A 57,671-nucleotide genomic window follows, 5' to 3' on the forward strand; every position below is an offset into this window, starting at 1 on the left:
GCTTGAGGCGTGTTGTCGCTCACCGATGACATTGCAGCGCGATTTGAAGCGGGCGCGGATAGTCCTGTTAGCGGCGGACGGGCGCAGCACCCGGTCGATCGCCAAGGAAGTTGGGGTCCAGCCGCGGATTGTCAGCGTTTGGCGGCATCGCTATGCCGACCAAGGCCTTGAAGGGCTGCAAGACAAGCCGCGGCCCGGCAAGCAGCCGATCTATACGAAGACGACCGACAAGCGGATTCTGAAGCTGCTGGATAAGCCGCCCCCGCAAGGGTTTGCGCGCTGGACCGGCCCTCTGCTGGCCGAGGCGCTAGGCGATGTTGACGTCCAATATGTCTGGCGGTTCCTGCGCAGCCACAAGATTGACCTCGCGGCTCGCAAGTCCTGGTGTGAGAGCAACGACCCGAACTTTACGGCCAAAGCCGCCGATGTCGTTGGCCTTTACGTCGCCCCGCCGGCGAAGGCTATTGTGCTCTGCGTGGACGAGAAGCCCTCGATCCAGGCTTTGGAGCGAGCGCAGGGCTATCTGAAGTTGCCCAATGGCCGCGCCTTGACCGGCCAGAGCCACGATTACAAGCGGCATGGCACCACGACATTGTTTGCAGCGCTCGAAGTCGCCACCGGAAAGATCATCGCTACGCATTCAAAACGCCGTCGCCGTGTCGAGTTTCTCGATTTCATGAACAGCCTCACCGCGGCCTTTCCGGGCCGAAAGCTTCACGTCATCCTCGACAACCTCAACACCCACAAGAAGAATGAGAGCTGGCTCAAGGCCCATCCCAATGTGCAATTCCATTTCACACCGACGAGTGCGTCCTGGCTCAACCAGATCGAGGTATGGTTCTCAATCCTGCAGGGGCAGTCGCTCAGCGGCACCTCCTTCACAAGCCTCAAGCAGCTTCAGGAACACATCGATGCCTACGTCAACGCCTACAACGACAAAGCCGAGCCCTTCGTCTGGACCAAGAAAAAGATCCGTCAACGCCGTTTCAAGGGCCGCCGTATCAATCAACTCTGATTCCGGGTACTAGATCACGCCCGACTGCAGACCTCGATCAAGAGCTAGCCTGCGAGCCGTGATCGACTTCTCGTTGCCCTACTTGCGATGCCGCTTCATTTGCGGCGGTGGCCTGCTGTACTTTGGCGGCCTGATCCTGCCGGCTGCGCATCCATGTCCTCGTCGTGTAAGCGATGACGAGTTGAACTGACGTGAAGGAAAATGAGCTAAATCAAAGGGAGAGCGACAATGGAGGCCACTTAACGAGCGCACTTATGGCTTGGAGCATGTGGCAGTAGGAGCGGACGTGCGCGTATCGGCATTGAGCCAATGTGATCGCGTCACTTCCGTCGCTGGCGTCATGGTCCTTGCCGAGGTCGTAAGCGCCTCATGTATTCGGCGCTGACGAAGGTCGTCACCGTTGCAGCGATAGCTTGCCAACAGGGTGGACTAAGAAGCCAGGACGTCCGGCGCAGCCATCCCGCCATATCGGACGGAGCAGTTGTCTTCGGCAGTAGCCAGTATTCCTCATACCAGTCAGGCTGGACCCGAAATGCGCCAAGTGTCTGTTCGATCGTCTCGAGAGGAGTCTTTCTTGTGGACATGACACAGCCTCTTCGCAATGCGACGCTCGTCGCGGGGATTCCTGAAGCCGAGCACCTCTGCTCATGGAGGATAGACGGCGCTCCGCGGATCGACCGCGCGATGCGAGGCGACATAGTCGATCTCACCGCGCGCAATACCGATATCCTGTAGCTCGTGGTCACTCAGATTGTTCAGGCGGACCCGTATCTGGACGCGCAACTTCCAATCCAGGAGGGCGGCCCAGCACCTGCCGATGACTGCAAAGCGCGGACGTGCCGGCGCAATCGCATGCGGAGATCCAACCACAATGTAGGGCGTGTCCATTGGACATCTCCCGACGGATTTTCCTCTGCATCAAGTTGACAGGACGCCGGAAGGGCTGCTTGACATACCGCTTACATTTTCCTCACCGGCGGCTTATTCTTTCCATGCCGGCCTGAGCAGCTCGGGCGAGCAGACGGCCATTTGGGGAATGGTGCCTTGCGCTATTTCTTCGAAAATTGTTCGTTGGATACCGAGCGGCGCGAGCTGCACCGCGGGCCTGAGCTTGTCCCGACGACGCGACAAGTTTTCGCGCTGCTTGACTACTTGATCCGCAACAGGGATCGCGTCATCAGCAAGGACGACCTTGCCGACGCGATTTGGGATGGACGCGTCGTTTCCGATGCAGCGGTCACGACGCGCCTGAATGCCGCCCGACAGGCAATCGGCGATTCCGGGCAAGAGCAGCGTTTGATCAAGACCCTGCCGCGACAAGGCTTCCGCTTCGTGGGCATCGTGCAAGAGGCGCAGGGGCCGCCGGCTGGTTCGCCAGCTATGGCTCTGGACGGAAAGAACGCGAGCCACCTCGCTCACCCAGAATGGCCGCCCCGCCGCGAGATCCGGAACGAAGCGGACACGCCGTCCGGCGCTCCAACCAACATGCCGTCCGTCGCTGTGTTGCCCTTCGCTAATCTGTCGGGGGACAAGGAGCAGGATTATTTCAGCGACGGCATCACCGAAGACATCATCACCGAGCTGTCACGGTTCTCTCAGCTGTTCGTCATCGCCCGCAACTCGTCCTTCACGTACAAGGGCAAGACCGTCGACGTCCGTCAGATCGGTCGGGAGCTCGATGTGCGCTACCTGCTCGAAGGCAGCATTCGGCGTGACGGAGGGCGGGTTTGGATCACGGCACAGCTGATCGATGTCCTGACCGGGGCGCATCGTTGGGCCGAGCGCTATGACCGAGAGCTGAAGGACATCTTCGCAGTCCAGGAGGATGTGGCGCGCACCATTGTCGCTGTTCTCGCCGACCACGTGTATGTGGCCGAGCTCGAGCACGCCAAATGCAAGCCGACGGAGAATCTAGGCGCGTATGATCTCTATCTTCGAGGAATGGCGGAAGCCTACAAGTGGACGAGAGAGGGGAGTGAAGCAGCGCTTCGCCTGTTCTACAGGGCGATCGAACTCGATCCTGAATTCCCGACGCCCTACGGCGCTGCGGCGATGCGTTTCAGCGTGCGCAAGGGGTTCGGCTGGATTGTTGATCGTGATCAAGAGATCGCTGAGGTCAGGAGGCTGGCCCGCCGCGTGATGCAACTGGGCAAGAACGACGCGATCGCATTCGTGCACATCGGGCATTCGTTGGCCTATGTCGCTAAAGACCTCGATGACGGCGTCGCCATGATTGACCGCGCGCTGGCGCTGAACCCGAACCTCGGGGCCGCATGGGCCCATAGCGGCTGGTCGCGGCTCTGGCTCGGGCAGGCAGACTTGGCCATCGAGCACTTTGGACGCGCCATGCGGCTGAGCCCCGTCGATCCAGGCAAGTTCTGGCCGCAGGAAGGGACAGCCCATGCTCATTTCTTTGCCGGCCGTTATGACGAAGCGTACGCTTGGGCGGCGACGGCGTTGCGCAGCCGGCCGGATAGCCACGCCGCGTTGCGTATCGGTGCCGCAAGCGGCGTGCTTGCCGGCCGTTGCGACGAGGCAACGAGACTGGCAGCGCGATTGCACGAGATCGATCCGGCACTACGCCCTTCGACCCTGAACACTGTGCTGGGTCCGTACCGGAACCTCGACGACGTCGCGAAGTATGCGGATGCGCTACGACAAGCGGGGCTGCCCGATTGATAGCTGCGATGTCCGCGCGTCACATGCCCGCAAACGTGAGCGGCTAGTACCTCGTCACAGAGGTTTTGACTCTTTGAGTTCGGCCTGGCTAGTCCATTCCTTTGGCGAGTAGAGCACCCGGTCGATGAAGGCATGGCCATGCCGCGACACCTCGGACGTGTGTCACTGACCGCTTACTCCAAACGCTAGCAGAACGTTGCCGGGAATGCCGCTCAATCGTGAGTATCCGGAATTGACGTAGAGCATGCCGTCCACGATTACGGGGCCGGGGCCGTCCATAGCGCCGCCGTGCGCCAAGGCGCCATTCACCGTGGTGTAGTCGCGCGCCGTATCAAACTCCCAGAGGGGCTGTCCGCTGTCCGTGGCGTAGGCGCGCAAAAACCCGCTCAGTCCTGCCGAGAATACAACACCGGGAATCGCGGTGATCGCTGCAGAAAGGGCAGGGCTGCACCGATCACGATTCCCGCAAGGGACGGGTGGCACCTGCATGCTTATTTTGCCGTCGGCCAGATTCAGGCCGAAAAGGCCACCCCCGGCATTCGGGTCGAGACGCAGCGTCCCGTCACGGAGAAATCGAATATCGGAGTTTGCGACGTAAATCCGGTCTTGGTCCGCGGCAGAGCCCCACTCGCTGCCACCCAGTGGTCCACCTTTTCCTGTCCGCGTCTGCCAGAGAACCTTCCCCTCCTGGTCGGGATCGAACGCATAAACGACGCCAGACTTCTGACCGACGACCAGAGCACGATGTCCGTCGGACAATGTCACCAGGATCGGTGACTGACCGAAATCGTAATCTGGGCCATGGTCTTCGGGGCAGTTGGTCTTGTCCAAGCCAAAACAAGCTACGACGAAGCTGTCCTTCGGCGTCGCCTGCCGATGCCAAAGCATCCCGCCCGTTTTCAGGTCGAACGCGACGATGGCATCGCTCATATCCGATGGCGGATTCGAATAGGAATTCCCCGTAGCCACGTAGAGCGCCTGACGCTGGACATCGATCGTGGGAGAAGACCAAACCGACGCACCGGAAGGACCATGAAGCTGCGTTCCGATGGCATTCGTGGTCGTGGGATGCGGGGTCTCCGGAATTGTGTAGGACTTCCAGATCTGGCGGCCGGTGGCGGCATCGAGCGCCACGACGCTGCCGCGGAAGGTGCAGCATTCGTAGGTAGGTCGCGACCCGGTGGTTTCCTCGAACGAGGAAACCGGTACGTACACGCGCCCCGAAAAGAAAACCGGCGTTCCGGTCACTCTGGCGGCGGGGTGATCCTCCACCCTAACCATCCAGAGCGACGCGCCGGTTATTGCGTTTACGGCGTAGACGTTGGCTCGCCCGTCTCCAAAAAACACTGCAAACTGATCTGATCCCGCAAGCTGACCGAAACTGATCGCTGTCCGCACCGGAGCCTCGGTCGAGTACGTCCAAATTGTGCACCCGCTCTTGGCATCGAGGGCATGTACCTTGCTATCCGGTCCCCCGACGAACAGTACTCCGCCAATGACAGTCGGCTGGGCGTGTGAAGGCGCCCCCGGGAATCCAAACGCCCACCTTAGCTGCAGTTTTGACACCTGATCTGGAGCAAGCCGCGCCGCCTCAGCCGGCTGAAAGCGGCTATTGTTGAGATCGGCGCCCCAGCCGTTCCACCGTGGCCCGTCCAGCGCTCCGCTGAAGGAAAGCGGGCGCTCGGCGCACTCCGCTGGGACCTCGGCTTTAGCGGGCTCTGCATTCCAGCCGGTCACGAAGGCCGCGATTGCTTTGCGTTCCTCATCAGTCCGCCCCTTCGTCATTTCTGCCATGCTACCCCATGTGATTGTTTGGAGAACATGCTCAAACGACAATTGGTGCAGTGCCTCGCGACCAGGCATACGGCCTTGCTGGTCCGCGGCGGCATCATGGCACCCAGCGCAACTTTGGACATAAAGGCCGGCGCCGTTCTGCTGTGCCAAGGTCGGCCAGCAATGTACGACCAACAGCGCGGTGACTACGGTGCAAAGCTTCACAGGCGCCCCCAATTTGCTTGGTATAGGAAATTAGTCTTGAAGCGAATCCGCTAATGCTGCCGCCAGCGCTCGCAACGAAAGTCAATGGGCCCAATTTGGCCATCCACCGTTGGCAGGTATCGCAGCCATTCGCCGGATCGGATGCCCGAGGCGATGTTCTCACCGCGCGTGGTGCCGATGTCGATCAGCTCGCTGTCACTTAATTCGGACGAGGCTGTGCGCGATTTTTGGCGTTCGCGGCGAACGTGAAAGGCACGCCAATATTTCCGTATGAAGCTGGTGACCTGCCGGGTCGATGGGGATGTCCAGTCCTGCCACGCTGTGCCGTGCCTCGTACTCATTGCGATGCTCTCCCGGGACGGTGTCTCGTCACTGGCATGAAGGTGCCGCGAGATCGGCGGGCACGCTTGACCGGCCGCTTACATTTTCCTTACCGGCAGCTTATTCTTGCGACGTCCAGCGAGGCCAAAGCCCGGTTGTCGGGGGCCCCCATCCAGCGGGATTCGCGTCTTGCGCTATCTCTTCGGGGAGTACGCATTCGACACTGACCGGCGCGAGTTGCATCGCGGCGCTGACGTCGTCGCCGTCGCCCCGCAGGTGTTCGACCTGCTCGATTACCTGATCCGCAACAGGGAGCGCGTCGTCGGCAAGGACGACCTCATCAATGCCGTCTGGAACGGACGCTCCGTTTCGGACGCAGCACTGACGACCCGGCTGAATGCCGCGCGAAGCGCAATCGGCGATTCCGGGGAGCAGCAGCGCCTGATCAAGACCTTGCCGCGCAAGGGATTCCGTTTCGTCGGACAGGTGCGGGAGGTGGAAGAAGCTGCGGGCCCAAATCCCGGCGAAGCTGCGCCCGAAAGCGCTCTTGCGCTTCCCGACAAGCCCTCCATCGCCGTGCTTCCGTTCGAGAACATGAGCGGCGATCCCGAGCAGGAATATTTCGCCGACGGAATGGTCGAGGAGATCACGACGGCGCTGTCGCGGTTCAAACGGCTGTTCGTAATCGCCAGAAATTCGAGCTTCACCTTCAAGGGCCGAACCGTCGATATCAAGGAAGTCGGGCGCATCCTCGGTGTGCGCTATATCCTTGAGGGGTCCGTGCGCAAGGCGGCGGGGAAAGTCCGCATCACGGGACAGTTGATTGACGCAGTGACGGGCGCGCATATTTGGGCGGACAGGTTCGAGCGTGACCTGACCGACGTTTTCGCGCTTCAGGACGAAGTTGCGATCGCGGTTGTCTCTGCCATTCAGCCAAAGCTGTTTCAAGCCGAACTTGAAACAGCGGCGCGGCGGCGACCGGAGAACCCCAGTGCCTATGATTTTTTTCTCCGAGCGATGCAACAGCACTATCCGTTGACCCGCGAAGCCGTGGCGAGTGCGTTAACACTGGCTCACCGCGCTTTGGAGCTTGACCCCCGGTTCGGCCATGTCGCCGCTGTGGCCGGTGCCCTCCACATGCAAAACGTCATTTGGGGCTATGCCGGTGATCCTGAATTCGAGCGCAGAGAAGCCGTTCGGCTTGTTCGCCTGGCCTTGAGCATCGACGGTGGTGATCCGGAAACGATGGCTCTGGCTGCCGTTACCTCGGCGTTCATGGTCGGCGATCGTGAATGTGAGATCGAATTGGTAGACCGGGCGATCGCACTCAATCCCAATTCATTCAACGCGTGGTTCTGCAGAGGTTGGGTCTACAAAATAGCGGGGCTGCTGGAGGAAGCGGTCCAAAGCTTTGAACGCGCGATGCGCATGAGCCCGGTGGATTCGCGGCTCCCTCAGCTGTTTGTAGGGATGGCGCAGGCCTTTATCGAGCTTGGTCGTTTTGACGAGACCATCGCCGCGGCGAGGAAAACCCTGCGTCAGACTCCGTCCCATTCGGCGGCTTACCGCTGTCTCGCCTCCGCTTTCGCCCATCTCGGACGCGCCGCCGAGGCGCGCGAGGCGGCGGCGTGTCTGCTTGAGGTCGATCCCGCCTTCACAATATCTGCCTGGATCGCGCGGGGCGGACAATCGAACTCGAGGCTGTTGATCGAGGGCCTTCGCAAAGCGGGGTTGCCCGAGTAGACCTCCGATGCCGACGGGATGATGGAATAGCGGCGCTCTGGGTGCGGCGGAGCCGGCCAGGGTATCTTTCGACGTGACTTGGAGCAGCTTTACACCGCAGATAACGATGTGACGGATGGCCCAACCAGCATCGCAGCCGAACATCTGGAAATTGTAGCGATCAAGCAATCGTCATCCGTCTTGTGAAGTTAGTGCCGCGAAATCTCTGCATAGGCGTTGTATTTGTTGGTGGCGATATCTTTCGGATCGAGTTGGCCGGGCTTAATCTTGTCGTCCCGCTCCAACACGTCGAGCCAGAATTTGACATCGCGATCCCTATAGAGCGCGTGCCGCGGCAGGCCGTAGCCAGACCAGGCAGCTGCCGCTGCTGGATCGTCGCCCCGCTTCTTCAGTATATCAGCAAGCATTTTCCTCGCTTCGTCGGGGTGCGCACTCGCCCAGTCGCCCGCCTTGGCGGAAGCGGTCACGAACTCCCTCACGATCCGGGGGTGTTGATCGATGAAGGTTTTGTTCATTACAATATTGCCGAGCACGAGATCGCCGAGAACATCGTAATCGGTGAACATCACCCTTACACCACCTTTCGCCGCAATCGCTGTGGCGATAGAGCCCTGCCAGGCGCCGACGGCCACCAGGTCTGCTTGCCGCTCGCGCAATGTTTGGTCGAGCTTCGGTCCGGCGACCTTGACCAGCTTCACGTCGTCCTTGTTGAGGCCGTGCATCCGCAGATATTCACGGATCGAATAATCGAGGTGAGCACCTATCGCGTTTACAGCAATAGACTTGTTCTTGAGGTCCGACGGAGCTTTGATTGAACTGCCATCCAGCACGAAGAGCTTGCTGTTTATGTCTTTGTTGATGCCTAAGGCAGGCATAACACAGAGTATTTTCGCGCCACCAGCGACGGCATTGATCACCGCGGGGGTGGCTATCCCGCCTGCATCGATGGAGCCTGACAGCAGCGCAGCCAATGTTTCGGGCCCGCCGTGCGAGTCTCCCTTCGATTCGATGCGAATACCCTTGTCCTTCAAGAAGCCCAAAGCCTCGGCAATTTCGAAACTACGTACGGCGCCGGGATCGTTCAGATATCGGATGACAACCTGGTTTCCGTCGGGAGCTTGGGCGCGCACCGGGCATTCGATGAATTTTTCGCAGGCCATCGCTACTACGACGGCGATTACGACCTGAACAGCTCGGCGTAGCGGATGACGCTTCATCTTCGTACTCCTCCGGCACCTCGCCATGGTACTCTTCAGCGCACACGGCCGGCTATGAAAAGTCCGGCCGTCTCCCCGGATAACGCTGCCGCGCGGCACTGGAACCCCCGTCGGGTCTGAGGTTGACGAGGCGACTAGCATCGCACGGCGGGCGATCGTCGAAGCCAGGGATGACCCCGGAGTGCTTACAGCTGCCGGTCACACGCTGGCCTTTTTCCTGGGGACGTCGAAGCCGCGCTCGGCGCATTTGAGTACGCTATCGAATCATGCGCTGCAGGAAAATACCGGGGCACCGGCGCTTCGGCTGAAGCTGAGCCTCTGTGGCCATCTCGGGCGCGATGATGAAGCGAAGTCGTGCCTGCGACTGTTGCGGGAAGTTCACTCCGAGCCGATGGTCGCCGCCTGGTTGACGTCGTTCATAGCCGATGCTCAGATGGTTCTGTCCAAAGACGGAGAAACGTGATGATCAAGTCACTCACAGTTTGCGCCGTACTGGCCGCCCTCATGATATCGAGCACAGCGCACTCACAAGATGCGCCGCCACCGTCCGATCAAGCCAGACGGATCGAAGACCTCGTCAATAGAGCGGCGGCTCTCATCCATCAACGTGGGCGGGCCGCGTTCGACGAATTTAGAAAGCGCGACAGCGAGTGGTGGTTCGGCAATACCTATCTCTTCGCCTATGACGATCACCTCAACGTCGTGCTCAACCCGGCATTTCCCAAGCGCGAGGGGACCAATCCCCATGGCGAAAAGGATGCAAACGGAAAGATGTTCCACGACGAGTTCTTGAAGAAGGTGCAGACAAGTGGGGCCGGCTGGGTTGATTACATGTTTCCGAAGCCAGGTCAGACCCAGCCGTCGCACAAGTGGAGCTATGTGAAGAGCTTCAAGGCTGACGGCATGAGCGGTTTGATTGGCGCCGGCTTTTTTCCGGAATAGAGCGGGCCGCCCGCAGAGGACCTGTCCCGGTATCGGGAGGAGTGACAATGAGGGGGACTTGAGCAGATGCCCGTTCATGGCCCTTCGCGACATTTGCTGCCATTGCACAAAGGCGGTCGGTGTCGGGGCGAACCGGACATCGACGATGATTTTATCAGTACGCGCGTGCCAGATTTAGCGTGTCGGATGATGCGAGGCCCCATTGCTACTTTGCATGGGGTTGTTTTGCAGTTTCTGGTCCCGCCCCTGGTCTCTAGTGGCCGCCGAGATAGGCCGCGATCAGCTTCGGGTCGTGGATCAGGGTGTCGGCCGGTCCCGACTGGGTGATCTCGCCGGTCTCCAGCACATAGCCGTAATCCGCGGTCTCGAGCGCAGCCCGCGCGTTCTGCTCGACGAGCAGGACCGATACGCCAAGGCTGCGCAGCGAGGCGATGGTGCGGAAGATTTCGCGGACGATGAGCGGAGCGAGCCCAAGGCTCGGTTCGTCGAGCACGAGCAGCTTCGGCTTCGCCATCAGCGCGCGGCCGAGCGCCAGCATCTGCCGCTCGCCGCCCGACAACGTGCCGGCAGCCTGCTTGCTGCGTTCCCTCAGGCGTGGAAAGCGGTCGAATACGTCATCGAGGCACTTTCGCGTCGCCGAGCGATCGCGCAGGCTATAGGTGCCGAGCAGCAGGTTGTCAGCGACCGACATGTCCGCGAACAGCTCGCGCTTCTCAGGGACGAGGCAGAGGCCGCGCTCGACACGGCCCTCGACGTCGACCTTCGACAGATCGGCCCCCTGGAAGATCATTCGTCCCGTCGACCGCAACAGGCCGATCGCCGCCATGAGCAGGGTCGTCTTCCCGGCGCCATTGGGGCCGATCACGGTCACGATCTGTCCCTGCTCGACGGACAGCGAGACGTTTCGCACGGCCTCCACCTTGCCATAGGAGACGGACACATTCTCGATCGAAAGCATCTGCGTCACGCGACACCTCCGAGATAAGCCTCCTGCACGCGGACGTCGCCGCGGATCGCCGCCGGCCCGCCCTCGCAGAGCTTGGAGCCGAAATCGAGCACGACGATGCGGTCCACCAGCGACATCACGAACTCCATGTCGTGCTCGACCAGGAGGATGGTCAGGTGGTCCGCGCGCAGCGACCGCAGCAGCTCGGCAAGCTTCAGCTTCTCCTGGCGGCGTAGGCCCGCCGCGGGCTCGTCGAGCACGAGCAGCGTCGGATCCGCAGCAAGGGCACGGGCGATCTCGAGCACGCGCTGATTGCCGAGCGGCAGGTTGCCGGCGAGCTCGAACGGCTTCTCGCCAAGGCCGACCCGCTCGAGCTGCCGCAAGGCCTCGTAACGCGCGCTCGCTTCCTCCGCCTGGTTCAGCCGCAACGCGCCGGCGAGCAGACCGGTTTTGGTGCGCGAATAGGTGCCGAGCAGCACGTTGTCGAGCAACGTCATGCGCGGGCGCAATTTGACGTGCTGGAAGGTGCGGGAGATTCCGGACCGGGCGATGCGGAATTGCTGGTCTCGGGCAATCGACCGGCCCGCGAAGGCGATCTCGCCGCTGTTGGTGCGGAGCGCGCCGGTGAGCAAATTGAACATCGTGGTCTTGCCGGCCCCGTTCGGTCCGATCAGGCCGAGGATTTCGCCGGACCGCACCTCGAAGCTGACATTGTTGACGGCGACCAGGCCGCCGAACCGCCGTTGCGCGCCGCTGACCTTGAGCAAGAGCGTGCCCGGCGCCGGCTGCTCGCGGTGCGGCAGGGGGGCGGCCGGCTGCGGACGGGACAATTTCAGGTCCGGCAGGAAGCCTGCGACGAGCGGCACGATGCCTTGCCGCGCCCGCTGCAGAAACAGGATGAACAGCGCAGAGAACACGACGATCTCGAGCTGGCCCGAGGCGCCTTTCGCGATCAGCGGGAGATAGTCCTGCACGGAATTCTTCAGCAGCGTGACGATCGCAGCACCCACCACGCCGCCCAGGACGCTGCCCGCGCCACCCACCATCGCCATCATCAGATATTCGATGCCCATGCTGGCATCGAACGGTCCCGGGCTGACGAAGCGGCCGAGATGTGCATAAAGCCAACCGGACAGCGCGCCGAGGAACGCGGCGATGACGAATGTCACAAGCTTGATCTGGAATGCGTTGATGCCGAGGCTTTCGACCAGCGTATTGCCGCCGCGGAGCGCGCGCATCGCGCGGCCGATGCGCGAGTCCAGGAGATTGTAGCAGACGAGCAGGACCACCCCGACGATGGCCCAGATCAGGAAATAGATCTGCCAGCTCTCGACCAGAGCGAACGGACCGATCGAGATCGGCGGAATGCCCGAGATGCCGTTATGCTCACCGAGCCCCTCGATGTTGCCGAACAGGAATGCGATCGCCAATCCCCACGCAACCGTGCTCAGCGACAGGAAGTGCCCCTGCAGGCGCAGCGTCACAAGGCCCAGGATCGCCGCGACGCTGCAGGTCAGGAGGATTGCCAGCGCCAGTCCAAGCCAGGGCGAATAGCCGTTCAGGGCGCTGACCCACGCCGTGGAATAGGCTGCAATCCCGACGAAAGCCGCTTGGCCGAACGATACGATGCCGCCGACCCCGGTTAACAACGCGAGCCCGATGGCCGCAAGCGAGTAGATGCCGATGTAGTTCATCAATGTGATGCTGAAGGGATTCAGCACCACGGGCGCGACGACGAAGCAGGCGATCACCGCTGCGACGATGAGACGGATTTGCGTCCGGGTCATTCCTCGACTTCCTCTTCGGAATGCTGCGAGGCGAGCGAACGCCAGAGCAGGACGGGGATCAGCAGCGAGAACACGATGACGTCCTTCAGGGTGCTGCTCTGGAATGAGGCGAAGCTTTCGAGAATGCCCACGCCGAACGCGCCGAGCGCTGCCCCCGGATAGCTGACTATGCCGCCGATGATGGCGCCGACGAAGGCCTTCAGGCCGATCAGAAAGCCGGAATCGTAGAAGATCGTGTTGACCGGAGCGATCAGGATTCCGGATACGCCGGCCATCAGCGATCCCAGCAGATAGGCGATGGTCCCGGCGCGCGCCGGCCTGATCCCCATCAGCCGCGCGCCGGTCCGGTTGAAGGCCGTCGCGCGGAGCGCCTTGCCGAGCAAGGTGAAGTCGAAGAACAGCAGCAAAAGACCGCTGAAGATCAACGCCGCCAACAGGATCAAGACAGTCTGCCCGGGCACCTGAACGCCGGCGATCTCTATCCCAAGCGAGGTCAGCGGCTCGGTCCTGACGCCTTCAGGGCCGAAGAACAACAGGCCAAGGCCGACCAGCGCGAAGTGAAGCGCGACGGAGACCGTGAGCAGCAGCAGCACCGAGGCGTCCGCGATCGGGCGGAATACGATCCGATCGAGCAGCGGCGCAACCGGCATGATCAGGAGCAGCGCCAACACGATCCTGACCGGCATCGGCGGACTGAAGCGCATCGTCAACCAGACGATCCCGACCACGATGAGGGGAAGCACGAGATAGCCGAACACGGCTTTCGGCACCGAGCGCAGGTCGCCGGCGCGCACCAGTGACGTCACCTCCATGACGCAGGCCATGCAAGCGAGCACGACGACCAGCCCGACCGTTCCGGGAAGCTGCTTGGCGTCGAGCGCCGCCAGCGTCAGCGCGGTGAAGGCCGCTATGTCGCCGAATGGAATGAAGATCACCCGTGTGACGGTGAAGATCAGCACGGTCCCGATCGCCACCAGGGCGTAAATCGCCCCGGTCGCTATCCCGTCGATCGCAAGGATCGCTGCGATATCTGCCGTCATGGTCTCGGCCGTTCTTCCTTGGCTATCTTTCGCTCAGGGCTCGTAGGTCCAGGCGCCGTTGATCAGACGCACGATCACCAGGGCGCGCTCGTCGACGCCGTGATAGGCGCCGGCCTTGAAGTTGTAGACGGCGTGCACGCCGTCGAGTTCCCTGGTGTTGAGAATCTCGTCGCGCAGGGCCTTGCGGAATTCGACGGTGCCGGGTTTCGCGGTCTTCAGCGCGCGCTCCGCAGCGGTGGTGAAGATTCTCCAGCCGTCAAAGGAATAGGCCGAGAAGCCGTCCGTCGTCGGCATGTTGTTGGCCTTCTGGTAGGCCGCGCGGAATTCAAGCGCGAGCTTCTTGGCGAAATGATTGTCCGGAAGCTGCTCGGCCACGATGACGGGACCTGCGGAGACCTGGATGCCTTCCGCGGCCTTGCCGCCGACGCGCACGAAATCTGGATTGACCAACGCGACGGTGCCGTAGGTCTTGCCCTTGAAGCCACGCTCGCTCAGCGCCAGCAGCGGCAACGCGCCCTGTGTGCCCGATCCGCCGATCAGCACGGCATCGGGACGCGCCGCCAGCACCTTGAGGATCTGCCCGGTGACCGAAGTGTCGACGCGCGCATAGCGTTCGTTGGTCAGCACCTTCAGTCCATCCGCAGCTTCGGCGGCCTTGGCGCCGTTGTAGACGAGATCGCCCCAGGCGTCGGAGAAGCCGATATAGCCAATGTTCTTCATGCCATCGCGCTTCATGCGGTCGGCGACGACCTTGACCAGCAGCGAGGCGGGCTGCGGAACGGAAATGCCCCATTGATCCGCCGGATCCGGCTGCCCGGTAAGTGGGGAGACGGCGATCATCGGTACTTTCAATTCGGTCGCGACGGCCGTCATCGCGATGGTCGACGGAGTGGTCGCGGTGCCGATCAACACATCGACCTTGTCTTCCTCGATCAGCTTGCGCGCGGCGCGGCTTGCGGCGGAGGGGTCGGAGCCGTCATCGAGCTGGATCAGCTTGATCTTCTCGCCATTGACCTCGCCCTTGTATTCGAGCGCGGCCTGGATGCCGCGTCCGTAGGGAATGCCGAGCGAGGCTCCCGGTCCGCTGAGCGACGTCACGAATCCAACCCTGATGTCGGCCCGCGCAGTCGAAGCCGCGACGAGGCCCGCCATGAGTGCAATCAAACTCAAGATCTTGCGCATTGCATTCCCCCTGTTGAAAACAGCCGCTAGATGGGCGAGATGTGAGTATGGATCGGGATCTGATCCGTGGGAGCTTTGAAATGACCGCCAGCAAACCAGGCTCCGGCGTCGAGCGCCGCTTCATTGCAACGCGCCTTGGCCGCATCCACGTGGCCATGGCGGGAGCGGGGTTCCCCGTTCTGTTGCTGCACCAGACGCCGCGCTCGTGGGATGAGTACCGCGACGTGCTGCCGCTGCTCGGCCGCGATTTCCGTGCGATCGCGATGGACACGCTTGGCTTCGGCGATTCCGACCGGCCGACGGGCGAGCCCTCGATCGAATTGTGGGCGCAAAGTGCGCTCGCACTGCTGGACGCGGTCGAAGAGCCGCGAGCCGCGATCGTCGGCCATCACACCGGCGCGGCGATCGCGGTCGAGATTGCCGCTTCGGCGCCTGCGCGGGTGAGCGCGCTGGTGCTCTCGGCCTGTCCCTTCGTCGACGCGGCGCGGCGTGCCAAGCATGCGGGTACGCGGGTGATTGACGATGTCGAGACGCGGGGCGACGGCGCGCATCTCGCCGAGCTCTGGGCGCGCCGGCAACCGTTCTACCCGGACGGCAATGTCGATCTGTTGCAGCGTTTCATGATCGATGCCCTGCGCGCCGGCGAGATGGCTGCCGAGGGCCACCGGGTGGTCAACCGCTATCGGATGGAGGATCGTCTCGGGCACATCCAGTGCCCTACGCTGGTCATAGCTCCGACAGACGATCCCCACGCTCATCCGGTGGCTCCAAGGGTCGCTGGAGCCATCGGCGGCAGCGTCTTGCACGAGCTCTCAGGAGGCATGGTGCCGCTTCCCGATCAGATGCCGCAGGTTTTTGCCGGCCTTGTGCGCGATTTCGTGGCTGCCAACGTCGCCAAGTTCTGAATCGTCAAGTCTTGAAACGGAATGCCCAGTCGCGGCGAATGCGAAGCCGCCCGTCGCACCTGCTGTTCCGAGCTCGATGATCTCAGCCACGATTGAGGAACCTTTATCAACGGAACGATCGGTGCGAAGCGCGCCATACAAGCGCCGATGCCTGTCAATTGTTTAAAGCCTAAAGTATTTCCTGACGGAACGTCAATACGACAAACCCTGCGGTTCGCGGAAAAGTTTGCGGCAGCGCCGCACCCCGCCGCGAAAGCTGAATTCGCTTATGCGAAAGGGAAAGGCGCCAACTGCCCGTCCTTTTGGCAAGTCAGCAAGGTGAGGCGCAGCGCAGGCGGATGTGCCGTTGAATTGACGTCAAAATTATTTTGTGGTTGAAATATTTTCGTCGATGGGATGGCATCGCGCTCCGGCGCTCCTTCGTCCGTGAACAGGATATATCGCTGTGCGCGTCTTCTGGCAGAGCTTCGTCGACCAGACCACAAGCGCGCCCTACATGGCGCGGCTTGCAGCTTACCTGAACGAGATCGCTGCGCCCGGCACCAGCGTCCATGTCGAGGGTATTACGCCCGCCGATCGCGACTTCGGACGCTTGAGCGAATTCCGCTGCGCGATCCAGGCGGTCGACAACGGGCTCGCGGCGCAGGAGCGCGGCTTCGACGCCTATGTCATGGGTCATTTCCAGGATCCGGGATTGTACGAACTGCGCTCGGCGCTGACGATTCCGGTGATCGGCGTCGGCGAGGCCACGCTGCTTGCGGCGTCTCAGCTCGGGCGTCGCCTCGGTCTCGTCACACTCGATCAGGCTTTCGAGGTTTGGCACTACGAGCAGGCCGATCGCTATGGCCTGGGTGGCCGCGTGGTGCATGTCACGGGTATGGGCTGCCGGCCCGAGGACTTCAGTGCCGCGTTCACCGGCGATGTCGAGGCAAAGGCGCGCATGCTGCGCGACTTCGCGGTCTGCGCACAGCCGTTGGTCGATCGCGGCGCCGATGTCGTGATCCCCGCCGGCGTGTTGCCGGGTCTTCTCATCGCGAGCGAGCATGGCTTCCAGATCGGCCATGCGCCCGTGGTCAACTGCGCGGCGGTAGCACTGAAGAGCGCGGAGATGTGGGTGCAGCTGCGGCGTCTCAATGGCACGGAGCCGAGCCGCGGTCCGAGTTTCGCGCTGGCCAATGAGCGCGCTCGCCACGATTTTCGTGCGCTCGTGGCGCGGACGCGGGCTGCCGAACCCACACGCTGAGGATACCCATGCTGCAGCCTGACAAGATTCTGTATGAAGCCGAAGTCACCGCGACCGGCGGACGCGACGGCAAGGCCGCTAGCGACGACGGACTGTTGTCGGTGGGGCTGTCGCTGCCGAAATCGCTGGGCGGCCCTGGCGGACCGGGCACCAATCCGGAGCAGCTTTTCGCCGCAGGCTATGCCGCGTGCTTTCTCGGCGCGGTGAGGCTTGTCGCGCGAATGCGCAAGATCACGCCGTCGGCGGAGCCGACCGTCACCGCCAGGGTCGGCATGGGACCGGTCACGGTTGGCTACGCGCTCACAGTCGAACTCAAGGTGCGGCTCCCCGGTGTCGAGAAAGCCGTCGCCGAGGAGGTCGTGGCCGGTGCGCACGAACGTTGCCCCTATTCGAACGCGACCCGCGGCAATATCGACGTCAAATTGACCGTGCTCTGAGCGGCTCACGACAGGAATCCGGCAGTCAGATGCAGAGCTCCATCCGCACACCTTATGACCGGGTCGTGATGGCGGTTCCGGTGACGATCCCTTACGTGCGCTACTCGATCGAAAGCGCGCAATGGTGGATCGGCCGAGCGCTGAAATCACTGGTCGATGGTGCCGGGATCACGCCGCGCGATGTCGACGGGTTCTGCATTTCGAGCTTCACGGGCGGGCTCGACAGCGGGATCGGCCTTACCCAGCATTTCGGCTTGTGCGTGCGCTGGATCGACACCATTCCGCTCGGCGGCGCGAGCGCGATTGCCGCGCTGCGTCGTGCCGCGCGGGCGGTGCAGGCGGGCGATGCCCGCATCGTGGCCTGCGTGGCTGGCGATACCAACCATGTCGACTCGTTCCGCTACACGCTGGAGAATTTCTCGCGCTTCAACCAGGATGCGGTCTATCCCTACGGCGCCGGCGGCGCCAATGCCAGCTTTGCGCTGATCGCGCGCAACTACATGCGGACCTTTGGCGCGCGGCGCGAGGATTTCGGCAAGATCGCGGTTGCCCAGCGCACAAATGCGCTGCGCAATCCCAACGCGTTGATGAAGGCGCCGCTGACCATCGAACAATACATGTCGGCGCGGCCGATCGCCGATCCGATCCACCTGTTCGACTGCGTGATGCCATGCGCCGGCGCCGAGGCCTTCCTGGTGATGGGGGAGGATGACGCCGCGTCGTTGAAATTGCCGGCCGTGAAGATCCTCGCCACGATCGAGCGCCACAACGCGTTCGGGGATGACCCCGTCCAGGTGCGGGGTGGCTGGGCGATGGATGCCGACGAGCTCTACGCGATGGCCGGCGTCAAGTCAGATGATCTCGATTTCGTCGAGACCTATGACGATTACCCCGTGATCTCGATGATGCAGTTCGAGGATCTCGGCTTCTGTCGCAAGGGCGAAGGACCGGACTTCGTGCGGCAACACGACCTCACGATCGACGGATCCTTCCCGCATAATACCTCGGGTGGCCAATTGTCGGTCGGGCAGGCCGGCGCCGGCGGTGCCTATCTCGGAGTGGTCGAGGCGATGCGCCAGGTTCTCCATCTCGCCGGTCCGACGCAGGTCAAGGATGCGCGCATCGGGTTGGCGTCGGGCTTTGGAATGATCAATTATGATCGCGGCCTCGCCTCGGGCGCGGCGATCCTCGCGGGACCGGGCTCATGATCGAATCGATCGCAAAACCGCGCCGGAAAAATCCGCTGCTGAGGACGCGGCTGCCGACGTCGCCGCCGCGTCCGCGCAGCCGCGCGTCGCATGGCTTGACGCGCGCTGCCGCCGAGGGGCGTTTCATGCTGCAGCGTTGCGGCGCCTGCGGCACCTTCTGCTATCCGGCGCGCGACGCGTGCCCGGCATGCCTTTCCTCGGATCTCGCGTTTGCGGATGCGCCGCGACGCGGCACGTTGTTATCCGAAACCACGCTGCACGTGCCGGCCGACGTGCATTTCCGCGAGCGCGCGCCCTGGCGTATCGGCCTGGTCGCGATGGATTGCGGGCCGAGGCTGGTGACACACCTGCATGCCGATTGCGAAGAGGGCCAGCCGGTTGTGATGTCGTTTCAGCTGGACAAGAGCGGGCAGGCTGTGGCCTTCGCGCACCCCGAACGTGAGACCCCCAACATGACGGACGACAGGCAGTGGCGTGAGATGACCGCCGATCCGAAATTCCGGCGCGTTCTGGTGACGAATGGGCGGAGCGTCGTCGGCCAGGAGGTGGTCACCGCATTGAAGGCGGCCGGTGCGTCGATCGTGTTCGTCGGCGTCGCCGAACCGTGGAAGCCGTTTCGCGGCGAGGAGGCGTTGCGCGCGCTCGAAGGCGTCGAGATCGTGCCGCTCGACATCGGCGATGAGAAGTCGGTCGCGGATCTCGCGGCCGATATTGGCGGCAAGGTCGATATCCTGGTGAACACCACCGAGCACGTGCGCGCCGGTGGGCTGCTCGGTCGCCAGGGTACCAGCGTCGTCCGCGACGAGATCGACCAGACCTATCTCGGCTTCGTGCATCTGGCGCAGGCATTCGGACCGGCGATGCGGATGCGCGGCTCTGACGGCGTCAACAGCGCCGCTGCCTGGGTCAATATCCTGTCGGTTTATGCGCTTGCGAACTGGCCGGTGTTCGGCGCCTATTCGGCCTCACAGGCTGCTGCGCTCTCGCTGTCGCATTGCCTGCGCGCGGAGCTTCGACCCGGCGGCGTCAAGGTGGTGAACGTGTTCACCGGCCCGCTCGACATCGAGTGGTTCCAGACGGTGCCTCCGCCGAAGGTCGCGCCCCGCGCGGTCGCGGGCGCAATTGTGTCGGCGCTCAAGCGTGGGCTCGAAGACGTCTTTGTGGGGGATGTCGCCGAGGAATTTCGCCAGCGCCTTGCGGCCAATCCCAAGGCGGTCGAGCGTGAGCTGGGGACATAAGCAAAGCTTGTCGAAAGAATAATGGGAGAAGCGCAAATGGACAGCAACAGTCTCGTGCAATTTGCAGGCGCGGTCGCATCGGGTGCGGTGCGTGTCGTTGACCTGACCTTTACGCTCAGCCCCGATTTTCCGGTCATCGTGCTGCCGCCCGAGTTCGGCCAGGCCGCGCCGGTACGCATCCAGCGGATTTCGCAGTACGACGCCGCGGGCCCGGCCTGGTACTGGAACAATCTCACCTTCGGCGAGCACACCGGTACGCATTTCGACGCGCCGATCCACTGGTTCACCGGCAAGGATCTGCCCAACAATTCGGTCGACACGTTGCCGGTCAGCGACATGATCGCGCCGGCCTGCGTGATCGATTGCTGCGCTGGGGCCGCAAAGGATCCGGACTTCCTGCTGACGGTTCCGCATGTCGAGGCCTGGGAGAAGAACCACGGACGAATTCCGCCGCGCCACTGGGTCTTGCTGCGCACGGACTGGTCGAAGAAGGGTTGGCGTGACTACGCCAACCTGAAGGATGACGGCGCGCATACGCCGGGGCCGGATGCCGCCGTGATGCGGTGGCTGGTTGAGGAGCGCGGCATCATCGGCTTCGGCACCGAGACGATCGGGACCGATGCCGGGCAGGGCGGTCATCTCAATCCGCCCTATCCGGCGCATCACTTCCTGCATGGTGGCGGACGCTACGGTCTGCAGTGCCTGTGCAATCTCGATCAGCTGCCGCCGACCGGTGCGGTGATCTTTGCCGCGCCGTTGAAGATCCAGAATGGCTCGGGCAGCCCGCTGCGCGTGCTTGGGCTGGTGCCCGCAGGACAGGGGTAGAGATTTCTGTCCACATCGAGTGAGATCATGAACAAGAAGATAGTTTTGATCGGCGGCGCATTGCTGTTCGCCGCCGTGGTGCCCGCACGTGCTGAAATCCTGGTCGGATTCGTGACCGGGCTGAGCGGACCCGTGTCCTCGATCGGCGTGCCGAACGTCAAGGGGCTTGCCGCGGGCCAGGCGTATCTCGGCGAGGTCGATGGCGAGAAGGTCCGCGTCATCCAGCTCGATGACGGCTCCGACCCGGCGGCCTCGACGCGCGATGCGCGCAAACTGGTGGAGCAGGAAAAGGTCGACTTCCTGATCGGGACATCGGGTGCTCCGCAGACGCTTGCGATGGCCACGGCCGCGATCGAAATGAAGGTGCCGATGGTGGCGATCTCGCCGATCGCACCTGTGCCGGCCGGCGAGGGTGGGCCATGGGTGGTGCAGACACCACAGCCGACGCCACTTCTGGTCCAGGGGATCGTCGATCACATGAAGAGTCACGGCGTGAAGACCGTGGCCTTCATCGGCTTCTCCGATGCTTTCGGCGATCTGATGTACAATGCGCTCGCGCAAAGCGCAGAGAAGGCCGGTATCAAGGTCATCGCGAACGAACGTTATGCGCGTTCGGACACTTCAGTTACGGCGCAGGTGCTGCGCGCAGTTTCCGCACGCCCCGATGCGATCATGCTGGGCGGCACCGGAACACCCGGCGCGCTGCCGGTGATCGCGCTGTCCGAGCGCGGCTACAAGGGGCCGCTCTACGGTAATCACGGCATGATCAGCGCAGACTTCCTGCGGCTTGCCGGCAAATCGGCAGAGGGCATCATCTGTCCGACCGGGCCGGTGACCGCAGCCGAGCAGCTTCCCGAGAGCAATCCGATCCGCAAGGTCGCGCTTGCGTTCCGCGCGGCCTATGAAAAAGCCAATGGCGAGCCGCCGGCCGATGCGTTTTCTCCCTACGCCTTTGATGGCTGGCTGGTGTTCGTGGATGCTGCCAAGCGCGCCAAGGCAACAGGCGCGGCGCCCGGCACGCCGGCCTTCCGCAATGCGCTGCGCGAGGCGCTGTTCACGACGAAGGATCTGGTCGGTGCGCACGGTGTCTACACCTACACGCCGGCTGACCGTCACGGAGTCGACGACCGCGCGCGGATTCTGGTCCAGATCGAAAACGGCAAGTACAAGCTGCTGCCGTGACGGCAACAGCCTGGCGGCTCAGGCGTGCCGCAGCTTGGCCTTGAGCGCGCGCATGTCGATAGCGCGGTTGGCGGTAACTGCCGCAGCCGCCAGCGTCTTGATCTCGCCACGTGCGAGCTTGCGCGTCGATGACAACGGCAGCTCGTCGACGATCGCGACATAGCCGGGCACCTTGTGATAGGCGAGGCGTTCGGCACAGCTCTGGACGATCGAGGCGGCGAGCGCGTCTGCGTCATCGACCTTTGCGGACGGGACGATGAAGGCGAAAACCTCCTCGCCGCGGATGTCGTCCGGAACCGGCGTGACCGCACAGCCGCCGATGCGCGTGTCCATATAAAGCGCGCTTTCGACCTCGAGCACGCCGATGTTTTCACCGCTGCGTCGCACGATGGTCTTCTTGCGATCGAAGAAATACATCAGCCCGTCTTCGTCGGCGAACACCAGGTCGCCGGTATGGAACCAACCATTTTCCCACGCGGCTTCGGTGGCCTCCTGATCCTTCAGGTACCCGCTGAAGAAGCCGGCGCGCGGGGCATCGCCTTTGGCGCGGACCAGCAGTTCGCCGGGTTTGCCAGGTGCGACGTCGGCGCCCTGATCGTCGACGAGGCGATATTCCATGCGTTCCGACGGCCGGCCGACACAGCGCGCACCGAAACCAGCCGGCTCGTGCGCGGTGGTGGTGGCCGCGGCGCCCCCGGTCTCGGTCATTGCCCAGGCCTCGACGATCGGGATGCGGTAACGCTCTTCGAAGGTGGCGCGGTGGCGGACATCGACACCTGGCGCAAAGGCAAAGCGCACGCGATGCTGCCGTTCAACCTCGGTCACCGGCAGTTGGAGCAGGATGGCGGGGATGACGCCGAGACAGTGCACGACCGTTGCGCCGCTGTCGGCTACGCATTGCCACCAGCGGTTGGCATGAAAGCGGTCGAGCGGCACCACGGCGCCGCCCAGCACCATCATTCCGACGGCGCTGCAGCCAAGCGCATTCATGTGGAACATCGGCAGCGGCGTCAGGTTGACTTCGCGGTCGGGCTGCAGCGCTGCGACGCCGCCTTGCGCGAGATACCAGTCGGCGACCTGCAGGAAATAGCGGTTCGAGAGCATGCATCCCTTCGGCCTGCCGGTGCTGCCGGAGGTGAATAGCAGCGCGCACTCGGCGTTGAAGTCGGGATCCTGGGCTATGACCTCGCTCTCGCAGGATGGAATGCGGCCGTCGGTGTCGATCAGGCGGGCACGCCCGAGTGCCGCATCTTTGGTCACGTGGATGCGGTCCGGCGTTGCCACCAGCAGGTCCGCCTCCGACAATTCGAGCTGGAAGGACAGCTCGTCGGGACGGACATCAGGGTTGATCGGGACGATCGAGACCCCGAGTGCATTGAGTGCGAGCCAATGCAGGAAGAAGACCGGGCGGTTTTCGAGCAACAAGGCAACCCGCGCGCCGCGGCCATAGCCGGCAGCCGCGTATTCCGCGCGCAGACGGTCGACCTCCGCCTTGAATGCTCCGTACGCGATCTTGAAGCCATCGGGTGCGTAAGGCAGCTTCGCGCTCGCAGGCGCGAGCAGGAACGGCGCGTCCGGGCGCGTTGTCGCCGTGGCGATGAAGGCATCGGAAGGCGATCGATAGGGAAGGTCGCGGCGCATTGCGGGCAGTGCTCCTGTTGATGCCTCCGGCCCTTCACCAGATCGCGGCCGGAACCCGCACGCAGCCCTTGCTGAGGCGGCAGCTTCGGGAATACTTTAAGCATAAACTATCTTGCTGGCCAGCGGCGATCTGGGCATATCGGCGCTTAGAGGCGGAGGGACGCGTGCAGGCAGGTGACGCGGACGGGCAGCAGGCGGGGCGGCCGATCTGGCCGCAGGCGGCGGAGCGCTTTCCACCGGCGGGTGGTCACCGAGACGCCCCTCACCGAGAACGGCAAGATCCGAAAGGCCACACTGCGCGAGGCCGGTAGGACCGCCGACACCTCTGACCGCGACGCAGCGGGATATCGGCTGCGCCGCTAACTAATCTTACTGCGTCACAAGCGCCTAAGCCTTCATCTGAAAGGCTGTAAATCTGCGCGGCTCGTCATTGCGAGGAGCGATAGCGACGAAGCAATCCATGTTTCCACGTATGCTGCATGATGGATTGCTTCGCTTCGCTCGCAATGACGAGGATGGCTGACATCCCAATGACCTTGTGACCAGTAAGACTAAAGCGCGATGAGATTGGGTTGAATCGTCATCGCGCTTTAGCTCCTTGTTTGCGCATGATCGTCGCGCAAACGCGTTCCGCGTTTGTCGCGAGGGAAAACCGCTTCACACTTTGCGCTAACGCGGCCCTTCGGGTCCGGATCATGCTCTAAGGTCAACACGGTCCGCGATCTAGTTAGACCCAGCCGCCATCGACGATGTAGTTCTGGTTCGTGCAGGCACCGCTGTCGTCAGCGGCAAAGAAGAGGACGACGCGGGCGATGTCGTCCGGCATGAGCTTGCGCTTGAGGCATTGGCGCTGCATGAGCTCGGCCTCGCCTTCGGGCGTCAACCACCGATCTTGCTGCCGCTGGGTCATGATCCATCCGGGCAGGATGGAATTGACGCGCACGTTGCTCGGCCCGAGATCACGCGCGAGCGCGCGGGTCAGGCCCTGAACCGCTGATTTGGCCGTCGTGTAGCAGGGCATGTTGCCCTGGCCGATCACCCAGCTCACCGAGCCGATGTTGACGATCGCACCGCCCCCCGCCTTGATCATATCAGGTGCGATTGCCTGGGCGCTGAAGAACTGGTGCTTCAGATTGACCGCGATCCGCTCGTCCCAGTATTCGGGCGTGACGTCTTCGATCGCATGACGGTCGTCGCGGGCTGCGTTGTTGACGAGGATGGTGATCGGCCCGAACGCCTCGCGGATATTGGCGATCGCTTGTCTCAGGGCGGCGATGTCGCGCAGATCGGCGTGCTCGAACTGTACGCTGGCATGCGCGGGCAGGCTGGCCAGCAGCTGCTTTGAGGCCGTCACATCGATGTCGATGAAGCCGACCCGCGCGCCCTGGCCGACGAACTGGCGCACGATGGCCTCGCCGATGCCGGAGCCGCCGCCGGTCACCAGTACAGTCCGGTCCTTGAGGCTTGGATAGATGGCGCCCTGCATTGGAATCCTCTCGATTTGCGCCTGGAGGGCGTCAGTTGCGTTGCTGCGGCTCAAAGGCCGCAGCTCCCGGTGTTCACTCGGTCGTTTCCATATAGCTTCTGTCCACGATCCGCAGCGTCCGCCGGACCATGCCGTCGACAATTGTCGCCGACTCGCTCGGACGCACATAGATCGCCGTGGACTTGAGCAGCCACGGCAACACCGCCTGCTCGAGCCGCTCCTCATAGGCGTGGCGCATCATCTCGAATGCCTGCAGGCCGGGGCCCGCCAGAATGACGTGATGCGGGCGCAGCACCGAGATCGTTGCGGCGACGGCCTCTGCAAGCGAACGGCCTGCCTGCTGGAACAAGTGCTCGAGGCGGGGATCGCCGCTCTGCGCTCGTTCGCGCAGCAATGCCATCTGCGCCTCGGACGGCTGCTGCGACGCTGCCGGCGGCAGGTCGAGAAAGGTGCGAGCGTCGCGGTAGAGCGCATAGTCGGCGAGATAGGCCTCAATACAGCCGCGCTGACCGCAGCGGCATTGCGGACCATCGGGCGCCAGCTTGACATGGCCGATCTCGCTGCCGGCGTCGGCGCCCCAGCGGGCCTCACCGTCGACAACGACGCCCATTCCGACGCCGTGACCCACCATGATCGTAGCCGAGAGGCCCTGCGCCAGTGCCGGTTCGGAGGCGGCGAGGGCCAGCGCAACTGCGACAGCGTCGTTCGCCATCACGACTTCAACACCGAATGTCTCACGGATCGGATTCGCCAGATCGACGTCGGTGATCGAGAGCGCCGGGCTCCACAGATGCCGGCCGGTATCAGGATTTACGATGCCTTGCAGCGCGATCCCGATTCCCAGCAGCCGATGGCGGGGCGTGGCCGTTGCATCGAGCATGGCCTCGATCTGCTCGACCACGAGCTGGCGCAACGCGCCTGCATCGAGTGCGCGCGTCGGGAGTTCAAGTCGCGATTGCGCCAGGCCGGAGCCACTGAAATCCGCGATCAGTGTCTCAATCAGATTCATGCGCAGCGAGACCGCAACGATACGGCCAAACTCCGGGTTCAGGGTCAACAGGACCGCCGGCCGGCCGCGCCGACGGCCATTCGGGCCGTCCGCATCCTCTTCATTGGTGTCGTCGGGCCAGGACATCGTCTCGGTCTCGGCCTCGCACAGCACCTCTTCCGCGATCAGTTTCGACGTGATCGCCGAAATGGCTGGGAAGCTCAGCCCCGTGCCGCGTGCGAGCTCCACGCGCGGCAATGGCCCCTGGCGTCGCAGGACTTCGACGAGACGGCCGCGATTCGATACGCGGGCTGCGCCTGAAGCACGTTTCGACGGCTCCGTCTGCTCATTCATATCGCCTCTTTAATTTGGTTCGTGAAATTAATCAACGTGCGTCGCACCGAAGTGTAATCGAAAAAGCACAGCCAGCGGCTGTTTTATCGTACCATGTTTACTATTATCGTACCTTGTGTACTATTCAAGCGAGAGGAGATGAGTAAGAGCATCCTTGACTGGATATTTTGCCCCTCCTAATTTATTCGCTGCGTAAATAAAATAAGGTGCAGAAAAAGCGCCGGGCGTGAAGCCCCGATATCGGGGTGACAAAGGGGAGGTGCATATGAAAGGCCCAATAAAGAAATTGATCGTGCCGGTGCTGGCGAGCGCAGTGGCGCTCGCGATGGCGACGGGGATAGCGCAGGCGCAGCAGAAAAAGACCATTGCGCTCGTGACCAATGTCGCGGCCGACTTCTGGATCATCGCCGGCCGCGGGCTTGAGAAGGCCCAGAAGGAGCACCCGGACTACAATATCGAGTTGATCGTCACCAACGAAGGAACGGCGGCGGGTCAACGGCGCGAACTGGACGATCTGCTCGTGCGCGGCGTCGCCGGCATCTCCATCTCTGTAGACGATGCGCCGCATGCAACCGAAGAACTCAACAAGGTTGCGGCCAAGACGGTGTTGATCACGACGGATAGCGATGCGCCGCAGAGCAAACGTCTCGCCTATATCGGCACCGACAACGTCGCCGCCGGGCGACAGGCGGGCGAGGAGATCAAGAAGGCGCTGCCGAACGGCGGCAAGATCGCGTTGTTCGTCGGCACGATGGATGCTGACAACGCCCGCGAGCGGGTGCAGGGCATCAAGGAAGCGATCGCCGGCACCAAGGTCGAGCTGGTCGACGTGTTCACCGACCAGGTGGACTTCGCCAAAGCCAAGGCGAACATGGAAAACGTGCTCGTCAAATATCCCGACATTGCGCTGATGTCCGGACTGTGGAGCTACGAGACGCCGCTGATCTATGACGCGGTGAAGGCGGCGGGCAAGGCCGGCAAGGTGAAGATCGTCGGCTTCGACGAGGACCAGCGCACATTGCGCGGCATCTCCGACGGCACGATCGAATCCACGGTCGTGCAGCAGCCGTACGAATTCGGATATCTCTCCGCCACCAACATCATCAAAACGCTGAACGGGGACAAGTCCTGGATTCCGGCTGACGGCAAGCTGATCGTGCCGACCAAGGTGATCAACAAGTCCAGCGTCGCAGAGTTCGCCGCCTCTTTGAAGGAACTGCTGAAGAAGTGACTTCAGTGTGCTTCAACGCCCGGCTGCCCCAAGCAGCCGAGCGTTGTGCGGGAGGATACGCCATATGGCGGAGACGTTGCTTGAACTCAGCGGGATCAGCAAGACCTATCCCGGGATCAGGGCCCTGGACAATGTCAGCTTGCGCGTGTGCCGCGGCGAGGTGCTGGGCCTGATCGGCGAGAACGGCGCCGGAAAATCGACGCTGATGCGCGTGCTGGGCGGCGTGATCGCGCCGAGCGAGGGCGTGATTCGTATCGGCGGCCACGACCACGCCCGAATGACGGTGAGCGAAGCGACACGGGCGGGCATCGCCTTCGTGCACCAGGAACTGAACCTGTTCGAGAATCTCGACGTCGCGGCCAACGTCTTCATAGGGCGGGAGAAGCTGACCGGCGGCCCGCTGAAGCTGGTCGACAATGCGGAGATGCACACCCGCGTGACGCCGCTGCTGGAGCGGCTGGGTGCCGATTTCACGCCGAACACGCTGGTCGACAACCTGTCCATCGCAGAGCGCCAGATGGTGGAGATCGCCAAGGCGCTCTCGATCGACGCCCGTGTGATCATCATGGACGAGCCGACCTCCAGCCTGACGATTTCGGAGACTGAACGGCTGCTGGCGGTGATTGCCGACCTGAAGGCACACGGCATCTCGGTAATCTATATTTCTCACCGGCTGGGCGAGATCATGGCCTGCGCCGATCGCGTCGTGGTGCTGCGCGACGGACGCACGGTAGGGGAATTGGCGCGGGACGAGCTGACTCATGCCGCGATGATCCGGCTGATGATCGGTCGCGACCTGAAGGCGCTGTACACGCCGCCAAAGCGTTCGCCGCAGCCGGGCGGCTGCGATATCGCCGGCGTTGTGACGGCCGGCTTTCCCGACCGGCAGATCAACCTGTCCGTTCGGCGCGGCGAGATTCTCGGTCTGGCCGGGCTCGTTGGCGCCGGCCGCACCTCGCTTGCCCGCGCGGTCTTCGGCATTGACCCGCTGCTCGGCGGCGAGATCAGGATCGACAACGCGCCAGTGGATGTCGCGTCGCCTCGGGACGCGATCAGGCAGGGGATCTATCTGGTGCCGGAGGACCGCAAGAAGTCCGGGTTGGTGCTGGAACTGCCGATCAGGGAGAACGTGACCCTCGCGAGCCTGCTGGATTATGCGCGGATGTGGCTGGTCAATGGCACGGCTGAGCGCAAGATCGCGAAAGAGCAGGCGAGGAGCCTGTCCATAAGGGCGCCGAGCATCGATATGGAGGCCGTGACGCTCTCCGGCGGCAACCAGCAAAAAGTCGTGCTGGGCAAGTGGCTTTCCATGCAGCCGCGCGTGATGTTCTTCGACGAACCAACCCGCGGCATCGATGTCGGCGCCAAGAGCGAGATCTACACGCTGATGCGCGGCCTCGCCGACCAGGGAGTCGCGATCGTGATGATCTCCTCGGACATGGAGGAGGTCATCGGCGTCTCCGACCGGGTGGCAGTGATGCACGAGGGGAGCGTCAGCGGCGTGCTCGAGCGCGATCAGTTCAGCGAGTACAACGTGTTGCGGCTGGCAGTCGGCCAAGAACTGGAAACCTTGGAGACCGCCCTGCAATGATGAAGAAGGAACTCGGCCTGTGCTTGCTGCTGGTGGTGATCTCCGCCATTACGGGGGGGATCAATCCAGCCTTCCTGTCGTGGGTGAACCTGCTGAATATGGCCAATCTGATCGGCCTGTTCGGTGTGTTCGCGCTGGGCGAGGGGCTCGTGATCATCACCGGAGGCATCGATCTTTCGCTCGGCTCGATGTTCGCGCTGCTTGGCGTCGTCTTCGTCGACCTTCTGACGACGTATCAGATTGCCTGGCCTCTCGCGCTGCTGCTGGTCCTGATGGGCGGACTGGCGCTAGGCGGTATCCAGGGTTTCCTGATCACACGGCTGAAAATGCAGCCCTTCATCGTGACGCTGTGCGGGTTGCTGATCTATCGCGGCGCCGCGCGCTACTATACGAGCGATTCAACACGCGGCTTCGGCTACGGTGACGAGGCGAGCACGCTGAGCAACATCGCCTCCGGCAATGTCGCGGGTATCCCGAATACCTTCATCTTCCTGATCATTCTTGCGCTGATCCTCGGCGTGTTGCTGCACCGCTCGGTCTACGGGCGCTGGCTCTATGCCGTGGGCAAGAACGAGGAAGCGGCGCGCTTCTCCGGCATCAACACCAATGTCGTGATTGCGACCGCCTACATCATCAGCGGCGGGCTCGCCGCGGTCTCGACCGTGCTGTTCGTGTTCTACACCAACTCGGTCTCACCGAGTTCCTTCGGGAATTTCTACGAGCTCTATGCGATCGCGGCTGCCGTCCTGGGCGGGTGCAGCCTGCGCGGCGGCGAGGGCTCCATTCTCGGTATCGTGCTGGGGACGGCGCTGCTGCAGGTGCTGCAGAATCTCGTGAATATCCTGGGCATCCCCAATTCGCTGAACTTCGCGGTGATGGGAACGGTGATTTTGATTGGTGTGCTGGCGGATCAGCAATTGCAGAGCCGTCGACGGCGCCAGGCGGCGCTGGAAGGCCTCGCCCGTACCGCGCCGCGATCGACGCATTCGCAGGGAAAGCAAGGCGCATCGGCGCACGGCGCGGCTGCGTTGCCCACGGGTACGGGTGATCAGGCGTGAGAGCTCGATCAAGGAAAGGCCTCTCGTTATCGGGGTGAAGGGCGACTGAAATCGGTGTGTGTGTTGGGGAGCTAGCGCGTTCCAGGCTCGAGGGCTTTGGGCCGGGACGTGACAAGAACAGACAAAGCCTAGGACGCTGGGGAGTAATGGAAATGCTGTTGGACAGGTCTATAAACGTCGCGCGCGTATGCGGCATGGGGATTGCGCTGTCATCCCTGTTGGGCGGTGGAGCGCATGCGGCCGATCTCTTAACGAAAGCTCCGCCGCTTCCTTATGCCGAGACCGATGATTTCTGGACAAGACCATATTTGTTCGGCGATCTCGGCAGGACGAGGCTGAAGGAGATGGGCATCGATATCGGCCTGACGCTGGGCAATGAAACCGTCGGCAACTTGTCGGGCGGAAACAGAAACACCGGAGCCAACGCTGGGCAGCTCTGGTTCGGGGCCAAGTTCGATATGGCGAAGCTTGCCGGCATCCAGGGCGGCACCGTTGGCCTCACGCTGGTCGACCGCTTCGGCGACAATCTGAATAGCGAGGCAGGCATTCCGGCGCTGCAACTGACCAACGAGGTCTTCGGCCGCGGAAACATCCTGCGCCTGACGGAGCTCTACTACTCGCAGAAGCTCTTCAATGGCCTCGTTGAAATCAAGGGTGGCCGTCTTCCAGTTGGCTCCGACTTCTTCTTCGGTCAGTGCGAGTTCATCAACCTGACCTTCTGCGGCGGCCAGCCCGGCAACATCCAGGGCGGCTACATCTATAACTGGCCGGTGAGCCAATGGGGCGGTGTGGTCCACTACAACTTCGCCAAGGAATTCCAGTTGTCGGTTGGCGTATACGACTCCAATTCGAATTATCTGACGACGTCAGATCCCACCATTTACTACCTGCCGGGCGTCCCCGGCTCGATCCCCGGCTCTGGCGTGCTGGTGCCGGTGGAATTGGTGTGGGCGCCGAGCGGACCTTTGAACGGGACCTGGAGGTTCGGCGGCTGGTATGACAGCGCGTCGACCATTGATGGCGGCCTCCCAGGCATCATTACGACCATTCCGGGCGTCGGGGGCGTGCCGGACCAGAATCTGAGCGATCAGCGGGGCCGCTACGGGTTCTATGAATCGATCCTGCAGCGGTTGACCGTTGATGGTCCCAAGGGGCAGGGCTGGTACACCTTCCTGAATACGACCGTTGCCGATCATCGGACGTCGTATCAGGACTACCAGATTGCCTGGGGCGTCAAGCACACCGGCACGTTCGCTTGGCGTCCCGACGACGAAGTCGGCTTCGCGGTAGGCACGACCCACGTCAATTCGAACGCTCTCAGCCCGAATGCCGGCGGCAACGAAATCCCGATCGAAGCCTGGTACGGGTGGCAGGCGACCGGCTGGATGAATCTCAAGTTCGACGCCCAGTATGTGATCAACCCTGGCGGGCGTGGGTATAATGCCGCCGGCGTGAAGACCGACAATGCCTGGGTCCTCGGCATGCGCACCACGGTTCACTTCTGATCCGGTGGTGCTCTGCCAGGATGTCTGAGCGAGGCCAACCATGGTAACCCCTCACGCAGCCGGGCAACCGGTCCTGGAGTTGAAGGGCATCGGCAAGGAGTTCGGCGCCATTCGTGCGTTGCATGGCGTCGACCTCTGCATCTTCCCCGGCGAGGTGGTTGGCTTGATGGGAGACAACGGCGCCGGCAAGTCGACGCTCGTCAAGATCATCGCCGGCAATTTCCCGCCGAGCCACGGCGAGATCCGCTTTGACGGCCAGGCGGTTCATTTCGCCCGTCCGATCGATGCCCGCGCGGTCGGAATCGAGGTCGTCTACCAGGACCTCGCGCTCGCCGACAACCTCACGGCGGCAGCCAATGTCTTCCTCGGCCGTGAGCTCAAGCGCAAGTTTGGTCCGCTCGCCTTTCTTGATCACAAGGCGATGGCAGCGCGCGCGTTGGAGCTGTTCGGGGAGCTGCGCTCCGAGACCCGGCCGCACGACCTCGTCAAGCAGATGTCGGGCGGCCAGCGTCAAGCGGTCGCCATCGCGCGGACACGGCTCTCCAATGCCAAGCTCGTGATGATGGATGAGCCGACGGCTGCAATCTCGGTCCGCCAGGTCGAGCAGGTCCTGGGCCTGATCCATCGTCTGAAAGAGCAGGGCGTCGCTGTCATGCTGATCTCCCACCGCATGCCGGATGTGTTCGCTGTTTGCGACCGCGTCGTCGTCATGCGCCGCGGCGAGAAGCGTGCCGACAAGGAGATCGGCGACACCAGCCCCGAGGAGGTCACCTCCCTCATCACGGGAGCGAAGGAGGCTGCGTGATGGCCACGCCCCTGGAATCTCCCATCTCCTTCAGCAATGTCGGCCGGGCCAAATGGTGGCAAAGCGGTTTCTTCGCCTCGCAGACGAGCTATGTCCTGCTCGCGCTGGTGGCTCTGTTCGTGGTGATGAACTTCGCCAGCCCGTATTTCTTCACCGAAGGCAATCTGCAGAATGTGGCGAAGAACTTTTCCTTCATCGCCATCGCCACGCTCGGCGTGACCTTGGTCATCATCACGGCCGGCATCGATCTCTCGGTCGGCTCGATGATGTGCTTTTCCGCGATGATCACCTCGATGGTCATGACCCACATTTCGACGCCGGGTTTGCCTGGCGCGGAGTGGTTCGTGCATCTGGCCGCCGACGGCAAGACCGTGATCGCCAACGTGCCCGGCTTGATCCTGGTCGTCTCGGTCCTGGCGGGGCTCGGCGTCGCGCTGATGGTCGGCCTCGTCAACGGCTTCTGCATCGCCGTGCTTGGGCTGTCGCCTTTCGTCACCACGCTTGGCATGCTCTCGATCGTGCGTGGCCTCGGCTACGTCGTGTCCAACGGCCGCGGCAGTTTTCCCAGCGGTCCCGACGCCGACTATTTCTACGCGCTGACATCGGGCGTTGTGTTCGGCATGCCTGCGCCGTTCATCTATCTGGTGGTTCTCGCGGTGGCGATGGCGGTTGTGCTGCACCACACCAGCTTCGGCCGCTACGTCTTCGCCATCGGCGGCAATGAGAAGGCGGCGGCGCTGACCGGCGTTCCGGTCGTGCGCGTGAAGATCGAAGTCTATGTGATCTGCGCGCTCGCGGCGGGTCTGCAAGGCATCATCGTCTCCGGCTGGCTGGGATCCGCACCGGCAAACATGGCGACGTCGTACGAGCTCAACGTCATTGCCGCCGCCGTCATCGGCGGTGCCAATCTCGCCGGCGGCGTCGGCGGCCCGCTTGGGGCCATTGTCGGCTGCGTGCTGCTCGAGGTGATCCGCAATGGCCTCGTGCTCGCACAAGTCAACTCCTATTGGCAGCAAGCCCTGGTGGGTGTGATCATCATCGTGGCAGTGCTCGTCGATCGTATCCGATCGCGCATGGCCTGAAGAATTCCTCCGGGAGGATAACGAAACGATCGTCTATCCGCCTCCCGGAGCCGCTGATTTCAAGGGATAGGCACGATAAAAAGTGGAGGGAAGCAATGAGGAAGCTACTTCTAGCCGGCATGGTCCTCGCCGCGATGACGACGCCCGGATTTGCCCAGAGCTACAAATTCGTGATCGTGCCCAAGGCCATGAACAATCCGTTCTTCGATTTCGCGCGCGACGGCTGCGAGAAACGCGCCAAGGAGCTCGGCAACGTCGAATGCACCTATAAGGGCCCTGTCGAGCACGAGCCGGCGACGCAAGCGCAGATCATCCAGGATTTCGTCACCCAGAAGGTGGACGGCCTGGCCATCTCGGTTGCCGATGTTGCCGCGATGACCAAATCGATCGAGGCGGCGACGGCAGCCGGCATTCCCGTCATCACGTTTGACTCGGACGCGCCGAGCTCGAAGCGCATTTCCTATATCGGAACCAACAACAAGGAGTTCGGCGTCGCACTCGGCAAGCAATTGCTGAAGCTCCGGCCCGACGGCGGCAAATACGCAATGATCTCCGGCGGACCGGGTGCGGAGAATCTGGCCGAACGTGTCAATGGCGTCCGCGAAGCGCTCAAGGGCTCGAAGTGGACCGAAGTCCCGGGCTCGCCAAGCTTCTGCAACGACGATCCCGCGCTCGCCGTGCAGCAGATGACGGATCTGCGCACCGCGACGCCCGACCTTGCGGCGATCATCCCGGTCGGCGGCTGGCCCATGTTCGCGCCGGAAGGATTCAAGGCGTTCGCCAGCAAGAGCAAGAAGGAGATGGACGCTGGCAAGTTCACGATCGTCGCGGCCGACACTCTCAAGATGCAACTTGAGCTGCTGAACGAGGGTTACGCCAATGCGCTGATCGGCCAGCGTCCGTTCGAGATGGGCGAAAAAGCGATGGACACCCTCCTTGCCATCAAGAAGGGCCAGAAGGTGCCCGAGATCATCTATACCGGTCTCGACGTTGTGACAAAGGACAACGTTGCGACGATGTTGAAGTAGGAACGTTCGCTGCCCCCCAACGTTCCAGCGCGTCCTCTTCCAGCTTCGGAAGAGGGCGCGCGACCTTCGTCGATCAGGAAAGATCGCACAAGGAATGTGAGTCCTTCGTATGAGGTAGCGCAGACGAACCACGGACAAAAAGCCGTGTGCGCCGGGAGGCATAATGAGCGATCCGATCCTGGAAATGCGCGGAGTCTCGAAATCCTTCTTCGGCATCAGGGCGCTGCGCAGCGTCGATCTCACCGTCCACGCCGGTGAGATTCATGCCTTGATGGGAGAGAACGGCGCCGGAAAATCGACGCTGATGAAGATTCTATCCGGGGCGTACAGGCCCGATCCCGGCGGCGAGATTCGGATCGAGGGCAGGCCCGTGCGGATCGAAGGCCCCCTGGGTGGCCGTGCGGCCGGCATCTCGATCATCTATCAGGAATTGTCGCTAGCCCCCAATTTGAGCGTCGCCGAGAACATCTATCTCGGCCGCGAGATGTCGCGTTCGGGGTTGCTTGCGCGCGGCGCCATGCGTCTCGGCGTCGGCCCGATACTCGCGCGGTTGGGAGCGGATTTCCTGCCGTCGACCCCGGTGGCGCAGCTGTCCATGGGCCAGCGTCAGCTCGTCGAGATCGCTCGTGCGCTGCACGCGAGGTCGAAAATCCTGATCATGGACGAACCGACCACGGCATTATCGGCGGGTGAGAGCGAGCGGCTGTTCGCACTGATTCGCCAACTTCGTGCCGAAGGTCTTGCCATCATCTACATCTCGCATCGGATGGACGAGATTTGCGCGCTGGGCGACCGGGTGACGGTGCTGCGCGACGGCCGGCTGGTGGGCTCGCTCGACAAGGCCGAGATCCGCGCAGACACGATCGTTCGGCTGATGGTCGGGCGCGATGTCTCCACTTTCTACAAGAAGGATCATGATCCGGCAGCGGGGCGGGGGCATGTGGTGCTTACGGCGACCGGCCTGGCCGATGGGCGACGCGTCCGCGGCTGTTCGCTCACCGTACATGCCGGCGAGGTGGTCGGCCTCGCCGGCCTGATCGGGGCGGGCCGCACCGAGCTTGCGCATCTCATCATCGGAGCGTCGCCCAAGACTGCCGGCCATATCGAGATCGAAGGCCGTCCAATCGATATCCGTACGCCCGGCGAGGCGCTCGACGCTGGAATTGCCTATCTGACCGAGGACCGGAGGTCCCTCGGGCTGTTCCTGGACATGTCGTGTCTCGACAATATCAACCTCGCCGTGCTCGGCCGGGATGCGAAGCTCGGCTGCATCCTCGATCGCGACACGGCCCGCGACCGAGCCAGCAAGGCATTCACCGCCCTCGGTATCCGTGCCGCCAATGTCGGCGTCTCGGCCGGCGTGCTGTCCGGCGGCAACCAGCAGAAGGTGCTGCTGTCGCGCCTGCTCGCGACCACACCAAAAGTCCTGATCCTCGACGAACCGACGCGCGGCGTCGACGTCGGAGCCAAGTCCGAGATCTATTCCATCATCGATAATCTCGCGAAATCCGGCACCGCAATCCTGGTCATCTCATCCGATTTGCCTGAAATCATCGGGATCTGCGACCGTGTCATTGTCATGCGTGCGGGGCAAATTGCCGGTCAAATGGAGCGCACGGCGGCGTCGCCGTTAAGTCAGGAGGACATCATGGCGCTCGCAACCGGGATGGAGCACGCGCATGCCTGACAGTTCTCCGCAGACGCAAGTTCGCTCAGTCGCGGCTCACGATGCAGCCGCCGCGCAGGAGACGAGGCGTCAGCGCATGGTGCTTCTGGTCCGCGCCGCCGGCATGCTGCCGGTGCTGCTGCTGCTCTGCCTTGGCTTTCATTTTCTGTCGGATGGTCGCTTCTTCTCCGGCCAGAATCTCGGCATCGTCCTGCAGCAGGCTGCAGTCAACACCGTGCTCGCGGCAGGCATGACCTTCGTCATCCTCACCGGCGGCATTGACCTGTCGGTCGGCTCGATCCTGGCCGCGTCGGCGATGGCAGGATTGGCGATATCCACGATTCCCGATCTTGCGGCGTTCTGGCTGCTGGTCTCGGTGCTCACGGGTCTGGGGTTCGGTGTCATCAACGGTGCGCTGATCGCGCTGTTGCGTTTGCCGCCCTTCATCGTCACGCTGGGTTCGCTGACCGCCGTGCGGGGCTTTGCTCGTCTGCTGGGCACCGACACCACGATCTTCAATCCTTCCATTCCCTATGCTTTCATCGGTAACGGCTCCCTGACGCTCATTCCAGGTGTCGTGTCGATCCCGTGGCTGTCGGTGATCGCATTGCTCGTCATCCTTGTCTCCTGGCTGGTGCTGCGCCGGACCGTCCTCGGCGTGCACATCTATGCGGTCGGCGGGAACGAGAGTGCGGCGCGGCTGGCCGGCATCAAGGTGTGGGCCGTGCTGATCTTCGTCTACGGAGTGTCGGGACTTCTGGCGGGCCTTGGCGGCGCCATGCAGGCGGCGCGGCTCTATGCGGCCAATGGGCTGCAACTCGGCCAATCCTACGAGCTCGACGCGATCACCGCCGTGATCCTCGGTGGCACCTCCTTCGTCGGCGGTATCGGTTCGATCTGGGGAACGCTCGTCGGTGCATTGATCATAGCGGTTCTCTCGAACGGCCTCATTCTCATCGGTGTCTCCGACATCTGGCAATACGTGATCAAGGGTCTGGTGATCATCGGTGCCGTCGCGCTCGATCGTTATCGCCTGCAAGGCTCAGCGCGCACCTGAAGGGGGCGCGCGCCGCCGCCATATGCGGATCTGGTTACGGCAAACTGGTCAGCCGTACCCCGGGGTGAAGAAAGACCAGGGAGGAAGCCAATGTTGAAGACGATGTCGTTCGCCGGCGCCGCCATGGTGCTCGCCCTCAGCTCTGCTCCATCGTTTGCGAAGGAGCTCAAATCAATTGGGATCTCGCTGGGCTCGATGGGCAACCCGTTCTTCGTGGCGCTTTCGAAGGGGGCCGAATTCGAGGCCAAGAAGACCAATCCGAATGTTAAGATCACCACCGTCGGCTTTGAATATGATCTCGGCAGGCAGGTGACCCAGATCGACAACTTCATCGCCGCGGGTGTCGACCTGATCCTCCTGAACCCCGGCGATCCCAAGGCGATCGGGCCCGCGATCAAGAAGGCCCAGGCGGCCGGCATCATCGTCGTCGCCGTGGACACGGCGGCCGAAGGCGCCGACGCCACGGTGACCACGAATAACGTCCAGGCCGGGGAGGTCTCCTGTCAGTACATCGTCGACAAGCTCGGCGGCAAAGGCGATGTGATCATCGAGAACGGCCCGCAGGTTTCCGCCGTGATCGACCGTGTGGTCGGCTGCAAGAATGTCCTCTCCAAGACTCCCGGGATCAAGGTTCTCTCAAGCGATCAGGATGGCAAGGGATCGCGTGAGGGAGGCCTGACGGTTGCGCAGGGTTATCTGACCCGCTTCCCCAAGATCGACGCCATTTTCGCTATCAACGATCCGCAGGCGATCGGTACTGATCTTGCCGCGCGCCAGCAGCAGCGCTCCGGCATCGTCATCACGTCGGTCGACGGCGCACCCGACATCGAGGTCGCGCTCAAGGATCCGGCGACGCAGCAAATCCAGGCGTCCGCTTCGCAGGATCCGTTCTTCATGGCTCGCCGCGCCGTGCAGGTCGGCGTCGGCATTCTCAATGGGCAGAAACCTGCTTCAACAGTCGAACTTCTGCCGTCGAAGCTCGTGACCCGCGACAACGTGGCCCAGTATAAGGGGTGGACCTCGGACCGTTCGCAGTAATCGCGCCGGCGTTGTCCTTCGCCCATTCCTATCCCGGATTGGAGCCAAGGCAGTTCGACTGACGAAGTACGAGCGCCCACAGGAATGCCGGTTCGTCCTGCAGGCATACCTGGCTAAAGCGGGATGGGGTTAGGTTGAACTGATTGGGATTCCCAAATCAGTGGACTTATGTTTCACCATGCTGGGCTGGGCGGAGGCCAGCAGGGGCGTCTCCTTCGACCAGGGCGTCATCTCCGAGGAGCCGGGAGGGGTAGGGCGCGGTAGCCGGACGACCGTGGCGCCGGGCAGGGCGATCGGCTGCTAGCACCGAGAAGCCGGCGAGGCACGAGATGTTGTCATTCGCCCATCACAGGGTATAGACGGAGGACATTCGGCGCGAGCGGCGCCATTTCTGAGTATCCTGGAACGGAATTCCTATGACGCTCGATGCAATCTTCGACGCCTCTTCGAAGGCCAAGGCACAAACGGCGGAAACCATCAGGATCCGGCGGCCGGACGATTGGCATGTGCATCTTCGCGACGATGCGATGCTGCGAGCGGTGCTTCCGTTTACTGCCGCGCAATTCGCCCGGGCCATCATCATGCCCAACCTCGTGCCACCAGTGGCGACGGTGCGTGCGGCGGAGGCCTACCGCTCGCGCATTCTGGCGGCCCGACCGTCCGGAAGCGACTTCCAGCCGCTGATGACCTGCTATCTCACCGACACCGTCGCGGCGGACGAGATCGAGGCGGGACATTCGGCCGGCGTCTGGATTGCGGCCAAGCTTTATCCCGCCGGTGCCACGACCAACTCCCACCACGGCGTCTCGAACATCGCCAAGATCCGGCCTGTGCTGGAGCGCATGGAGCGGATCGGCATGCCGCTGCTGATCCACGGGGAGGTAACCGATCCTGATGTCGACATCTTCGATCGCGAGGCCGTGTTCATGGAGCGGACGCTGTTGCCGCTGCTGCGTGAGCATCCCGGATTGAAAGTCGTGGTCGAGCACGCCACCACCGAAGAGGCGGTCGCCATCGTGCGCGACCATCAGCCACGCGTGGCAGGGACGATTACACCGCACCATCTCGTCATCAACCGGACCTCACTGTTCCAGGGCGGATTGCGTCCCCATCTCTATTGCTTGCCGGTCGCCAAGCGGGAGCACCACCGACAGGCGCTACGCAAGGCCGCAACTTCCGGAGAGCCGTGCTTCTTTATCGGCACCGACACCGCACCACATCTCTCCAAGGCCAAGGAAGCCGCCTGCGGCTGCGCGGGGGTGTTCGTCGGCGCGACCGCCTTGCAGACCTACGCCCAGGTGTTCGATGAAGAGAGCGCCCTCGACAGGCTGGAGGCGTTCGCGTCCTTGAACGGAGCGCGATTCTACGGTGTGCCCGCTAATACCGGCACGATCGAACTCAAGCGAAGCCCCGGAACTGCCCCTCTGGCCGTTCCGGTCGAGAGCGAAGAGGTCGTGGTGTTCCGCGGCGGAGAAAGCATGCCGTGGTCGATCGGAGAGACAAAGATCTGAAGAGGGGCTGGTAAAGCTCCTGCCGCTGCCAGCCCGCCTCCACGGTAGAGATAGTGGCTAACGAGATCGGAACGCTGCGATTGCCTTTCAGCGGGATGGTGCGCGCCTACTTCGGTCGAGACTTCAGAAGCGCCCGGATCTTGTCCTTGTCCGCGGGCGTTGCGGGATTGTAGATCACCATATTGAGGTCAGGCCGGCCACCGACGGCAAACGCAGAGAATTCCATCGAGAGCGGGCCCGCGGTGGGGTGATGCAGGACCTTCACGCCATCGCCATGACCTTGCACGTCGTTGTCACGCCACATGGCTGCGAATTCAGGGCTTGTCGCGGAGAGCTCATCGACCAGCGATTGCACATTGCGCGCCGCACCGGCGCGCGCCACATCGGCGCGGAAGGACGCCACCACATAGCGCGCGACAGTTTGCCAGTTTTTCTGCGCCGCGCGCACGCGGCTGTCACGGAACATCATGCGCAGAACATTGCGTTGTCCCTCGGGCAGTGTGCTGTAGTCCGTGAGGACCGTCGCGGCGGGCTTGTTCCACGCGATCACATCCCATGTCGCCGTCCGAATAAAGGCGGGACTGTATTCCAGCGTGTCGAGCACGCGCTGCAGACGGGGTGAGATGCCTTCGGGCGCGTGATAGCGGACTTCGGGTGGCCGGCCCAGACCGAGCAGAAACAGATGTTCTCGCTCCACGTCGGTCAGCATCATGGCGCGAGCTATGCGATCCAGCACATCGGCGGAGGGCGCACCGCCGCGCCCCTGCTCAAGCCAAGTGTACCATGTGGCGCTCACATTCGCGCGCTGCGCCACCTCTTCGCGCCGAAGTCCCGGCGTTCGCCGCCGCTTCAGCGCAAAGCCGAATGCCGTGGGATCGAGCTTGGCGCGACGATCCCGAAGGTATGCCCCGAGCGAGTTCACGTCGTTCATCCAGTTAGCAATTATACCCGTATAATCTCACTACTTTACCCGAATGAGGACCATAGCAATATTCCGGCACTCTGAACAGGGAGAGCTTCTCATGCGCGTATTCATCACCGGTGCCGCGGGATTTATCGGCACCGAAACCACCAAGGAACTCATCGCCAGCGGGCATCAGGTCGTCGGCCTCGCGCGCTCGGAAGCGAATGTCGAGACGCTCCGGAAACTGGGCGCGGAGGTTCATCGCGGCTCGCTGCAAGATCTCGAAAGCCTGAGGAGCGGCGCAACGGATGCAGACGGCGTGATCCATCTGGCCTTCATCCATGATTTCGCAAAGTTCGCGGAGAATGGTGCAATCGACAAGGCCGCCATCGCAGCAATGGGCGATGTGCTGGCCGGCACGAACAAGCCATTCATCGTGACCTCTGGAACGGGCCTCATCGCGCCAGGTGTGCTGATCAATGAAGACATGCGACGCGAATCCAGCCCGCATGTTCCGCGTGTGTCCGAGCAGGCGGGTTTGGCCTATGCCTCGCGTGGTGTGCGGGCGATGACCATCCGCCTGCCGCAAGTGCATGGTGCCGACGGGAAGGCTGGGTTGATCACTTATCTGCTCGAGCTCGCGCGAAAAAAGGGCACCGCTGCCTATGTCGGCGAAGGCAGCGAACGCTGGGCTGCGGCGCATCGGCGCGATGTTGCCCGCCTGTACCGGCTTGCGTTGGAGAAGGGCGCGACGGACGGAATTTATCACGCCGTCGGCGAGGAGGGCGTCCCCATGCGCCAGGTCATCGACGTGATCGGCCGCGCGCTGAATGTACCGGTGGTTTCAATCAAGAAGGAAGAGGCGGGCGATTATTACGGGCCGTTGGCCATGTTCGCCGGCTTGGACATGCCGGCCTCCAGCGCCTTGACGCAGCAGCGGTTGGGCTGGACGCCGACTGGGATCGGTTTGATCGCGGATATCGGCCAGCCGGGTTATTTCAAGGTTTAGGCAGTCCGAGAGGCTTGCGAACATACAACTCGAATGCCAGTGGCGGACCGTCGCTGGCATTCTTCGCTTCGTTGCTTTCTTGGGCGTCCGTTTGGTTTCGGTTTCCTGTGGCCGACCTGCGGTATACGATGACCGTACTCCAGAGATGGACAGCCGACGCCGGCGAAGCGTTCTTCGCCGCGTTTTTTTGCGCCGCCAAAAGAGCGCATGCAGTGGAAGTGACCGGACGTGATTGAACAGGAATACGACACGATCATCATCGGCGGAGGTTCCGCCGGAGCGACACTGGCGGCACGCCTCAGCGAAGACCCAATTCATCGTGTGCTGCTGCTCGAGGCCGGACAAGATCTGCGTACCGCGACCACGCCGGAACACATCCGCATCCCGAACCCGATGCGCGCCATCGGCGATGATGACTTCCGCTGGCCGAAGCTCTTGGCGCGACGCACCGAGCGGCAGCAGCCGGTGCTGCTCTGGCGCGGTCGCGCCATGGGCGGCAGCTCGACCATCAACGGCCAGATCGCGATCCGCGCCGTGCCCGACGACATCGACCGCTGGGCAGCCGCGGGCTGCACGGGTTGGTCGTGGGACGAGATGCTGCCCTATTTCTGCAAGCTCGAAACCGACAAGAACTTCCCCGACGCTGCCTATCACGGCGATCGCGGTCCGATCCCGGTGTATCGCGCTCCGATCCCGGATTGGGGCAATGTCGATCGGGCGCTGCGCTCGTCCGCGCTCGCGCTCGGCTATGGCTGGTGTGAGGATCACAACGCGCCGACCGGCACCGGCGTCTCGCCCTACGCCATCAACAGCGAGGCTGGCTTGCGGATCTCCACCAATGACGGCTACCTCGAGCCGGCGCGCGGTCGCGCCAATCTCGACGTCGTCGGTCACGCCCTGGTCGACACCGTCACCTTCGAGGGCAACCGGCTGCACGCCAGCGGCGTCCTGGTCCGCGTGAACGGCCAATCCTGCACGTCCCGCGCGGCGCGCGAGGTGATCCTCTGCGCCGGCGCCATCCATTCGCCGGCCATCCTGCAACGATCCGGCATCGGGCCCGCCGCCCTGTTGGAGACGCTTGGTATCCCGATCCGCGCGGATCTGCCTGTGGGCGAGAACCTGCTCGACCATCCGATCGTGAATGCATTGCTGCATTTGCGCGAAGGCAGCCAGGTCAGCACGCTGATGCACCGGCACACCAATTGCTGCCTCCGCTACTCGTCCGGGCTCGCAGATGCCGGCGACAACGACATGATCATGATCGCCGGCAACCTTGCCCGCTCGCCGCAATCGATGACTGAAGTGACGCTGGGACGCATCGCCGTCTCCGTCTATCAGGCCTTCAGCCAGGGCCACGTCCGCATCACCACTGCTGACCCAGAGGTCGATCCGGCGGTCGAGGAGCGCATGCTGTCCGATCCTCGCGATCTGGTGCGCATGCGCGACGGCGTCCGCCGCCTGCGTGATATCTGCCTGCAGCCTGCAGTGACCGATATCGCCGACCGCGTCGATTATGACGCCAGCGGGCGGTCGATGAAGGATCCACTCGGCGGCTCAGAGCTGGATGACTGGCTGTTCGCCGAGTGCAGCGACGCGCAGCACGCGAGCGGCACCTGCCGCATGGGCGCACCGGACGATGCGCGCTCGGTCGTCGATCACGAATGCCGGGTCATCGGATGCACTGGGTTGCGCGTGATCGATGCCTCGATCATGCCGGAGGTCCCGCGCGCCAACACCCATCTGACCACGGTCGCCATCGCTGAGCGCATGGCGGATCGGTTGAAGGGCGCAAACCGCGCGGTTTAGGTGCGATCGACATTGCGGTCGGCGACGAAGAACTCACGCGCGGAACCTTCTGAACGTGCTTCGTTGGCGCCAACTGGGTTCCGCTCGGGGACATGGTTGATCTCGACGGCATCGCGTCGTGATCGGCGCTGCGCCTGCCCGTTTGGTCCCTCCAGCAGGAGCCGGCGGAAGCGCCTTCTGCGGGCCTCCCGATACAATTGCGCTTCATGCTATCATGTGGTTTGTCCAAATTGCGCTCGTCCGAGAGCCGCCGCCCGGACTTATAAAACTGGATATCCAAGATGTTATCGCTTCCCAAAACCAAGATACGCGTCCTGCTGCTGGAAGGCGTGAACGATTCTGCGGCCCGGATGTTCGAGGCCAATGGCTATACCGAGCTGCAACGTCTGCCCAAGGCGCTGGGACGGGAAGAACTCAAGCAAGCGCTTTCGGGCATCCATATGTTGGGAATTCGTTCGCGGACGCAGTTGACCGCGGAAGTCCTGGAGGCCGCCGACCGCCTGCTCGTCGTCGGCTGTTTTTCGGTCGGCACCAATCAAGTCGATCTCGACGTCGCGCGAAAGCTCGGGATCCCGGTATTCAACGCGCCATATTCCAATACTCGCAGCGTCGCCGAGTTGACCATCGCCGAGGTCGTGATGCTGTTCCGCCGGATATTTCCGCGTTCGATCTCCGCACATGCCGGCGGCTGGGACAAATCCGCCGAAGGCAGCCGTGAGGTCCGCGGCAAGACGTTGGGCATCGTCGGCTACGGCAATATCGGCTCGCAACTATCGAACCTCGCGGAAGCCATGGGCATGCGCGTGATCTATTTTGATCAGACCGACAAGCTGCGTCACGGTAATACCGAGCCTGCCGATTCGCTTGACGCCTTGCTCGCAGCGAGCGACGTCGTATCGCTGCATGTACCGGAGACCCCAGCTACCGCCAATATGATCGGCCCGGCCCAACTTCAGCTGATGAAGCCCGAGGCCTTTTTGATCAATAATTCGCGCGGCACCGTGGTCGATCTCGATGCGCTGGCGAGCGCCTTGCGTGAGGGCCGCCTGGCAGGTGCTGCGGTCGATGTGTTTCCGGTCGAACCGGCGTCGAACGAGGCGCGCTTTGTCTCGCCGTTGCAAGGACTGTCCAATGTGATCCTCACGCCGCATGTCGGCGGTTCGACGGAAGAAGCGCAGGATCGCATCGGCGGCGAGGTGGCGCGTAAGCTGATAGATTATTCCGATGTCGGCTCGACCTTCGGTGCGGTCAATTTTCCGCAGGTGCAATTGCCGGCGCGGCCGACCGGTACCCGCTTCATCCATGTTCACCGCAACATTCCGGGCGTCATGCGTCAGGTTAACGACGCGGTCTCCCGGCACGGGATCAACATTCTGGCGCAATACCTGCAGACCGATCCGGAAGTCGGCTACGTCGTGCTCGAGACTGACATTGTCGGCGGCGAGGGCGAAGGACTTTTGGCCGAGCTGAAAGCCATTAACGGCACGATCCGGGTGAGGGTGCTGTACGACCAGAACCGGCCGCAGGGTTGATCAAGCGATTGCGCGATCGCCGTGAGGCGGCGGTGCAAGCTGCCAAGGTTCCCTGCGACTAGTTCGGCTTAGGCACTCAGCGCAGCCTCAGAGCGTATGGATGATGGGCTGCCAAAAAAGAGAGTATCTTGCTCCCGGCGCAGCGCATCGCACAATCGGCCTGCCGGAATCTCGACGTCATGATATCCGAGCACCTGGTCTCGCGCGATGTTTCGCCGAAGACGACAGCCTTCGGCGAGGCCGATCGGAAGAAGGCGCTCGGCGTGAACGACGTGCGCGTTCTCGCACAAGCCGTAGGTCATGTACTGGCCAAGTCCGTCCAGGACCTCTCCGGCCTTGAGATCCCTCTTCGCGGCTGCAACCACGTCGACGCACGGCGCACCGAGCGGAGTGATTGCTGCATCCTTGAAGATCGCCGCGCGGGCAATCGTGAACGGGACTTCAAAGTGACAAAGATGATAGGGCCAGTAGAAGCAGTAGAGCGGGCCCGCTCCCATCTTGTAGAGCGATAAATAGTGCTTCTCGATCGTATCGTCAGTTGTCCCTAGTACGAATATGCCTGGGTTCGGCATCGCTCCCACGCAGTAATCAACGATACCGGGACCCTCGAGGAGTTCGTCGATCGGGTACCAGTTGACTGCTTCCTGGATCGGGGTGCCGGGCTCGACGACGGGACCGTGCATCCCGCGCCTGGCGACCCGCATGCCCGTTGCATTGGCAACGATCGCGTTCTCGAAAGATATTTTGGTGCCGTCTGCGAAAGACGTGACCATCGGGGCCTTCATTCCCCATTTTCTGGCGAACCCTTCCTGGGTTGTGGGATTGCGGTAGGGGTCGTGCAGACCCTTGATGTTCCCGCACAGAACGGGCCTGATCCCCAATCCCTTCACCCACCGGTACAGATTCATGATGACGCCAGGCTGGTCGCCTTCCGTGTTCGTGATGACGACGCCAGCGCGGTCAGCATGAATCTTCAGGATCGGGCCGAGGGTGCCATCGAGTTCGGCGTTCATCATGACGACGTGCTTGGCTCGGGTGATTGCCCGCATGACCACGTGGGCCGCGAATTCGATCGCACCAGTGACTTCCAGAATCAAATCGATGCCATTAGCGTCGCAAAGGAGCATTGGATCTTCGGTGATCGCGCGCTGGCCCCGGGCGATGCAGTCGTCCAGCTCGTCTGCGGTGCGCACATGCCTGACATTGCTCTCGCCGGATTCGGCGTAGGCCTTGCGGGCTCCCTCAAGATGACGGTTGGAAATCGCCGCGAGTTCCATGCCCTTGGTATAGTGCAGCATCTGGCGCACGATGCCCTTGGCCATGAACCCGGCGCCCACCATTCCAACCCTGATTGGGGTTCCGGCCCTTTGCAGCCGCTCCAGCTCGCGGTCGACGATGAACATGCTGTCTACTCTTGATCGGCAGTCGCGACGAGCCTGCGCTCGCCTACAAAATCAGGCCAACTGCTGTCCTTTTCGGAGATGACGGCAGGCTCGGCGGGCCACGCGACGCCAAACGCCGGATCGTTCCAGCGCACACCCCGCTCAGCGGCCGGCGTGTAGAACTCGGACACGAGATACGTAACCTCCGTGTCGTCCGCGAGGGTCAGGAAGGCGTTCGCGCAGCCTTTCGGGACGAGGAGCATGCGGCGGTTCTCCGCGCTAAGCTCGACCGCTATGTGACGCATGAAGGTAGGTGAGTCCGGCCTCAAATCGAGCAGCACGTCGTGCACAGCGCCGTGAATGCAGCGCAGAAGCTTGTCCTCCTGATACGGTGCGACCTGGTAGTGGAAGCCGCGCAGCGTGTGCTTGCGCCGGTTGAAGGAGATATTCATCTGGACGATCCGGTTGGGGAGACCGCGATCCTCGAATTCCTGGCTGCACCAGCCGCGGGCAAAGAAGCCGCGGCTGTCCACTCGCTTGTCGAGCTCTACCGTATAGGCGTCCTCGATCTCAGTGGCCTTGAAAATCATCGGATCCTCCGAGACCAATCTCATGCAGCCGGGTAAAGCACCCGTGAGCCGTGCACCTCGTAGCCAAGCGCCACCAACGGGAGGTCCGCGAGCGCCTGACGCACCCGCTCGCGTTTCTCCGGTTTCACGATGAACATGAGGAAGCCGCCACCGCCGGCGCCGCAGAGCTTGCCACCTTCCGCACCTGCCTCAAGGGCTCGCGCGTAGTGGCTGTCGATCTCTGAGGTGGTGATCTTGGAAGCAAGCCGCCGCTTCATCTCCCAGCCGCGGTGAAGCGCTTCGCCCACCGGCTCGAGCTCGATGTGCTGACCGGAGCAGAGGGCACGAAACTCATAGGCGTCGTTGCGCATGTGCCGTAGAACGTCCAGGTTGCGCGACGTGTTGCTCCTCTGCTCCGTGAGCACCGAGGCGGCCGGACGTTGATGACCGGTCCAGAACATCATGATGTTGCTGAACAGGGAAGCAACAGAACCGCTCCGGACCGGCTGCGGCTCGACCGTAACGCGGCCGCCGCGCCCGAACCGAAGCAGATTCAGGCCGCCGAAGGCGGCGGCGTATTGGTCCTGCTTGCCGATCGGCTCTTTAAGAACCTCCATCTCAATGTGGCAGGCCTCCTCGGCGAGTTGACCCGCGGTGACGCGCTCGCCACGAAAGGCGTGGAGCGCGTGGAGCAACCCCACTGCAAACGAGCTCGATCCCCCCATGCCGGTCGAGGCCGGCATGTCGGCAACGGTGCTGATGAAAATCGGAGGCTCGATATTAAGGAACTTGAGGCACTCACGGGCAATGTTGTTGTCAATCTCCTCAATGGAGTTGACCTGCTCGGTGCGCGAGTAGTTGATCCGGATCGGCTCGTTGAAGATGTCGCTGTGGCGCTTCACAGTGACGTAGACGTATTTGTCGACGGCCGCGCTCAGGACGGCGCCTTCTTCAACTTCGTAGAACTCCGGCAAATCCGTGCCGCCTCCTGCAAAGCTGACGCGCAGCGGGGTCCGCGTCATCACGATGTTGGTCGGACGCCAATCGGCGTAGGCAGGTCCATGCCGCTCCCGATCGAGGACTACGGATGCCGGCTCGGGTTCTCGTGTTGATAGGGTTTCCACTGCGCTCGGCCTCCTAGCCTGTTGAGACTTTGGCGCGATTTCGGCTCGCGTCGGCTCTGACCTCAGTCCACCTGAGCGACTCATCGATCGATTTACTGTCGATCAGGTGCCGCAACCAGCTGAGACGCGTAAAACGCTTGTCCGTGAACAGGCTATGCTTCAGACCGATTTCTTGGAACGCCGCATAGAGCTCCTTCGCTCCGTCTTTCGCCGTCCATCGGAAGCTGAATCCCGGAAAGGTCCGCTTGAACTTGGCAAAATCAGCTTTGTAGGTGCGTTGATCCGCGCCGGGCTGCGGTACGCTCGCGAGTTCGCAGCCAGGAACGCTTTCTGCCGCAATCCGCCCGAGATCACGGATCTGGTAATTGATTTCCTCCGCACCGATGTTGAAAGCTTCGTTGTGGATCGTCTCCAATGGGGCTTCGAGCACCGCCTGAAACGCGCGCGCAACGTCCTGGACATGGACGACCGGCCGCCAGGGTGTGCCGTCGCTGTGGATCACGATACGGCCAGTCGTAAAGGCATTGCCCATGAAATCGTTGAGGACTGTGTCGAACCGCATCCGCGGCGAGAGGCCGTAGACGGTGCCGTTGCGGCAAAACGTCGGAGAGAAACGATCGTCGGCGAGCGCGCGCAGCGCCATCTCCGCCTCGACTTTCGAGCGGGCGTATTCGGTGCGCGGCGCGAGCGGCGAATTTTCGTCGACAACCGCCGCTTCCGACGTCCCGTACATGATGCAAGAAGATGAAAGAATGAAGCGCGGGATGCCCGCTTGCTTCGCGAGTGTCGCGAGCCGGATCGTCCCCTGCGAGTTGATCTCCCGCGTCCAGGCTGTGTTCAAGTTGCCGATCGGATCGTTGCTGAGTGCCGCGAGATGAATCACCGCGTCGAAACCGGCGAGTTCCTTGGCGGTAACGTCTCGTAGGTCCGCGCGGACTGTCGGGACGACGGCTCGGTCGGGGACGAGTGTGCAGGCAGAGAAATATCCGGTGTCGAGACCAATCACGTCGAAGCCTTGGCCCTGGAGCCAGGGCGCCATAACCGATCCGATATAGCCGTTATTGCCCGTGATCAGGATGCGCTTGTTGTCAGGCATATTGCGGGGGTGCTTTCTGTTCAAGCAGTTGTCGGGTGAGGTCGAGGAGGGAACAGGCATCGGTCACGCGGCGGAAAGGGCAGCCAGCTGCCGCCGCTGCCGCGGCGTCGCGCTCGTCGTCGCCGATAAACAGCGTGCGCGTGAGGTCGAGGTGGAAATCCCGCTGGGCCTGGAAAAGGAGGCCGGGTTTCGGCTTGCGACAGTCGCAGCCGTCTCCCCAATCGTGCGGACAATAATATATTGCATCGATCGAGCCTCCCACCTGCGCGATCTCCTGCTTCATGTGGGCATGCACGATGTCCAGGTCGGCCTCGCTCATGATGCCGCGACCGATGCCGGGTTGGTTCGACGCGATAATTGTCCGGTAGCCGCGGTCATGAAGGATTCGCAGTGCCTCAAGAGAACCCGGGCACCATGTCCATTCATCCCAATTCCGTACGTATTGCGCTTGCGGCGGCTTGCGGTTCAGCACGCCGTCGCGATCGAGGATCAAGGTTGGCTTGCGCTGCATGAAGGCCTCGGTTGCCGGCAGTCGGTCCAGCGAGCCGACGCCGTAATAGCGGTGATCGCTTGAGTAGGACGTGAGCCGCCCTTGTTGGGCGAGCGGTGTATAGATCGCCTCCTCGAGCAGCGTGTCCTGCTCGGGTAGTAGCGCGAGAGCGAGATCCGTAAGGATCGCGTAACTGATTTCGACCTGCTGCAGTCCGGGGGTCGTGCGCAAGCGATCGAATATGCCGACATGACCGTCGCGATCGAGGAGGGCGCTGCCTCGGGAGTAGCCATCCTTGTTGCTGTAGACGGTGATCAAACCGGGCTTGCCGGCCTCGCAGAACCGCGCCCACAGCCGGTCCATCTGCATCGGCCAGTAGTTGTCGCAGTACAGCAACAGGAAGCAAGGATCGATCATGTGCCGAGCGGTTGCCACTCGGCTGCTGGTCAGTTGGTCGGGATCCGTTACCGAGTACTCGATGTGCACACCCCAGTCACGGCCATCGCCGAAATGGTCCTGTACGACCTCGGGCAGATATCCAAGGAGGATCAGGACTCGTTCAAAACCCTGATCGCGCAATTGCTCGATCTGGTACTCCAGAAAAGGCCGGCCCAGAACCGGCACCATCGGCTTGGGCCGATCAAGCGTGATCGGCTGCATCCGGGTGCCACGTCCGCCGGCGAGGATGACCGCCTGTGTCGGCCGATCATAGATCCGGCCTTCGATATGCGCGTAGCGGGAAGTGCCGTTGGGAACGGCCATTAGTTCAGTCCTGGTCTGTCGGCAACGAGGCACCTTGTGGCCGCATGACAGATCGCAGAATGGACGTCCTCGACGAGCTCGTACCTGCCTTTCTCGGTCTCGACGCACACCGGCTCATCAACCAGCCCCTTCAGCACGCCGCCATCAAATCCGAGTAGCGCCACGGTGGTGAGCTTCCGGCTTCGCGCCAGTTCGACCGCGCGAACCAGGTTCGGTGAGTTGCCGCTCGCAGAGATGCAGGTCAATACATCTCCCGGGTTCGCAAAATTCTCGAGCTGGCCAGAGAATGCCCTCTCGTAACCTTCGTCGTTTGACAGGGCGGAGAACCACGACATGTTGTCAGACAGGCACATGACTTTTAGCGGTCGGCAGCCCGAGCGTTTGGTCGCCTTGCCAAGGTCGTTGACCCAGTGAGAGGCGGTTGACGAACTGCCGCCATTGCCGGCGATGTAAATGAAGGCCCCTCGATCGCGGGCTTGACGGAAAATATCGACCAGTCTCCGGACCGCGTGCACTTGAACTTCCGCCAGCACACGGCGCACACTCTCAAAATGCATCGAGATGACGTCTGACGCCTCGGGTGATGCCGAAATCACCGGTGGCACATCTGGTGCTTCAGACCGAATCGTGTGCATACGCCCGGTTCTCCACGGTGAGCGATGGCTCAAACATCTGGATGTATTAGACGCCAGTTCTTACCGCGCGACATTCACTCTTTGGAGGTAGGCCGGATGGCGACGCAAATTCATTGCGGCCAAATGGTTGTGCGCAAAGAAGTCTCTAAGTGATTGAGCATGGAGTCTGTTTTCGAATGTGGAATGGAATTTGACGGTCCGCAATCTATCGTCGGCGACGCAGCGATCGTGTATCGGTGCGGCATCGAAGTTCAGTCGATATCTTGGCCGATCGTCCGGGCCAGGAGGATGTCCATGCGTTCCAGGTTCATCCGGTGGCGAGGGGATCATTCCGCACCTGCATTCCGGGCCAGAAGCGCGGCTGTCTCAGGTTGCGCTACGCCGGCAATGGCGACATTGCGGCGGCTGCGACTTCGCTGAGCCGGGACTTGCGATCATGGAGCTGCTGCAATGTCTCCATTCCGATTGTCGACAAGATGTGCTCCCAGCGGTAGACCCAATCGTGCCGCTGCAGGCTACGCACTGCGTTCGTCCGTCGCACGCGTGCGATCCGCTCGGGCTGCGCATCCAATTCGTCGATCACGGCGGCAATGTCGTCCGTCTGCGGAGAGACCTCAATCACTGCGTCTGGCCAATCGAACCACTCCTCGAACTCGGCGCATTGCGGCGCGCTTCCAAGGATGACGGCGCCTCCGGCGGCACCCTCGAACAGACGTGACGGCAGGACCTGCTCGCCCGAGATCATGCGCGATCTTGCACTCATGACTGCCGCTGGATTGAAGCCCATGAAGTAGCGGGTGCGCTTGATAATGTTGGCGAGAAGCAGTCGATGCTCGCGCCAATCCTTGACCTGGGAATCGCTGCTCGAGAGCGAGTCGTAGAGGTAGAAGAAATTTCGGCGTTCAGCTAGCGCCACCAATTGCCGATGCGGTTCCGCCGCGCGATTGCCTATCGAGTAGACATCGACGACCCGCTCAGGCGGCGATGGATACGGTGTGGCGATCAGACAATCGACGCCCGTCGGCAGAAAGGAGCAGGGAGCGGATGTGTATCGGGAAAGGTGCGCGACGCTTGCGCTGTGAAGCAGAAATACGTGGTCGAACTGGTCCAATAGTCTCAAGTAATCGCGGTCCCGTTCAAGTGTGCTGGACCAGAGCTCGAACAGATATGCCACGGCGATCTTGCACCGGTTGCGCCAGTTCTTTATGCGCGAGAGCTCAACGAAGCTTTGCGGAGCCCAGGCCACAAAGAAGAAGGCGTCGTAGTCCTGGTCGAGATCGACACGATCAATCGTCGGTGCGTTCTTTAGTCCAAGCCCTTTACGGACACCATTGACGAGCCTGTTGAAGTCACGCTGGACGTTTTGACTGTCGTGAGGCGGCAGAACGCCACTGAGATGCTTCGTCAGGTAGCTGTCGATGCCTGGCGCGACGAGGTCTGCGTGATCGCACTCGGTGACGATACGGCAGAACTCGTAGGACAACGCGAAGTGGGCTCGATCTTTCGCGTTGAAGTCAGAAGCAACGAGGATTCGTTTCTTCAAGGACAGGGCTCCATGTTACCTTGTGGCCAGCTCTGGGCTCTGGAGTGCGATCTATGCCTGTACGGCAGACTTAGGACGCTGGACCTGGTCGGAGGGATCGTAATGCATTGCGGGCAGAGGATGCCGTCCGAGAATCATGTCGGCAGCCTTTTCTGCGATCATGAACACAGCCGCGGACGTGTTGGCGGAGGGCACGGCGGGCATGATCGACGCATCCGCTATCCGCAGGTTCTCTAGACCGTGGACACGCAATTGATCATCGACGACCGACGCCGGGTTGTCTTGCGGGCCCATCTGGCACGTCCCGCACGGGTGATATGACGTCAATCCAGCTTCCCGCGCATATTCCAGGCACTCGGAGTCGTTCGTAACGGAGGGACCGGGCATTTCCTCCCCGCGGTAGAGAGGCTGAAGCTCCGGGGCGTCGAGCAGACGCCGCATCATCCGGATGCCGTCAACGGCAACACGCTGATCCCTTTCGTCCACGAGAAAGTTGGGCTGGATGATCGGGGCACGGAAGGGATCGGGCGAGCACGCGCGGACGAATCCAGTGCTATGCGGCCGCAGCTGATAGAATCCGGGCTTGAGGACGGGAAAGCGTTCCTGGAGGTTGGAATAATTTCCGATGGAAACGTCTATTTGAACATCCGGAGTGGAGGAGAGATCCCGCGAATTGGCAAATCCGTACACGAGAGACGGACTAAGAGCGAGAACGCTTGGACGGCCGAGGAGCCATTTGGTGCCTTCCCGAAGCAGACCAAAGCCGCGCCCGCTGATCGTCTTGCCGTTCACCCTGACGATGAAATGGATCATGTAGTGGTCCTGCAGGTTCTGGCCGACGCCCGGCAGTTCATGCAGCACCGGAACGCCAAGGTCTGCGAGCAATGCCGGTGGACCGACCCCTGAGATCTGCAGCAGCTTCGGCGTGTTCGCGGCCCCGGCGGTGAGGATCACCTCGCGACGTGCTTTCACCTTACGAGCAGGACGGCCAGGTCCTTGCACGTACCGAACCCCGATCGCTCGCTTTCCTTCGAACAGCACCGCGGTGGCTTGGGCCCCGGTCCGAATCTCCAAGTTCTTCTTCTTGGCAATTGGTCGCAGAAATGCCCGCGCCGCACTTATGCGCCAGCCGTTCTCGATATAGCGCTGATAGTACCCGACCCCGGCCTGCCTTGCGCCGTTGTAGTCGGAATTGCGCGGCAGTCCGAGATTGTGCGCGGCCTCAATGAAAGATTCGCAAAGCGGGTGTTGCCAATCGCAATCTGTGATCGGGAGCGGTCCCTCCAGGCCCCGGTATGTGGTGTCGCACGTCCCGGTTCTCCGTTCGCTTCTTTTGAAGTACGGAAGCACGTCAGCGTAGCCCCAGCCCCGGTTGCCCTGTCGGGCCCAACTATCGAAATCATCGTAATGACCCCGGACGTAGTTCATTCCGTTGATGGCAGTCGAACCACCGAGCGTTTTGCCCTGCGGGATCGGTATGGCGCGGTTTGCCGTCGCTGGGTTTGGTTCCGTCTCGAACTGCCATGCGAATTTCGGAATTGATGCGGCCTTGTACACCCCGGCGGGGATACGCAGAAAGACGCTGTAGTCGGGTGGGCCCGCCTCGAGCAGGCAAACGGTGCAATCTTCTGCTGCCACGAGCCGATTGGCCACCACGCACCCCGCGGCCCCGGCACCGACAATTACGTAGTCGAAAACCTCTGTCTCCGCCGGCATTATTTCTGCCCCTCACGTTGCACTGCACGGAGGATGTTAGCTGATGAGTCTTCGCGTCACTCGGCTCATCGGTGTTACCCCTTCGGAGCGCTTTTTGAAGGGGGCAATCGCAGGCATGCTCGCCGGGATCGCTCCACGTCTAGCCCCCATAAGATTGAGCCAGCAAGCTCAGGCTCGAGAATCTCCTTGGTCAGGGCGTCTGCGGCTTCGTCTGCCTGAAGGTGCCACGACTTATGGGACCTCTCTCAGTGAGGACTGCTTATGAGCCTGCGAAAGCAAGCCGCCAGTTTAGCCATTATGCATGCGGCCGACGTCTTGCAGCCCCTTCTCATTCTTCCATATGCCGGCAGGGTTCTGGGGCCCCTTCATTTTGGACAGTTCGCATACGCCCTGAGCATCGGATGGCTCGCAACCACGATCGTGGACTATGGTTTTCATTGGACCGCGCAACGTGCGGCGGCGTCGGTGCGGCACGAGCCAGCCATGATCGCCTCCCTCTTCGCGGAAGTCACCGCCACCAAAGCTATACTATGGTTCGTGGTGACGCTCGCCGGCGTCGCTGCCTCGGACGGCCTCCTCGCTGTCAGCAGGCCCTTGTTTTTGTGTGCCATGTTGAACGCGGTGGGAGGCATCTTGTTTCCGACCTGGCTGTTCATCGCTCTGGAACGCGCATCGCAAGCGGCCGTCGCGGTGGTCGTCAGCCGCGGTGTGGCTCTGCTGTGCTTCCTGACGATGGTGACCTCGTCTGCTCATACCGAACTTGCGGTGGCGATTCAGAGCTCCGCATCCATTGCCGCAGGCTTCGTCAGCTTGCCGTTCATCGTTCCCATCGGCTTCAGCGGGTTCAGAGCCGTGACACCGTCAGCGGTTGGAATGCAACTTCGCAACGGTTGGCGAGGATTCCTCTTTACTCTTGTAGAGAGAATATTCGTGACTCTGCCTGTTCCGCTCGTTCAGCATTTTTCGGGTTACGTTGCCGCCGGGCAATATTCGATCGCCGAGAAGTTCGTGAACGCGACACGGCCGTTTTTCAGAGCCATGTGGGAAACGCTTTTACCCAGAGTCGCATATTGCGCGCGCCACGACCCGGAAGCTGGGCTCGTTCTTATCAGGCGTTCCTTGCTGACTCTCGTCGTTGGCGCGGGATTCACACTTTTCCTGTTCTTTCTCGCCCCCTACGTCATCATCCTGTTGTTCGGCGAGAGTTTTTCGGGTGCGATCCCGATCGTTCGGGTGATGTCTGTCATCCCGCTCCTCATAAATGCGAATACCTGCACGTCGAACCTCTATATGTTCAACTACGGTCACGAGCGCGCTTGGACCTTTCTCAATGTATCAGGCTTGTTGATCTTCCTTGCTGCAGCATTCCTGCTTTCCCCCCAACTCTCGAATGCGGCTATTGCCGTGGCGATCGCGCAAATTGCGAGGGAATGCTTTGTGCTGGTGGTCTCGGCAGGCTTCTTCTTGACCTTCGGCGCGGCCCGAGCGCGCAGTTCCGCAACTCAAGGTGACGGCGAAGCGCGCGCAAGTGACGTTGCGGCGGGTTCCATGCTCATCTCTCCTACTAACGCCCAGGGCGGGCGGCACGTACGTATGGAGTACTCCTCTGTTGATGATTGAAGCTATGCCCTCTGTAGTTCACAATCGACAGACGGAAAGGTCGGTCGCATGCGTGTTGTCGTCACTCGGCGCGAGGCACTCGACTCGCCCGACGGCATCAATATTTTCATTGTGTCGCTTGCTCAGGCCCTGTCCGACCTGGGCCACGAGGTGAAGATCGTTGTGGCTAGCCTCCAGAGCCATGCGGAGTACCGGCGTCTTCTATCTCCTCGTCTCGATCTGCCGATCGTAGCCTTGAGCCGCACGCCTTTGACGGGGCTTGCGTCCGCGGCGGCCTGGCTTCGCGCGAAGTGGATCATCGATCGCTTCAGGCCGGATATTGTCGTCCACAGCGAGGCCGTGCCTCTCCCGCTCCGCGGCACCATCGTCCAAGTCGTCCACAATCTCGAGCTTCGCAGTGGGCGACTTGCTCCAGTGTGGCGGATTATCCGGCGGTTCAGCACCAAGCGGTGCGACTGCGTGGTCGCCACGACGACAGAGCTCCGTGATGAACTAGCCCGCGATCTCGGCATGCCGCGGCACCAGATTGCCCTGATCCCGAAATGCATCGACCTTCAGTCCTATCATGGGAGTGACCTTGCCGCCCGTGAGCGGGCGATCCTCCATTCCGGAACCGCGCCCTACAAGGATCCCGCTGCCACGATCCGGGCGTTCGGTGCGCTCGACGATCCGTCAGTCGGGCTCTACGTCGCAGGCGACATCACCCAACCAGCGCATGCGGCGGTGGATGCCCTCCCGGATCGGCTTCGCAGCTGCGTGACCTTGGTGGGTCCCGCGGACGGGCAGACCGTGCGGATGTTGCATGGCCGGGTGAGGGTCGTCGCCTTTCCCACTCGCTATGATACCCCCGTCGCATCTGCAACGGTCATGGAGGCGATCGCCAGCGGCACGCCCATTGTCGGTTCCTCACGGCTCAGCCGCGATGTGCTCGTGAACGACGTGAACGGGCTTGTGGTAGACACAGATCCAGGCGCGATGTCGATTGCATTCAGATCCCTCCTGAATGATGACGCGTTGTGGCTACGGCTGTCCTCGGGCGCCCGCCGAATGTCCGAACGGTTCGATGGTTTTCGCGTCGCACGGCAGTACATCGAACTTGCATCTGCGAAGAGCCTGCGGCAGCTACCGTCTTATCGACTGCGAAAGCGGTTCCGGTGATAATCAACTCGGGCGGGACAACCCGCAATCGCCGCGGCGGTTATCGAACAGCCTTTCGTGGCTCTAGTACCCGGAATCAGAGTTGATTGATACGGCGGCCCTTGAAACGGCGTTGACGGATCTTTTTCTTGGTCCAGACGAAGGGCTCGGCTTTGTCGTTGTAGGCGTTGACGTAGGCATCGATGTGTTCCTGAAGCTGCTTGAGGCTTGTGAAGGAGGTGCCGCTGAGCGACTGCCCCTGCAGGATTGAGAACCATACCTCGATCTGGTTGAGCCAGGACGCACTCGTCGGTGTGAAATGGAATTGCACATTGGGATGGGCCTTGAGCCAGCTCTCATTCTTCTTGTGGGTGTTGAGGTTGTCGAGGATGACGTG

49 protein-coding genes (1 of these 49 running past the window's edge) are annotated in these 57,671 nt (G+C 62.2%); 28 read left to right on the top strand and 21 right to left on the bottom strand.

The features are described from left to right. On the top strand, positions 1 to 1,015 hold a 1,015-nt coding region (locus AS156_RS33845), incomplete at its 5' end, for an IS630 family transposase (RefSeq protein ID WP_082747544.1). A gap of 645 nt (positions 1,016 to 1,660) precedes the next feature. Here AS156_RS33845 and AS156_RS33850 read toward each other — a convergent pair. Continuing rightward, positions 1,661 to 1,903, bottom strand: coding sequence for a DUF1127 domain-containing protein (locus AS156_RS33850; RefSeq protein WP_066513706.1), 243 nt, complete (start codon positions 1,901 to 1,903; stop codon positions 1,661 to 1,663). A 156-nt stretch (positions 1,904 to 2,059) separates the two neighbouring features. Here AS156_RS33850 and AS156_RS33855 point away from each other — a divergent pair, with 156 nt between their 5' ends. After that, positions 2,060 to 3,694, top strand: coding sequence for a winged helix-turn-helix domain-containing tetratricopeptide repeat protein (locus AS156_RS33855; RefSeq protein WP_066513707.1), 1,635 nt, complete (start codon positions 2,060 to 2,062; stop codon positions 3,692 to 3,694). Between the two features lie 162 nt (positions 3,695 to 3,856). On the opposite strand, the gene AS156_RS33860 is transcribed toward AS156_RS33855, so the two are convergent. Together AS156_RS33860 and AS156_RS41530 are read right to left on the bottom strand one after the other, a co-directional pair. After that, positions 3,857 to 5,692 (bottom strand): outer membrane protein assembly factor BamB family protein, encoded by a 1,836-nt coding sequence (locus AS156_RS33860; protein WP_066513747.1) that lies wholly within the window; start codon positions 5,690 to 5,692, stop codon positions 3,857 to 3,859. Positions 5,693 to 5,742: 50 nt separating this feature from the next. After that, positions 5,743 to 6,033: a DUF1127 domain-containing protein gene (locus AS156_RS41530; RefSeq protein ID WP_082747897.1), complete on the bottom strand. Its 291-nt coding sequence runs from the start codon at positions 6,031 to 6,033 to the stop codon at positions 5,743 to 5,745. Between the two features lie 169 nt (positions 6,034 to 6,202). Here AS156_RS41530 and AS156_RS33865 point away from each other — a divergent pair, with 169 nt between their 5' ends. After that, positions 6,203 to 7,756 (top strand): winged helix-turn-helix domain-containing tetratricopeptide repeat protein, encoded by a 1,554-nt coding sequence (locus AS156_RS33865; RefSeq protein WP_066513708.1) that lies wholly within the window; start codon positions 6,203 to 6,205, stop codon positions 7,754 to 7,756. Between the two features lie 188 nt (positions 7,757 to 7,944). Here the strand turns inward: AS156_RS33865 and AS156_RS33870 are convergent, their stop codons facing one another. Then, entirely contained in the window at positions 7,945 to 8,973 is a 1,029-nt protein-coding gene (locus tag AS156_RS33870; protein WP_066513748.1) for an ABC transporter substrate-binding protein, read from the bottom strand. A 181-nt stretch (positions 8,974 to 9,154) separates the two neighbouring features. Here AS156_RS33870 and AS156_RS33875 point away from each other — a divergent pair, with 181 nt between their 5' ends. Next, positions 9,155 to 9,436, top strand: a complete 282-nt coding sequence (locus AS156_RS33875; protein WP_066513709.1) for a hypothetical protein — start codon at positions 9,155 to 9,157, stop codon at positions 9,434 to 9,436. Beyond that, the gene (locus AS156_RS33880; protein ID WP_066513710.1) at positions 9,436 to 9,915 is read left to right on the top strand and encodes a cache domain-containing protein; all 480 of its coding nucleotides are present in this window, start codon (positions 9,436 to 9,438) and stop codon (positions 9,913 to 9,915) included. Before AS156_RS33875 ends, AS156_RS33880 begins: the two co-directional genes overlap by 1 nt. 253 nt (positions 9,916 to 10,168) lie before the next feature. Here the strand turns inward: AS156_RS33880 and AS156_RS33885 are convergent, their stop codons facing one another. Genes AS156_RS33885 through AS156_RS33900 form a run of 4 tightly spaced genes read right to left on the bottom strand, consistent with a single transcriptional unit; the run spans position 10,169 to position 14,870 of the window. Continuing rightward, positions 10,169 to 10,882: an ABC transporter ATP-binding protein gene (locus AS156_RS33885; protein ID WP_066513711.1), complete on the bottom strand. Its 714-nt coding sequence runs from the start codon at positions 10,880 to 10,882 to the stop codon at positions 10,169 to 10,171. Beyond that, positions 10,879 to 12,648: a branched-chain amino acid ABC transporter ATP-binding protein/permease gene (locus AS156_RS33890; protein WP_066513712.1), complete on the bottom strand. Its 1,770-nt coding sequence runs from the start codon at positions 12,646 to 12,648 to the stop codon at positions 10,879 to 10,881. The genes AS156_RS33885 and AS156_RS33890 overlap by 4 nt, the downstream gene beginning before the upstream one ends. Beyond that, positions 12,645 to 13,688 carry a branched-chain amino acid ABC transporter permease gene (locus tag AS156_RS33895; protein WP_066513713.1) on the bottom strand — a complete coding sequence of 348 codons (1,044 nt, stop codon included), beginning with the start codon at positions 13,686 to 13,688 and terminating at the stop codon, positions 12,645 to 12,647. Before AS156_RS33895 ends, AS156_RS33890 begins: the two co-directional genes overlap by 4 nt. Before the next feature lie 33 nt (positions 13,689 to 13,721). Next, positions 13,722 to 14,870: an ABC transporter substrate-binding protein gene (locus tag AS156_RS33900; protein WP_066513714.1), complete on the bottom strand. Its 1,149-nt coding sequence runs from the start codon at positions 14,868 to 14,870 to the stop codon at positions 13,722 to 13,724. A gap of 80 nt (positions 14,871 to 14,950) precedes the next feature. On the opposite strand from AS156_RS33900, the gene AS156_RS33905 reads away from it, so the two are divergent. The 7 genes from AS156_RS33905 to AS156_RS33935 all read left to right on the top strand — a co-directional run bounded on the left by AS156_RS33905 (position 14,951) and on the right by AS156_RS33935 (position 21,908). Beyond that, positions 14,951 to 15,775, top strand: a complete 825-nt coding sequence (locus AS156_RS33905) for an alpha/beta fold hydrolase (RefSeq protein ID WP_066513715.1) — start codon at positions 14,951 to 14,953, stop codon at positions 15,773 to 15,775. A gap of 445 nt (positions 15,776 to 16,220) precedes the next feature. Then, positions 16,221 to 17,018, top strand: a complete 798-nt coding sequence (locus tag AS156_RS33910) for an aspartate/glutamate racemase family protein (RefSeq protein WP_066513716.1) — start codon at positions 16,221 to 16,223, stop codon at positions 17,016 to 17,018. Positions 17,019 to 17,026: 8 nt separating this feature from the next. Further along, positions 17,027 to 17,455: an organic hydroperoxide resistance protein gene (locus AS156_RS33915; protein WP_066513717.1), complete on the top strand. Its 429-nt coding sequence runs from the start codon at positions 17,027 to 17,029 to the stop codon at positions 17,453 to 17,455. Positions 17,456 to 17,484: 29 nt separating this feature from the next. Further along, a complete protein-coding gene (locus AS156_RS33920; protein ID WP_066513718.1) occupies positions 17,485 to 18,663 on the top strand; it encodes a thiolase family protein in 1,179 nt (392 codons plus the stop codon). Beyond that, positions 18,660 to 19,901: an SDR family NAD(P)-dependent oxidoreductase gene (locus AS156_RS33925; RefSeq protein WP_082747899.1), complete on the top strand. Its 1,242-nt coding sequence runs from the start codon at positions 18,660 to 18,662 to the stop codon at positions 19,899 to 19,901. Before AS156_RS33920 ends, AS156_RS33925 begins: the two co-directional genes overlap by 4 nt. 36 nt (positions 19,902 to 19,937) lie before the next feature. Further along, on the top strand, positions 19,938 to 20,726 hold the full coding sequence (locus tag AS156_RS33930) for a cyclase family protein (RefSeq protein ID WP_066513719.1): 789 nt from the start codon (positions 19,938 to 19,940) through the stop codon (positions 20,724 to 20,726). Between the two features lie 27 nt (positions 20,727 to 20,753). Further along, positions 20,754 to 21,908, top strand: coding sequence for an ABC transporter substrate-binding protein (locus AS156_RS33935; protein WP_066513720.1), 1,155 nt, complete (start codon positions 20,754 to 20,756; stop codon positions 21,906 to 21,908). Positions 21,909 to 21,926: 18 nt separating this feature from the next. On the opposite strand, the gene AS156_RS33940 is transcribed toward AS156_RS33935, so the two are convergent. From AS156_RS33940 to AS156_RS33950, 3 genes are all read right to left on the bottom strand, one after another. Continuing rightward, positions 21,927 to 23,549 (bottom strand): AMP-binding protein, encoded by a 1,623-nt coding sequence (locus AS156_RS33940; RefSeq protein WP_066513721.1) that lies wholly within the window; start codon positions 23,547 to 23,549, stop codon positions 21,927 to 21,929. 727 nt (positions 23,550 to 24,276) lie between these two features. After that, the gene (locus AS156_RS33945; protein WP_066513722.1) at positions 24,277 to 25,035 is read right to left on the bottom strand and encodes an SDR family NAD(P)-dependent oxidoreductase; all 759 of its coding nucleotides are present in this window, start codon (positions 25,033 to 25,035) and stop codon (positions 24,277 to 24,279) included. A 73-nt stretch (positions 25,036 to 25,108) separates the two neighbouring features. After that, positions 25,109 to 26,377, bottom strand: a complete 1,269-nt coding sequence (locus tag AS156_RS33950) for an ROK family protein (protein ID WP_066513723.1) — start codon at positions 26,375 to 26,377, stop codon at positions 25,109 to 25,111. A 265-nt stretch (positions 26,378 to 26,642) separates the two neighbouring features. On the opposite strand from AS156_RS33950, the gene AS156_RS33955 reads away from it, so the two are divergent. From AS156_RS33955 to pyrC, 11 genes are all read left to right on the top strand, one after another. Continuing rightward, entirely contained in the window at positions 26,643 to 27,608 is a 966-nt protein-coding gene (locus tag AS156_RS33955) for a sugar-binding protein (RefSeq protein ID WP_066513724.1), read from the top strand. Between the two features lie 64 nt (positions 27,609 to 27,672). After that, a complete protein-coding gene (locus AS156_RS33960) occupies positions 27,673 to 29,199 on the top strand; it encodes a sugar ABC transporter ATP-binding protein (RefSeq protein WP_066513725.1) in 1,527 nt (508 codons plus the stop codon). Next, positions 29,196 to 30,257 carry an ABC transporter permease gene (locus AS156_RS33965; RefSeq protein ID WP_066513726.1) on the top strand — a complete coding sequence of 354 codons (1,062 nt, stop codon included), beginning with the start codon at positions 29,196 to 29,198 and terminating at the stop codon, positions 30,255 to 30,257. The genes AS156_RS33960 and AS156_RS33965 overlap by 4 nt, the downstream gene beginning before the upstream one ends. A gap of 194 nt (positions 30,258 to 30,451) precedes the next feature. Beyond that, positions 30,452 to 31,762 (top strand): carbohydrate porin, encoded by a 1,311-nt coding sequence (locus AS156_RS33970; protein ID WP_245313194.1) that lies wholly within the window; start codon positions 30,452 to 30,454, stop codon positions 31,760 to 31,762. Positions 31,763 to 31,802: 40 nt separating this feature from the next. Further along, positions 31,803 to 32,567 (top strand): ATP-binding cassette domain-containing protein, encoded by a 765-nt coding sequence (locus tag AS156_RS33975; RefSeq protein WP_066513727.1) that lies wholly within the window; start codon positions 31,803 to 31,805, stop codon positions 32,565 to 32,567. Next, on the top strand, positions 32,567 to 33,649 hold the full coding sequence (locus AS156_RS33980; RefSeq protein ID WP_066513728.1) for an ABC transporter permease: 1,083 nt from the start codon (positions 32,567 to 32,569) through the stop codon (positions 33,647 to 33,649). Before AS156_RS33975 ends, AS156_RS33980 begins: the two co-directional genes overlap by 1 nt. 95 nt (positions 33,650 to 33,744) lie before the next feature. Continuing rightward, positions 33,745 to 34,677 (top strand): sugar-binding protein, encoded by a 933-nt coding sequence (locus AS156_RS33985; protein WP_066513729.1) that lies wholly within the window; start codon positions 33,745 to 33,747, stop codon positions 34,675 to 34,677. Positions 34,678 to 34,840: 163 nt separating this feature from the next. Continuing rightward, on the top strand, positions 34,841 to 36,364 hold the full coding sequence (locus tag AS156_RS33990; RefSeq protein WP_066513730.1) for a sugar ABC transporter ATP-binding protein: 1,524 nt from the start codon (positions 34,841 to 34,843) through the stop codon (positions 36,362 to 36,364). Beyond that, the gene (locus tag AS156_RS33995) at positions 36,357 to 37,400 is read left to right on the top strand and encodes an ABC transporter permease subunit (protein WP_066513731.1); all 1,044 of its coding nucleotides are present in this window, start codon (positions 36,357 to 36,359) and stop codon (positions 37,398 to 37,400) included. The genes AS156_RS33990 and AS156_RS33995 overlap by 8 nt, the downstream gene beginning before the upstream one ends. Before the next feature lie 90 nt (positions 37,401 to 37,490). Then, positions 37,491 to 38,438 (top strand): ABC transporter substrate-binding protein, encoded by a 948-nt coding sequence (locus AS156_RS34000; RefSeq protein WP_066513732.1) that lies wholly within the window; start codon positions 37,491 to 37,493, stop codon positions 38,436 to 38,438. A gap of 416 nt (positions 38,439 to 38,854) precedes the next feature. Further along, complete coding sequence (pyrC, locus tag AS156_RS34005; protein WP_066513733.1) at positions 38,855 to 39,949, top strand: dihydroorotase; 1,095 nt, start codon at positions 38,855 to 38,857, stop codon at positions 39,947 to 39,949. A 106-nt stretch (positions 39,950 to 40,055) separates the two neighbouring features. On the opposite strand, the gene AS156_RS34010 is transcribed toward pyrC, so the two are convergent. Further along, a complete protein-coding gene (locus AS156_RS34010) occupies positions 40,056 to 40,880 on the bottom strand; it encodes a helix-turn-helix transcriptional regulator (RefSeq protein ID WP_066513734.1) in 825 nt (274 codons plus the stop codon). A gap of 91 nt (positions 40,881 to 40,971) precedes the next feature. Here AS156_RS34010 and AS156_RS34015 point away from each other — a divergent pair, with 91 nt between their 5' ends. The 3 genes from AS156_RS34015 to serA all read left to right on the top strand — a co-directional run bounded on the left by AS156_RS34015 (position 40,972) and on the right by serA (position 45,200). Then, positions 40,972 to 41,862 carry an SDR family oxidoreductase gene (locus AS156_RS34015; protein WP_066513735.1) on the top strand — a complete coding sequence of 297 codons (891 nt, stop codon included), beginning with the start codon at positions 40,972 to 40,974 and terminating at the stop codon, positions 41,860 to 41,862. Between the two features lie 228 nt (positions 41,863 to 42,090). Beyond that, positions 42,091 to 43,668, top strand: coding sequence for a GMC family oxidoreductase (locus AS156_RS34020; RefSeq protein WP_066513736.1), 1,578 nt, complete (start codon positions 42,091 to 42,093; stop codon positions 43,666 to 43,668). Between the two features lie 281 nt (positions 43,669 to 43,949). After that, positions 43,950 to 45,200 carry a phosphoglycerate dehydrogenase gene (gene serA / locus AS156_RS34030; protein WP_066513738.1) on the top strand — a complete coding sequence of 417 codons (1,251 nt, stop codon included), beginning with the start codon at positions 43,950 to 43,952 and terminating at the stop codon, positions 45,198 to 45,200. 68 nt (positions 45,201 to 45,268) lie between these two features. Here serA and AS156_RS34035 read toward each other — a convergent pair whose 3' ends face one another. From AS156_RS34035 to AS156_RS34070, 8 genes are all read right to left on the bottom strand, one after another. Beyond that, positions 45,269 to 46,603, bottom strand: a complete 1,335-nt coding sequence (locus AS156_RS34035) for an NAD(P)H-dependent oxidoreductase (RefSeq protein ID WP_066513739.1) — start codon at positions 46,601 to 46,603, stop codon at positions 45,269 to 45,271. 5 nt (positions 46,604 to 46,608) lie between these two features. Beyond that, positions 46,609 to 47,172 (bottom strand): dTDP-4-dehydrorhamnose 3,5-epimerase, encoded by a 564-nt coding sequence (gene rfbC / locus AS156_RS34040; RefSeq protein WP_066513751.1) that lies wholly within the window; start codon positions 47,170 to 47,172, stop codon positions 46,609 to 46,611. A gap of 20 nt (positions 47,173 to 47,192) precedes the next feature. Beyond that, entirely contained in the window at positions 47,193 to 48,173 is a 981-nt protein-coding gene (locus AS156_RS34045) for a GHMP family kinase ATP-binding protein (RefSeq protein ID WP_160331188.1), read from the bottom strand. A 115-nt stretch (positions 48,174 to 48,288) separates the two neighbouring features. After that, a complete protein-coding gene (locus AS156_RS34050; RefSeq protein ID WP_066513740.1) occupies positions 48,289 to 49,371 on the bottom strand; it encodes an NAD-dependent epimerase/dehydratase family protein in 1,083 nt (360 codons plus the stop codon). Next, a complete protein-coding gene (locus AS156_RS34055; RefSeq protein WP_066513741.1) occupies positions 49,364 to 50,623 on the bottom strand; it encodes an HAD-IIIA family hydrolase in 1,260 nt (419 codons plus the stop codon). The genes AS156_RS34050 and AS156_RS34055 overlap by 8 nt, the downstream gene beginning before the upstream one ends. Continuing rightward, positions 50,623 to 51,258 (bottom strand): D-sedoheptulose-7-phosphate isomerase, encoded by a 636-nt coding sequence (locus tag AS156_RS34060; RefSeq protein WP_082747901.1) that lies wholly within the window; start codon positions 51,256 to 51,258, stop codon positions 50,623 to 50,625. Before AS156_RS34060 ends, AS156_RS34055 begins: the two co-directional genes overlap by 1 nt. A 376-nt stretch (positions 51,259 to 51,634) precedes the next feature. Beyond that, entirely contained in the window at positions 51,635 to 52,801 is a 1,167-nt protein-coding gene (locus AS156_RS34065) for a glycosyltransferase (protein WP_136626584.1), read from the bottom strand. A gap of 51 nt (positions 52,802 to 52,852) precedes the next feature. Then, entirely contained in the window at positions 52,853 to 54,517 is a 1,665-nt protein-coding gene (locus tag AS156_RS34070) for a GMC family oxidoreductase (RefSeq protein WP_066513744.1), read from the bottom strand. A 261-nt stretch (positions 54,518 to 54,778) separates the two neighbouring features. Between AS156_RS34070 and AS156_RS34075 the strand changes: the two genes are divergently transcribed. Together AS156_RS34075 and AS156_RS34080 are read left to right on the top strand one after the other, a co-directional pair. Continuing rightward, entirely contained in the window at positions 54,779 to 56,137 is a 1,359-nt protein-coding gene (locus AS156_RS34075) for a lipopolysaccharide biosynthesis protein (protein ID WP_066513745.1), read from the top strand. Between the two features lie 48 nt (positions 56,138 to 56,185). After that, the gene (locus AS156_RS34080; protein WP_066513746.1) at positions 56,186 to 57,295 is read left to right on the top strand and encodes a glycosyltransferase family 4 protein; all 1,110 of its coding nucleotides are present in this window, start codon (positions 56,186 to 56,188) and stop codon (positions 57,293 to 57,295) included. 76 nt (positions 57,296 to 57,371) lie between these two features. Here the strand turns inward: AS156_RS34080 and AS156_RS34085 are convergent. Continuing rightward, positions 57,372 to 57,671: part of an IS630 family transposase coding region (locus tag AS156_RS34085; protein WP_082747544.1), annotated on the bottom strand (this coding region is incomplete at its 5' end). The annotated region continues 715 nt past the right edge of the window; the window shows 300 of its 1,015 annotated nt.

It is taken from the genome of Bradyrhizobium macuxiense (assembly GCF_001542415.1).
Taxonomy (GTDB): domain Bacteria; phylum Pseudomonadota; class Alphaproteobacteria; order Rhizobiales; family Xanthobacteraceae; genus Bradyrhizobium; species Bradyrhizobium macuxiense.

Excerpts from the sequence above, each read along its gene's own strand:
- AS156_RS33850 (WP_066513706.1), bottom strand. The coding sequence starts at position 1,903 with ATGGACACGCCCTACATTGTGGTTGGATCTCCGCATGCGATTGCGCCG.
- AS156_RS41530 (WP_082747897.1), bottom strand. The coding sequence starts at position 6,033 with ATGAGTACGAGGCACGGCACAGCGTGGCAGGACTGGACATCCCCATCG.
- AS156_RS33870 (WP_066513748.1), bottom strand. The coding sequence starts at position 8,973 with ATGAAGCGTCATCCGCTACGCCGAGCTGTTCAGGTCGTAATCGCCGTC.
- AS156_RS33880 (WP_066513710.1), top strand. The coding sequence starts at position 9,436 with ATGATCAAGTCACTCACAGTTTGCGCCGTACTGGCCGCCCTCATGATA.
- AS156_RS33890 (WP_066513712.1), bottom strand. The coding sequence starts at position 12,648 with ATGACCCGGACGCAAATCCGTCTCATCGTCGCAGCGGTGATCGCCTGC.
- AS156_RS33895 (WP_066513713.1), bottom strand. The coding sequence starts at position 13,688 with ATGACGGCAGATATCGCAGCGATCCTTGCGATCGACGGGATAGCGACC.
- AS156_RS33900 (WP_066513714.1), bottom strand. The coding sequence starts at position 14,870 with ATGCGCAAGATCTTGAGTTTGATTGCACTCATGGCGGGCCTCGTCGCG.
- AS156_RS33905 (WP_066513715.1), top strand. The coding sequence starts at position 14,951 with ATGACCGCCAGCAAACCAGGCTCCGGCGTCGAGCGCCGCTTCATTGCA.
- AS156_RS33915 (WP_066513717.1), top strand. The coding sequence starts at position 17,027 with ATGCTGCAGCCTGACAAGATTCTGTATGAAGCCGAAGTCACCGCGACC.
- AS156_RS33920 (WP_066513718.1), top strand. The coding sequence starts at position 17,485 with ATGCAGAGCTCCATCCGCACACCTTATGACCGGGTCGTGATGGCGGTT.
- AS156_RS33925 (WP_082747899.1), top strand. The coding sequence starts at position 18,660 with ATGATCGAATCGATCGCAAAACCGCGCCGGAAAAATCCGCTGCTGAGG.
- AS156_RS33930 (WP_066513719.1), top strand. The coding sequence starts at position 19,938 with ATGGACAGCAACAGTCTCGTGCAATTTGCAGGCGCGGTCGCATCGGGT.
- AS156_RS33935 (WP_066513720.1), top strand. The coding sequence starts at position 20,754 with ATGAACAAGAAGATAGTTTTGATCGGCGGCGCATTGCTGTTCGCCGCC.
- AS156_RS33940 (WP_066513721.1), bottom strand. The coding sequence starts at position 23,549 with ATGCGCCGCGACCTTCCCTATCGATCGCCTTCCGATGCCTTCATCGCC.
- AS156_RS33945 (WP_066513722.1), bottom strand. The coding sequence starts at position 25,035 with ATGCAGGGCGCCATCTATCCAAGCCTCAAGGACCGGACTGTACTGGTG.
- AS156_RS33950 (WP_066513723.1), bottom strand. The coding sequence starts at position 26,377 with ATGAATGAGCAGACGGAGCCGTCGAAACGTGCTTCAGGCGCAGCCCGC.
- AS156_RS33955 (WP_066513724.1), top strand. The coding sequence starts at position 26,643 with ATGAAAGGCCCAATAAAGAAATTGATCGTGCCGGTGCTGGCGAGCGCA.
- AS156_RS33960 (WP_066513725.1), top strand. The coding sequence starts at position 27,673 with ATGGCGGAGACGTTGCTTGAACTCAGCGGGATCAGCAAGACCTATCCC.
- AS156_RS33965 (WP_066513726.1), top strand. The coding sequence starts at position 29,196 with ATGATGAAGAAGGAACTCGGCCTGTGCTTGCTGCTGGTGGTGATCTCC.
- AS156_RS33970 (WP_245313194.1), top strand. The coding sequence starts at position 30,452 with ATGGGGATTGCGCTGTCATCCCTGTTGGGCGGTGGAGCGCATGCGGCC.
- AS156_RS33975 (WP_066513727.1), top strand. The coding sequence starts at position 31,803 with ATGGTAACCCCTCACGCAGCCGGGCAACCGGTCCTGGAGTTGAAGGGC.
- AS156_RS33980 (WP_066513728.1), top strand. The coding sequence starts at position 32,567 with ATGGCCACGCCCCTGGAATCTCCCATCTCCTTCAGCAATGTCGGCCGG.
- AS156_RS33985 (WP_066513729.1), top strand. The coding sequence starts at position 33,745 with ATGAGGAAGCTACTTCTAGCCGGCATGGTCCTCGCCGCGATGACGACG.
- AS156_RS33990 (WP_066513730.1), top strand. The coding sequence starts at position 34,841 with ATGAGCGATCCGATCCTGGAAATGCGCGGAGTCTCGAAATCCTTCTTC.
- AS156_RS33995 (WP_066513731.1), top strand. The coding sequence starts at position 36,357 with ATGCCTGACAGTTCTCCGCAGACGCAAGTTCGCTCAGTCGCGGCTCAC.
- AS156_RS34000 (WP_066513732.1), top strand. The coding sequence starts at position 37,491 with ATGTTGAAGACGATGTCGTTCGCCGGCGCCGCCATGGTGCTCGCCCTC.
- pyrC (WP_066513733.1), top strand. The coding sequence starts at position 38,855 with ATGACGCTCGATGCAATCTTCGACGCCTCTTCGAAGGCCAAGGCACAA.
- AS156_RS34010 (WP_066513734.1), bottom strand. The coding sequence starts at position 40,880 with ATGAACGACGTGAACTCGCTCGGGGCATACCTTCGGGATCGTCGCGCC.
- AS156_RS34015 (WP_066513735.1), top strand. The coding sequence starts at position 40,972 with ATGCGCGTATTCATCACCGGTGCCGCGGGATTTATCGGCACCGAAACC.
- serA (WP_066513738.1), top strand. The coding sequence starts at position 43,950 with ATGTTATCGCTTCCCAAAACCAAGATACGCGTCCTGCTGCTGGAAGGC.
- AS156_RS34035 (WP_066513739.1), bottom strand. The coding sequence starts at position 46,603 with ATGTTCATCGTCGACCGCGAGCTGGAGCGGCTGCAAAGGGCCGGAACC.
- rfbC (WP_066513751.1), bottom strand. The coding sequence starts at position 47,172 with ATGATTTTCAAGGCCACTGAGATCGAGGACGCCTATACGGTAGAGCTC.
- AS156_RS34045 (WP_160331188.1), bottom strand. The coding sequence starts at position 48,173 with ATGACGCGGACCCCGCTGCGCGTCAGCTTTGCAGGAGGCGGCACGGAT.
- AS156_RS34050 (WP_066513740.1), bottom strand. The coding sequence starts at position 49,371 with ATGCCTGACAACAAGCGCATCCTGATCACGGGCAATAACGGCTATATC.
- AS156_RS34055 (WP_066513741.1), bottom strand. The coding sequence starts at position 50,623 with ATGGCCGTTCCCAACGGCACTTCCCGCTACGCGCATATCGAAGGCCGG.
- AS156_RS34060 (WP_082747901.1), bottom strand. The coding sequence starts at position 51,258 with ATGCACACGATTCGGTCTGAAGCACCAGATGTGCCACCGGTGATTTCG.
- AS156_RS34070 (WP_066513744.1), bottom strand. The coding sequence starts at position 54,517 with ATGCCGGCGGAGACAGAGGTTTTCGACTACGTAATTGTCGGTGCCGGG.
- AS156_RS34075 (WP_066513745.1), top strand. The coding sequence starts at position 54,779 with ATGAGCCTGCGAAAGCAAGCCGCCAGTTTAGCCATTATGCATGCGGCC.
- AS156_RS34080 (WP_066513746.1), top strand. The coding sequence starts at position 56,186 with ATGCGTGTTGTCGTCACTCGGCGCGAGGCACTCGACTCGCCCGACGGC.